Source organism: Shuttleworthella sp. MSX8B, assembly GCF_000524295.1.
GTDB lineage: Bacteria > Bacillota > Clostridia > Lachnospirales > Lachnospiraceae > Shuttleworthia > Shuttleworthia satelles.
Window position 1 is genome coordinate 1 of the sequence record NZ_JAQT01000013.1, and the last position, 41,366, is coordinate 41,366.

Annotated in this window: 53 protein-coding genes and 3 pseudogenes; 53 read left to right on the plus strand and 3 right to left on the minus strand. The window is 50.8% G+C overall.

Annotated elements, in window-relative coordinates:
* Positions 1–220 precede the first annotated feature (220 nt).
* From HMPREF1508_RS03425 to HMPREF1508_RS03435, 3 genes are all read left to right on the plus strand, one after another.
* The gene (locus tag HMPREF1508_RS03425) at positions 221–622 is read left to right on the plus strand and encodes a Fur family transcriptional regulator (protein ID WP_044959436.1); all 402 of its coding nucleotides are present in this window, start codon (positions 221–223) and stop codon (positions 620–622) included.
* A gap of 177 nt (positions 623–799) precedes the next feature.
* Positions 800–1,699 carry a tRNA pseudouridine(38-40) synthase TruA gene (gene truA / locus HMPREF1508_RS03430; RefSeq protein ID WP_044959437.1) on the plus strand — a complete coding sequence of 300 codons (900 nt, stop codon included), beginning with the start codon at positions 800–802 and terminating at the stop codon, positions 1,697–1,699.
* Between the two features lie 153 nt (positions 1,700–1,852).
* Entirely contained in the window at positions 1,853–2,794 is a 942-nt protein-coding gene (locus tag HMPREF1508_RS03435) for a magnesium transporter CorA family protein (protein ID WP_044959438.1), read from the plus strand.
* Here the strand turns inward: HMPREF1508_RS03435 and HMPREF1508_RS03440 are convergent.
* Complete coding sequence (locus tag HMPREF1508_RS03440; protein WP_044959440.1) at positions 2,745–3,671, minus strand: class I SAM-dependent methyltransferase; 927 nt, start codon at positions 3,669–3,671, stop codon at positions 2,745–2,747. The two genes, HMPREF1508_RS03435 and HMPREF1508_RS03440, sit on opposite strands and share 50 nt — an antisense overlap.
* A gap of 529 nt (positions 3,672–4,200) precedes the next feature.
* On the opposite strand from HMPREF1508_RS03440, the gene rpsJ reads away from it, so the two are divergent.
* The 24 genes from rpsJ (at position 4,201) to infA (ending at position 15,805) form a co-directional block, all read left to right on the plus strand.
* Positions 4,201–4,518: a 30S ribosomal protein S10 gene (gene rpsJ / locus HMPREF1508_RS03445; protein ID WP_006906518.1), complete on the plus strand. Its 318-nt coding sequence runs from the start codon at positions 4,201–4,203 to the stop codon at positions 4,516–4,518.
* 72 nt (positions 4,519–4,590) lie between these two features.
* Positions 4,591–5,274 (plus strand): 50S ribosomal protein L3, encoded by a 684-nt coding sequence (rplC, locus tag HMPREF1508_RS03450; RefSeq protein WP_006906517.1) that lies wholly within the window; start codon positions 4,591–4,593, stop codon positions 5,272–5,274.
* 28 nt (positions 5,275–5,302) lie between these two features.
* Positions 5,303–5,923, plus strand: a complete 621-nt coding sequence (rplD, locus tag HMPREF1508_RS03455) for a 50S ribosomal protein L4 (RefSeq protein ID WP_044959442.1) — start codon at positions 5,303–5,305, stop codon at positions 5,921–5,923.
* Positions 5,923–6,225 (plus strand): 50S ribosomal protein L23, encoded by a 303-nt coding sequence (gene rplW / locus HMPREF1508_RS03460; protein WP_006906515.1) that lies wholly within the window; start codon positions 5,923–5,925, stop codon positions 6,223–6,225. The genes rplD and rplW overlap by 1 nt, the downstream gene beginning before the upstream one ends.
* 79 nt (positions 6,226–6,304) lie before the next feature.
* Positions 6,305–7,147, plus strand: coding sequence for a 50S ribosomal protein L2 (rplB, locus tag HMPREF1508_RS03465; protein WP_044959445.1), 843 nt, complete (start codon positions 6,305–6,307; stop codon positions 7,145–7,147).
* A 10-nt stretch (positions 7,148–7,157) separates the two neighbouring features.
* On the plus strand, positions 7,158–7,439 hold the full coding sequence (rpsS, locus tag HMPREF1508_RS03470) for a 30S ribosomal protein S19 (RefSeq protein ID WP_006907298.1): 282 nt from the start codon (positions 7,158–7,160) through the stop codon (positions 7,437–7,439).
* A 30-nt stretch (positions 7,440–7,469) separates the two neighbouring features.
* Positions 7,470–7,856, plus strand: a complete 387-nt coding sequence (rplV, locus tag HMPREF1508_RS03475) for a 50S ribosomal protein L22 (RefSeq protein WP_006906512.1) — start codon at positions 7,470–7,472, stop codon at positions 7,854–7,856.
* Between the two features lie 14 nt (positions 7,857–7,870).
* Positions 7,871–8,527: a 30S ribosomal protein S3 gene (gene rpsC / locus HMPREF1508_RS03480; protein ID WP_006906511.1), complete on the plus strand. Its 657-nt coding sequence runs from the start codon at positions 7,871–7,873 to the stop codon at positions 8,525–8,527.
* A gap of 1 nt (position 8,528) precedes the next feature.
* Positions 8,529–8,960 (plus strand): 50S ribosomal protein L16, encoded by a 432-nt coding sequence (gene rplP, locus HMPREF1508_RS03485; RefSeq protein ID WP_006906510.1) that lies wholly within the window; start codon positions 8,529–8,531, stop codon positions 8,958–8,960.
* A complete protein-coding gene (rpmC, locus tag HMPREF1508_RS03490; RefSeq protein ID WP_006906509.1) occupies positions 8,957–9,163 on the plus strand; it encodes a 50S ribosomal protein L29 in 207 nt (68 codons plus the stop codon). The genes rplP and rpmC overlap by 4 nt, the downstream gene beginning before the upstream one ends.
* 33 nt (positions 9,164–9,196) lie before the next feature.
* Positions 9,197–9,454 carry a 30S ribosomal protein S17 gene (gene rpsQ, locus HMPREF1508_RS03495; RefSeq protein ID WP_044959448.1) on the plus strand — a complete coding sequence of 86 codons (258 nt, stop codon included), beginning with the start codon at positions 9,197–9,199 and terminating at the stop codon, positions 9,452–9,454.
* Positions 9,455–9,470: 16 nt separating this feature from the next.
* Positions 9,471–9,839, plus strand: a complete 369-nt coding sequence (gene rplN, locus HMPREF1508_RS03500) for a 50S ribosomal protein L14 (RefSeq protein WP_006906507.1) — start codon at positions 9,471–9,473, stop codon at positions 9,837–9,839.
* Between the two features lie 11 nt (positions 9,840–9,850).
* A complete protein-coding gene (gene rplX, locus HMPREF1508_RS03505; RefSeq protein WP_006906506.1) occupies positions 9,851–10,162 on the plus strand; it encodes a 50S ribosomal protein L24 in 312 nt (103 codons plus the stop codon).
* 17 nt (positions 10,163–10,179) lie between these two features.
* The gene (gene rplE, locus HMPREF1508_RS03510; protein ID WP_006906505.1) at positions 10,180–10,719 is read left to right on the plus strand and encodes a 50S ribosomal protein L5; all 540 of its coding nucleotides are present in this window, start codon (positions 10,180–10,182) and stop codon (positions 10,717–10,719) included.
* Positions 10,720–10,738: 19 nt separating this feature from the next.
* A complete protein-coding gene (locus tag HMPREF1508_RS03515; protein ID WP_006906504.1) occupies positions 10,739–10,924 on the plus strand; it encodes a type Z 30S ribosomal protein S14 in 186 nt (61 codons plus the stop codon).
* A 21-nt stretch (positions 10,925–10,945) separates the two neighbouring features.
* Entirely contained in the window at positions 10,946–11,347 is a 402-nt protein-coding gene (rpsH, locus tag HMPREF1508_RS03520; protein WP_006906503.1) for a 30S ribosomal protein S8, read from the plus strand.
* Positions 11,348–11,409: 62 nt separating this feature from the next.
* On the plus strand, positions 11,410–11,949 hold the full coding sequence (gene rplF / locus HMPREF1508_RS03525) for a 50S ribosomal protein L6 (RefSeq protein ID WP_044959451.1): 540 nt from the start codon (positions 11,410–11,412) through the stop codon (positions 11,947–11,949).
* A gap of 18 nt (positions 11,950–11,967) precedes the next feature.
* Complete coding sequence (gene rplR, locus HMPREF1508_RS03530) at positions 11,968–12,336, plus strand: 50S ribosomal protein L18 (protein ID WP_044959453.1); 369 nt, start codon at positions 11,968–11,970, stop codon at positions 12,334–12,336.
* Between the two features lie 13 nt (positions 12,337–12,349).
* Entirely contained in the window at positions 12,350–12,859 is a 510-nt protein-coding gene (gene rpsE, locus HMPREF1508_RS03535; RefSeq protein ID WP_006906500.1) for a 30S ribosomal protein S5, read from the plus strand.
* Positions 12,860–12,873: 14 nt separating this feature from the next.
* Positions 12,874–13,056 carry a 50S ribosomal protein L30 gene (gene rpmD, locus HMPREF1508_RS03540; RefSeq protein WP_006906499.1) on the plus strand — a complete coding sequence of 61 codons (183 nt, stop codon included), beginning with the start codon at positions 12,874–12,876 and terminating at the stop codon, positions 13,054–13,056.
* Positions 13,057–13,071: 15 nt separating this feature from the next.
* Complete coding sequence (gene rplO, locus HMPREF1508_RS03545) at positions 13,072–13,512, plus strand: 50S ribosomal protein L15 (RefSeq protein WP_006906498.1); 441 nt, start codon at positions 13,072–13,074, stop codon at positions 13,510–13,512.
* 1 nt (position 13,513) lies between these two features.
* Complete coding sequence (gene secY, locus HMPREF1508_RS03550) at positions 13,514–14,827, plus strand: preprotein translocase subunit SecY (RefSeq protein WP_044959455.1); 1,314 nt, start codon at positions 13,514–13,516, stop codon at positions 14,825–14,827.
* A gap of 101 nt (positions 14,828–14,928) precedes the next feature.
* Entirely contained in the window at positions 14,929–15,609 is a 681-nt protein-coding gene (locus tag HMPREF1508_RS03555; RefSeq protein WP_044959456.1) for an adenylate kinase, read from the plus strand.
* The gene (gene infA, locus HMPREF1508_RS03560; protein ID WP_006906495.1) at positions 15,587–15,805 is read left to right on the plus strand and encodes a translation initiation factor IF-1; all 219 of its coding nucleotides are present in this window, start codon (positions 15,587–15,589) and stop codon (positions 15,803–15,805) included. Before HMPREF1508_RS03555 ends, infA begins: the two co-directional genes overlap by 23 nt.
* A gap of 261 nt (positions 15,806–16,066) precedes the next feature.
* Here infA and HMPREF1508_RS03565 read toward each other — a convergent pair whose 3' ends face one another.
* Positions 16,067–17,833 carry an acyltransferase family protein gene (locus HMPREF1508_RS03565; RefSeq protein ID WP_044959458.1) on the minus strand — a complete coding sequence of 589 codons (1,767 nt, stop codon included), beginning with the start codon at positions 17,831–17,833 and terminating at the stop codon, positions 16,067–16,069.
* Between the two features lie 322 nt (positions 17,834–18,155).
* Here HMPREF1508_RS03565 and rpmJ point away from each other — a divergent pair, with 322 nt between their 5' ends.
* The 6 genes from rpmJ to HMPREF1508_RS03595 all read left to right on the plus strand — a co-directional run bounded on the left by rpmJ (position 18,156) and on the right by HMPREF1508_RS03595 (position 21,642).
* Positions 18,156–18,269, plus strand: a complete 114-nt coding sequence (rpmJ, locus tag HMPREF1508_RS03570) for a 50S ribosomal protein L36 (RefSeq protein ID WP_006906491.1) — start codon at positions 18,156–18,158, stop codon at positions 18,267–18,269.
* 225 nt (positions 18,270–18,494) lie between these two features.
* A complete protein-coding gene (gene rpsM / locus HMPREF1508_RS03575) occupies positions 18,495–18,863 on the plus strand; it encodes a 30S ribosomal protein S13 (RefSeq protein ID WP_006906489.1) in 369 nt (122 codons plus the stop codon).
* Between the two features lie 33 nt (positions 18,864–18,896).
* Positions 18,897–19,289 (plus strand): 30S ribosomal protein S11, encoded by a 393-nt coding sequence (gene rpsK, locus HMPREF1508_RS03580; protein WP_006906488.1) that lies wholly within the window; start codon positions 18,897–18,899, stop codon positions 19,287–19,289.
* Between the two features lie 18 nt (positions 19,290–19,307).
* Complete coding sequence (gene rpsD, locus HMPREF1508_RS03585; RefSeq protein WP_044959461.1) at positions 19,308–19,901, plus strand: 30S ribosomal protein S4; 594 nt, start codon at positions 19,308–19,310, stop codon at positions 19,899–19,901.
* Between the two features lie 49 nt (positions 19,902–19,950).
* On the plus strand, positions 19,951–20,913 hold the full coding sequence (locus tag HMPREF1508_RS03590; RefSeq protein WP_006906486.1) for a DNA-directed RNA polymerase subunit alpha: 963 nt from the start codon (positions 19,951–19,953) through the stop codon (positions 20,911–20,913).
* Positions 20,914–21,117: 204 nt separating this feature from the next.
* Positions 21,118–21,642 (plus strand): bL17 family ribosomal protein, encoded by a 525-nt coding sequence (locus tag HMPREF1508_RS03595; protein ID WP_044959463.1) that lies wholly within the window; start codon positions 21,118–21,120, stop codon positions 21,640–21,642.
* Positions 21,643–21,964: 322 nt separating this feature from the next.
* Here the strand turns inward: HMPREF1508_RS03595 and HMPREF1508_RS03600 are convergent, their stop codons facing one another.
* Positions 21,965–24,415, minus strand: a complete 2,451-nt coding sequence (locus tag HMPREF1508_RS03600) for an endonuclease MutS2 (protein ID WP_044959466.1) — start codon at positions 24,413–24,415, stop codon at positions 21,965–21,967.
* A gap of 88 nt (positions 24,416–24,503) precedes the next feature.
* Between HMPREF1508_RS03600 and HMPREF1508_RS03605 the strand changes: the two genes are divergently transcribed.
* The 20 genes and pseudogenes from HMPREF1508_RS03605 to HMPREF1508_RS10865 all read left to right on the plus strand — a co-directional run.
* Complete coding sequence (locus HMPREF1508_RS03605) at positions 24,504–25,460, plus strand: 3'-5' exoribonuclease YhaM family protein (protein ID WP_006906483.1); 957 nt, start codon at positions 24,504–24,506, stop codon at positions 25,458–25,460.
* A gap of 287 nt (positions 25,461–25,747) precedes the next feature.
* On the plus strand, positions 25,748–27,586 hold the full coding sequence (gene rlmD, locus HMPREF1508_RS10525) for a 23S rRNA (uracil(1939)-C(5))-methyltransferase RlmD (protein ID WP_044959470.1): 1,839 nt from the start codon (positions 25,748–25,750) through the stop codon (positions 27,584–27,586).
* Between the two features lie 13 nt (positions 27,587–27,599).
* Positions 27,600–27,824 carry a DUF6061 family protein gene (locus HMPREF1508_RS03615; protein ID WP_044959473.1) on the plus strand — a complete coding sequence of 75 codons (225 nt, stop codon included), beginning with the start codon at positions 27,600–27,602 and terminating at the stop codon, positions 27,822–27,824.
* A 210-nt stretch (positions 27,825–28,034) separates the two neighbouring features.
* A complete protein-coding gene (locus HMPREF1508_RS09875) occupies positions 28,035–28,205 on the plus strand; it encodes a DNA-binding protein (RefSeq protein ID WP_084640231.1) in 171 nt (56 codons plus the stop codon).
* A gap of 7 nt (positions 28,206–28,212) precedes the next feature.
* Entirely contained in the window at positions 28,213–29,403 is a 1,191-nt protein-coding gene (locus tag HMPREF1508_RS03620; protein ID WP_044959475.1) for a DNA cytosine methyltransferase, read from the plus strand.
* Between the two features lies 1 nt (position 29,404).
* Positions 29,405–30,328 (plus strand): NotI family restriction endonuclease, encoded by a 924-nt coding sequence (locus HMPREF1508_RS03625; protein ID WP_044959477.1) that lies wholly within the window; start codon positions 29,405–29,407, stop codon positions 30,326–30,328.
* Positions 30,329–30,422: 94 nt separating this feature from the next.
* A complete protein-coding gene (locus HMPREF1508_RS03630) occupies positions 30,423–32,084 on the plus strand; it encodes an AAA family ATPase (RefSeq protein ID WP_044959479.1) in 1,662 nt (553 codons plus the stop codon).
* A gap of 26 nt (positions 32,085–32,110) precedes the next feature.
* The gene (locus tag HMPREF1508_RS03635; RefSeq protein ID WP_044959482.1) at positions 32,111–32,959 is read left to right on the plus strand and encodes a DNA adenine methylase; all 849 of its coding nucleotides are present in this window, start codon (positions 32,111–32,113) and stop codon (positions 32,957–32,959) included.
* A 38-nt stretch (positions 32,960–32,997) separates the two neighbouring features.
* On the plus strand, positions 32,998–34,587 hold the full coding sequence (locus HMPREF1508_RS03640; protein ID WP_198015556.1) for a recombinase family protein: 1,590 nt from the start codon (positions 32,998–33,000) through the stop codon (positions 34,585–34,587).
* 525 nt (positions 34,588–35,112) lie between these two features.
* Positions 35,113–35,385 (plus strand): type II toxin-antitoxin system RelB/DinJ family antitoxin, encoded by a 273-nt coding sequence (locus tag HMPREF1508_RS03645; RefSeq protein WP_044959484.1) that lies wholly within the window; start codon positions 35,113–35,115, stop codon positions 35,383–35,385.
* Positions 35,382–35,605, plus strand: a pseudogene (locus HMPREF1508_RS10785) (type II toxin-antitoxin system YafQ family toxin). The gene HMPREF1508_RS03645 and the pseudogene HMPREF1508_RS10785 overlap by 4 nt, the downstream one beginning before the upstream one ends.
* Positions 35,606–35,871: 266 nt before the next feature.
* Positions 35,872–36,441: a hypothetical protein gene (locus HMPREF1508_RS03650; RefSeq protein ID WP_044959487.1), complete on the plus strand. Its 570-nt coding sequence runs from the start codon at positions 35,872–35,874 to the stop codon at positions 36,439–36,441.
* Between the two features lie 15 nt (positions 36,442–36,456).
* Positions 36,457–36,831, plus strand: coding sequence for a hypothetical protein (locus HMPREF1508_RS03655; protein WP_044959490.1), 375 nt, complete (start codon positions 36,457–36,459; stop codon positions 36,829–36,831).
* Positions 36,832–36,834: 3 nt separating this feature from the next.
* Positions 36,835–37,512: a hypothetical protein gene (locus HMPREF1508_RS03660; protein ID WP_044959493.1), complete on the plus strand. Its 678-nt coding sequence runs from the start codon at positions 36,835–36,837 to the stop codon at positions 37,510–37,512.
* 291 nt (positions 37,513–37,803) lie between these two features.
* Positions 37,804–38,181 (plus strand): hypothetical protein, encoded by a 378-nt coding sequence (locus tag HMPREF1508_RS03665; RefSeq protein WP_330365249.1) that lies wholly within the window; start codon positions 37,804–37,806, stop codon positions 38,179–38,181.
* 207 nt (positions 38,182–38,388) lie between these two features.
* Positions 38,389–39,339, plus strand: coding sequence for an NAD(P)-dependent oxidoreductase (locus HMPREF1508_RS03670; protein ID WP_044959496.1), 951 nt, complete (start codon positions 38,389–38,391; stop codon positions 39,337–39,339).
* A gap of 103 nt (positions 39,340–39,442) precedes the next feature.
* Complete coding sequence (locus HMPREF1508_RS10860; RefSeq protein WP_044959498.1) at positions 39,443–39,679, plus strand: FAD-dependent oxidoreductase; 237 nt, start codon at positions 39,443–39,445, stop codon at positions 39,677–39,679.
* A 103-nt stretch (positions 39,680–39,782) separates the two neighbouring features.
* Positions 39,783–40,097 (plus strand): annotated as a pseudogene (locus HMPREF1508_RS03680) (carboxymuconolactone decarboxylase family protein); the annotation flags it as partial.
* Positions 40,098–40,112: 15 nt separating this feature from the next.
* Positions 40,113–40,976 (plus strand): aldo/keto reductase, encoded by an 864-nt coding sequence (locus tag HMPREF1508_RS03685; RefSeq protein ID WP_044959501.1) that lies wholly within the window; start codon positions 40,113–40,115, stop codon positions 40,974–40,976.
* A 101-nt stretch (positions 40,977–41,077) separates the two neighbouring features.
* A pseudogene (locus HMPREF1508_RS10865) lies at positions 41,078–41,239 on the plus strand (IS3 family transposase); the annotation flags it as partial.
* Positions 41,240–41,366: the final 127 nt, after the last annotated feature.

Below are 41,366 nucleotides of genomic sequence, written 5' to 3' on the forward strand. Positions count from 1 at the left end.
AACTATTGATGATTAACTCTGCCTGAGATCCTGGGTATGGAATCTCAGTTTACAATTGAGGGAATACCACAAGAGTTTGCGGGAGATGAAAGCTGTATCAAACTTCGGAACTCAGGCGATGAAACTTGCAATTTGGGCACGGAAAGGATAGGATGGAGGCATAGATAAGAATAAGTATTGTTATTGCAAGCGCCCGTGATCGGCGGATTTGAGGTGAAATATGGCACTGAGATATTCCAGGCAGCGTGAGCTTATCGCCAGAAATTTAAAAAACCGCAGCGACCATCCCTCCGCCGATATGGTATATGCGTCCGTGCGCGAACAGATGCCCCACATTTCACTGGGAACGGTATATCGCAATTTGAAGGACATGACGGCTTGCGGGGAAGCGATCAGCTTCATGGTCGACGGCAAGGAGCATTTTGACGGCCGAAATACGCCTCATATCCACCTCTGCTGCAGCCGGTGCGGGAGCATTGTGGAACGCCTGGTGATCCCGGAGGAGCTTCAGCTTCTGGCAGGGGATTCCTTTAAGGTGGAGAACGTCATTCTCCAGGGGATCTGCGAGTCCTGCCGCCAGAAAGAAGTGGAAGATCGCGAGAAGGTCGAGAACGCGGGGTGATGTTCCACTTCATGACAGAAGCGGAACGCCTTTTGTGAGTTTCTTTGGGAGCCCTCCGGGAATCATTTCCTGCGGGGGCTCCTTTTTTGTGCTATATTGATGCGGAGAATGCAGGCTTATTGGGGCACACAGATTCATCGACTGAGAACGATAAGCGCGGCGGAAATGAGAGGTCAGATGCAAAATTATCGGCTGAAAATTGCATATGATGGAACCCGCTACGCAGGCTGGGAACACCAGCCGGGTCAGGAGACCATTCAGGGAAAGCTGGAGCAGGCCCTGGCTCGTATGTGCGGCCTCGCGATGAATGAGAGGGATTTCATGAGGCCGGACACCCCTGTCAAGCTGATTGGAGCCGGGCGGACAGATGCCGGAGTCCATGCCAGGGGGATGGTGGCTTCTATTGCGTTTGAAGCCCCTGCCTACCGGCCGGGCCCCTGGGAGCGCAGGGAGAGTAAAGGACGGGACAGAGGAAATCGGCCAGGAAATATGACCTGGCATGCGGAGCCCAGCGCGCAGCTGACGCGAAGAAATCAGCCCAGAAGTATGACCTGTCAGGAAATGCAGGATTATCTCAATCACTACCTGCCGGACGATATCTCCGTGGTCACGTTCAAGGAGGCGGCAGCCCGCTTTCACGCCAGATATAAGGCGGTCGGTAAGACCTATCAGTACACGGCCTTTGACGGCAGGGTCAAGCCGGTTTTCAACCGCAGGTACTACACGCCCCTGGAAGAGGAACTGGATGTCAGCGCCATGCAGGAGGCGGCGAACTGTTTGCTGGGCGAGCATGATTTCAGATCTTTCTGCGGCAATCCCAAAATGAAGAAATCCACGGTCCGCAGGGTAGACCGGATTGAAATCCGCAGGAGCAAGGGATACGTTTACTTCAGTTTTCACGGGACCGGTTTTTTACAGAATATGGTTCGCATCCTGGTGGGAACGCTTATGGAGGTGGGATGGCATCGCATGAGACCACAGGATGTCGAGAAGATTCTCGAGGCCAGGGACCGCAAGGCTGCGGGACCGACCGCCCCGGCCAGAGGGCTGTGCCTGATCAGGGTAGATTACGATTGAGTCCGCAGCCCTTTGCGCGGGGATAGCGGGCGGCAGGGCAAGCCGCCTGATCAGAGCTGGTGAAAACTGACTCCACGGTCTTTGCACGGGGATAGTGAGACCGGGGAAGAGAAAAGAGGCGCAGAGAGGACCACAGGGGATGAGAGGTCAGGGATGATCAATTATTACAGGACAGACGAGGGAGTCATTCAGAAATTAAAGGATTATGACGAGGGAGCCTGGGTGCAGCTGACCAATCCCAGTCCGGAGGAGTGCGTTGAAATAGCCGACCGCTTTCAGATGGATGTGGCTGATGTTCGGGCGGCTCTGGATGATGAGGAGTCCTCCAGAATTAGTTTGGAGGAGGGATATACGCTTATTCTGGTGGATATCCCGACTGCGGAGATCCGCAATAATCGCAACTCTTATCAGACGATTCCCCTGGGGATCCTGCTGAGAGAGGATGTGGTTATCACGGTCTGCACGGAGGAGACAGCGGTTCTTCAGACATTTGTGGATCAGAGCATGAAGGAGTTCTCCACCAAGAAGCGGATGCGCTTTGTCTATCAGATTCTCTATAATTCCAATATTGTCTATCAGTCGCTTCTGCGCACCATTGACCGAAAGCGCAAAGAGATAGAGGAGAGGATCAATGGTTCGACGGGGGAATCTGACCTCTTTGATCTGCACGAGCTGGAGTCCAACCTGGTCTATTTCGCCACCTCACTCCGAGCCAATTCCATGGTTCTGGACCGGCTGACCCGTTACGGAAGGCTCCAGCAGTTCCCGGAAGACCGAGATCTGCTGGAGGATGTCATCATTGAGAACCGTCAGGCGATCGAGATGACGGGAATCTACCGGGATATTATCAACGGGACCAGAGAGCTTCTCTCCACGGTGATCAACAACCGCCTGAACGACGTCATGAAGATTCTGACCTCCGTCACCCTGATTCTGGCCATCCCAACGATCGTCTCCGGAATCTATGGCATGAACGTGGACGATCAGTGGATGCCTCTTGCCCATGTGCCTCACGGCTTTGGAATCATCATACTGATCACCCTGGTTATTTCTGTCCTGATTGCCTGGCTCCTGCACCGCAAGAAGATGCTGTAAAGCGACCGCTTGCGCCGCAAGGGAGAATCAGACCATTGGAGGAGACGGGAAGGCCGACCTCCTGAGCCTCAACCCTGCCGTCAAAGGAGGACAGAGCCGAAGAGAGCATATAGCTTAAAACCGCGGGCTGCAGGCCTGTCGTATAGGAATTAATCAAGAAGAAGAGCGGATCATCCTTTAAGATCCTGGCCGCAAGGCAGATCAGAGGATAGACCTGCTCTTCGATTTTCCAGATCTCCCCCTTGGGGCCTCTTCCATAAGAAGGAGGATCCATGATAATGGCATCATAGCGTCTGCCCCGGCGGATTTCCCGCTCGACGAACTTGCCGCAGTCATCTACCAGCCAGCGGATGGGGGCGTCTGCAAGACCGGAGGCGGCGGCATTCTCTCTGGCCCAGGTCACCATGCCCTTAGAGGCGTCTACATGGGTGACAGCTGCCCCGGCCCTGGCCGCGGCTAAAGTGGCGCCGCCGGTGTAAGCGAAGAGGTTGAGAACCTTGATCTGGGACTGGGGACTGGTGGCCTTGCGCTTTCGGATGAGCTCAGAGAACCAGTCCCAGTTGGCCGCCTGCTCCGGGAAGAGGCCGGTGTGTTTAAAAGAGAAGGGCTTGACGCGAAAGGTCAGCTGCCCGGCAGTGGGGAGCTCATAGGAGATCTGCCATTCCTGCGGCAGGTCAAAGAACTCCCATTCGCCGCCGCCCCGTCTGGAGCGGTGATAGTGGGCGTTGAGCCTGTTCCAGTGAGGATCCCTGCGGGCTGTGTCCCAGATAACCTGAGGGTCCGGGCGAAGCAGGGTGTAGCTGCCCCAGCGCTCCAGCTTCTCCCCCCCGGAGCAGTCGTATACTTCGTAGTCTTTCCAGCGATCTGCCAGCCACATAGGCATTTTCCTCCGTTGTTCTTTCCGTTAAATATGAAATACGATTGCTGCCGCTCCAATATGATTGCGGCGGCGGGGGCAATCTGTTTGTCTGATAAGATCTCTGATCCAGTTCTTATTCCGGTTGCTGAGTCAGCCGAATGTATGCGCTCATACAAGACGGTAAGAGTATAGCATAGGGACACTAGATATAGGAAGAATGGCGAGGAGAGAGAGCAGATTTAGATGAGGTAAAAAATGTTTCCGAAAAAATACAAAAGATGTCCTTCTGTGCTTGTCAGGCCCTGAAAATTCGTGTATAGTAACTCTTGCTGTGACATTGATAGCGTTGAAGCGTGAGGTTGCTGCCCCTGTGGCAGGTTTTCCGTGGAGCGAATGTCAAGTTAGGAAACTGGCGACAAGTCACTGTATCACAAACAAAGGTCTGCCTTTGAGCAGATACCACGTGTGCTTTCGATAGGACACACACGGAAATGTGTACAGTCACCGCTTGTCGTACTGAGAAAGTGCGAAGGAGGCGACTTTTTTTATGGCAGCACAGGTAATGAGAATCACTTTAAAGGCGTATGATCATGAGCTGGTTGACGCATCGGCCAAGAAGATCATCGATACCGTAAAGAAGAACGGAGCGGAGGTGAGCGGCCCCGTACCTCTTCCGACCAAGAAGGAAGTAGTTACGATTCTGCGCGCCGTACACAAGTACAAGGATTCCAGAGAGCAGTTCGAGCAGAGAACGCACAAGAGGCTCATCGACATCCTGACCCCGACCCAGAAGACAGTAGATTCTCTGTCACGTCTTGAGATGCCGGCAGGCGTTTACATCGACATCAAGATGAAGAACAAGTAATGAGAACAGACGACTGTTCTAGGATGAATACGGCATTTGCCGTATTCCGCTGTAGATCACAGGAGGTTAATAATGAATAAAGCGATCTTAGCTACCAAAGTCGGAATGACCCAGATCTTCAATGAAGACGGCGTCCTGATTCCGGTCACTGTACTTCAGGCAGGCCCCTGCGCGGTTACGCAGGTTAAGACTCTGGAAAACGACGGCTATGAGGCCGTACAGGTTGGCTTTGTGGACAAGAAGGACAAAATCAACACCAAGGACGCGGCAGGCAGGAAAGAGGTGCATCACAGACATGGCGTGAACAAGCCCCTCAAGGGACATTTCGCCAAGGCCGGTGTCGAGGGCAAGAAATATGTCCGCGAGTTCCGCTTTGAGAATGCTTCCGAGTACAAGCTCGGCGACGAGATCAAGGCCGATATCTTCGCGGAGGGCGATAAGGTCGACGCGACCGCAATCTCCAAGGGAAAGGGCTTCCAGGGCGCCATCAAGAGACTGGGCCAGCACAGAGGCCCCATGGCTCACGGCTCCAAGTTCCACCGTCATCAGGGCTCTAACGGCGCCGCATCCGATCCCTCCAAGGTATTCAAAGGCAAGGGAATGCCCGGACACATGGGCAGCGTTAAGGTGACCATCCAGAACCTTGAGGTTGTCAAGGTTGACGCCGAGAACAACCTGCTCTTAATCAAGGGCGCTGTTCCGGGACCCAAGCGGTCCTTAGTGACGATTAAGGAAAGCGTCAAGGCTGGCAGGTAAGTAAGAGAGGAAAGGAGGAACTTTAACGATGGCTAAAGTATCCGTATTCAATATGGAGGGCAAGGAGGTCGAGCAGATGGAGCTTGCCGATTCCGTATTCGGTGTAGAAGTAAATGATCATTTGGTACACATGGCTGTTCTGCAGCAGCTGGCCAATAAGCGCCAGGGAACCCAGAAGGCCAAGACCCGCTCAGAGGTTCGCGGCGGCGGCCGCAAGCCCTGGAGACAGAAGGGGACCGGTCACGCGAGACAGGGATCAACCAGATCTCCCCAGTGGACCGGCGGCGGCGTCGTATTTGCCCCCACTCCCCGCGACTATTCCTTCAAGCTCAACAGGAAGGAGAAGAGGGCGGCTCTCTTGTCCGCGCTCAGCAGCCGCGTGCAGGAGAATAAGCTGATCGTTGTCGACCAGCTCGCCTTTGATGAGATCAAGACCAAGAAGTTCGCAGAGGTTCTCAAGAACCTGAAGGTAGAGAAGGCTCTGGTGGTTCTGGGCCAGGATGACGAGAAGGCAATCATCTCCGCCAGGAATATCCCTGACGTCAAGACGGCGCAGACCAACAGCATTAACGTTTATGACATCCTCAAGTACAACACCCTTGTTGTCACCAAGGAGGCTGTTAAGTCGATCGAGGAGGTATATGCATAATGGCTAACGTACAGTTCTACGACGTAATCCTCAAGCCTCTCGTAACGGAGAAGTCTATGAGCGGCATGGCAAATAAGGAGTACACCTTCCTTGTACATCCCGAGGCCAACAAGACCATGATCAAGGAAGCAGTTGAGAAGATGTTCGATGGCGTCAAGGTCGCCAGAGTCAATACCATCAACTGCGAGGGCAAGGCCAAGCGGCAGGGCAGAGGCCCTCTGGGCAAGACGGCCAGGACCAAGAAGGCCATTGTCAAGCTTACGGAGGACAGCAAGGATATCGAGGTATTCGCCGGCCTGTAAGACAGAAACAGGGACCCTGTCCCGAGAGTATGTGCAGTGAAGCACGAGAATAAACACAGCAATGTGAAAGGAGTTTAACGTGGGAATTAAGGCATATAACCCATATACACCTTCCAGAAGAAACATGACCGGCTCTGATTTCGCCGAGATCACCAAGAGCACCCCGGAGAAGAGTCTGACGACCTCTCTGAAGAAGCATGCAGGAAGAAATAACCAGGGTAAGATCACCGTTCGCCACCAGGGCGGCGGAAACAGACGCAAGTACAGATTGATCGACTTCAAGAGACTGAAGGATGATGTGCCCGCGAAGGTGGTCGGCATCGAGTATGATCCCAACCGCACCGCGAACATTGCCCTGATTGTCTACGCAGACGGCCAGAAGGCATATATCCTGGCGCCTGCCGGTCTTACCGACGGCATGACGGTCATGAACGGCGAGAACGCAGAGATCCGTGTGGGCAACTGTCTCCCCATCGAGAAGATCCCTGTAGGTACCATGATTCACAATATTGAGCTCTATCCCGGCAAGGGCGGGCAGCTGGTTCGGTCTGCAGGCAATGCGGCGCAGCTGATGGCCAAGGAGAACGGCTACGCGACCCTTCGCCTTCCCTCCGGCGAAATGAGAATGGTTCGCCTGAACTGCAGAGCCAGCATCGGCGTCGTAGGCAATGGCGATCACTCCCTGATCAAGATTGGTAAGGCCGGCAGAAAGCGCCATATGGGTATCCGGCCGACCGTCCGCGGTTCTGTCATGAACCCCAACGACCATCCCCATGGAGGTGGTGAGGGTAAGGCTCCTGTTGGACGTCCGGCGCCTTCAACACCCTGGGGCAAGCCTGCTCTGGGTCTGAAGACCAGAAAGAAGAACGCAAAGTCTAACAAGCTTATCGTAAGAAGACGCGACGGTAAGGCAATCAAGTAAGGAGGATACAATGGCACGTTCATTAAAGAAGGGACCATTTGCTGACGAGAGCTTATTGAAGAAGGTTAACGCGATGAACGCTTCCGGCGACAAGACCGTAATCAAGACCTGGTCTCGTCGTTCCACAATCTTCCCGAGCTTCGTGGGACATACCTTTGCAGTCTATGACGGCCGCAAGCATGTTCCCGTCTATGTAACCGAGGATATGGTCGGACATAAGCTTGGTGAGTTCGTAGCCACCAGAACCTTCCGCGGCCACAAGGGCAACGAGAAGAAGACTGGTGTCAGATAAGCGTAATATTCGAAAGGAGGTTTCCGCACCATGGCAAGAGGACACAGATCCCAGATCAAGCGTGAGAGAAACGAACAGAAAGATACAAGACCTTCAGCAAAGCTTTCCTATGCCAGGATTTCCGTTCAGAAGGCTTGCTTCGTATTAGATGCCATCCGTGGTCTCGACGTACAGACCGCGCTTGGCGTTGTGACCTACAACCCCAGATATGCTTCCAGCGTAATCGCCAAGCTCTTAAAGAGCGCAATCGCCAACGCCGAGAACAACAATGGCCTTAATGTCAATGACCTCTATGTCGCTGAGGCTTATGCCAATCAGGGACCGATCATGAAGCGTATCAGACCCAGAGCGCAGGGGAGAGCTTATCGCATCGAGAAGCGCATGTGTAACATCACCCTGGTACTGGATGAGAAGTAAGAAGGAGGAATGACATGGGACAGAAAGTTAATCCCCACGGCTTAAGAGTCGGCATTATCAAGGACTGGGATTCCAGATGGTATGCGGAGAAAGAGTTCGCTGATTTCCTCGTCGAGGACCATACCATCCGCGATTTCCTCAAGAAGAAGCTCTACGGCGCCGGTATTTCCAAGGTTGAGATCGAGAGATCCTCTGACCGCGTCAAGGCCATCGTCTATACCGCCAAGCCCGGTGTTGTCATCGGCAAGGGCGGAGCTGAGATCGAGAAGATCAAGGCTGAGGCTCAGAAGCTGACGAAAAAGAAGCTTCTCATCGACATCAAGGAAGTGAAGAGGCCGGATAAGGACGCGCAGCTTGTTGCGGAGAACATTGCCCAGCAGCTGGAGAACCGTGTCTCCTTCCGCCGCGCCATGAAGTCCACTATGAGCCGCTCGATGAAGACCGGGATCAAGGGGATCAAGACCAAGTGCTCCGGACGCCTGGGCGGCGCGGATATCGCCCGCAGCGAGTCCTACAATGAGGGCACCATCCCCCTTCAGACCCTGCGCGCGGATATCGACTACGGCTTCGCTGAGGCGGATACGACCTACGGAAAGGTCGGCGTCAAGGTCTGGATCTACAAGGGAGAGGTTCTTCCTAACAAGAACAAAGCGGAAGGAGGCGCTCGCTAATATGTTAATGCCTAAGAGAGTAAAGCATCGCAAGCAGTTCCGCGGCACTATGACCGGGAAGGCTATGCGTGGTAATAAGATTTCTAACGGTGAGTACGGCCTTGTGGCCACGGAGCCCTGCTGGATCAAGTCCAATCAGATCGAGGCAGCCCGTGTCGCCATGACCCGTTATGTGAAGCGTGGCGGTAAGATCTGGATCAAGATCTTCCCCGACAAGCCTGTGACTGCCAAGCCCGCCGAGACCCGAATGGGATCAGGAAAAGGCGCTCTGGAGTACTGGGTTGCCGTTGTTAAGCCGGGGCGCGTGATGTTCGAGATCTCCGGCGTACCGGAGGAGTCCGCGAAAGAGGCTCTTCGCCTTGCGATGCACAAGCTGCCCTGCAAGTGCAAGATCGTTTCCAAGGCAGACTTAGAAGGCGGTGAGAACGAATGAAGACGAATACATTTGTTACAGAGTTAAAGTCCAAGTCTCTTGCTGAGCTCAGCGCCCAGCTCGAGGATGCTAAGAAGGAGCTTTTCAATCTGAGATTCCAGAACGCTACCAATCAGCTTGAGAATACCAGTCGTATCAAGGAGGTTCGCAAGAACATCGCCCGCATCCAGACTGTGATCACTGAGGCAGGGAAGAATCAGTAAGATTCGATCTTAGATTGAGAGAGGAGAACAATCGTGGAAGAAAGAAATCTTAGAAAGACACGCCAGGGCGTTGTTGTCAGCGATAAGATGGATAAGACGATCATAGTTGCGATCAAGGATAATGTAAAGCATCCTCTGTATGGCAAGATTGTGAAGAGAACCTACAAGCTTAAGGCGCATGACGAGAACAACGAGGCCCATGAGGGCGATACCGTTCGCGTCATGGAGACCAGACCCCTGTCCAAGGACAAGAGGTGGAGACTGACCGAGATCGTAGAGCGCGCTAAGTAATATAGGAGGCTACATTATGGTACAGCAGGAAACTAGATTGAAGGTAGCCGACAATACTGGTGCGAAGGAATTGCTTTGCATCCGTGTCCTGGGCGGCTCCACAAGAAGATACGCAAATATCGGCGACATCATCGTTGCTTCCGTCAAGAGCGCAACACCCGGCGGAGTTGTCAAGAAGGGCGATGTTGTCAAGGCGGTTGTCGTTCGCTCCGTCAAGGGTACCCGCCGCAGCGACGGTTCCTACATAAAGTTCGATGAGAATGCCGCCGTGATCGTCAAGGACGACAAGACCCCCGTAGGAACCCGTATTTTCGGACCCGTGGCAAGAGAGCTTCGCGATCACAAGTTCATGAAGATCGTTTCTCTGGCCCCCGAAGTGCTGTAAGGAGGATTACGATGGCTACAATGAAGATTAAGAAAGGCGATATGGTCCGCGTGATCGCCGGCGCAGATAAGAATAACGAGGGAAAGGTTCTCTCCGTTGACCCCAAGAAGGGCAGACTTGTCGTCGAGGGCATTAATATTGTAAAGAAGCACACCAAGCCCAGTATGACCAATCAGGCCGGCGGAATCATTGAGGAGGAGGCTCCCATTGATATCAGCAACGTCATGCTTTTAGTCGACGGCAAGACGACCCGTGTCGGCTTTAAGATAGAGGACGGCAAGAAGGTTCGCGTTGCCAAGGCAAGCGGCGAAGTGATCAAATAAAGAAGGAGGCCATTTCGTTGAGTAGATTAAAGGATCAGTATCAGAACGAGATCGTCGAGGCGATGATCAAAAAGTTCGAGTACAAGAATAAGATGGAAGTTCCCAAGCTTGCGAAGATCGTCGTAAATATGGGCGTCGGCGAGGCAAAGGAGAACGCGAAGGTTCTTGAGAGCGCGGTGAAGGACATGGAGACCATCACGGGTCAGCATGCCGTTACGACCAAGGCCAAGAAGTCTGTGGCCAACTTCAAGCTTCGCGAGGGACAGGCAATCGGCTGTATGACGACCCTGCGCGGTGAGAAGATGTATGACTTCATGGATCGGCTGGTCAATCTGGCTCTCCCCCGTGTGCGTGACTTCCGCGGCGTGAACCCCAATTCCTTCGACGGCAGAGGTAACTATGCCCTTGGAATCAAGGAGCAGATTATCTTCCCTGAGGTCGAGTATGACCAGGTGGACAAGGTCCGCGGTATGGATATCGTGTTCGTTACAACTGCAAAGACGGATGAAGAGGCACGCGAGCTCCTGAGGCTCTTCGGCATGCCTTTCGCGAAGTGATTCAGGAGGAATATATTACATGGCTAAGACATCTATGAAGGTAAAGCAGCAGCGCGGCGCCAAGTTCTCCACCAGAGAGTACTCACGCTGCAGAATCTGCGGTCGTCCTCACGCATACCTCAAGAAGTACGGCGTTTGCAGAGTTTGCTTCCGTGAGCTGGCGTACAAGGGTGAGATCCCCGGCGTTAAGAAGGCATCCTGGTAAGCAGAAGGAGGAATTTTTATCATGACTATGAGTGATCCCATCGCAGATATGCTTACGAGAATTCGTAACGCAAACACTGCAAAGCACGATACAGTTGATGTTCCCGCATCAAAGCTGAAGGTCGCAATCGCAGGCATCCTCGTTGACGAGGGCTACATTGCCAAGTACGACCTGGTTGAGGCCGGCGCGGGTCAGAACATCCATATCACTATGAAGTACAACGCGAACAAGACGGAGAAGATCATCTCCGGCATCAAGAGAATCTCCAAGCCCGGTCTGCGTATCTACGCGGGAAAGGACGAGATCCCCTATGTGCTGGGAGGCCTTGGAATCGCGATTTTGAGCACAAACAAGGGAATTTTGACCGACAAGCAGGCCCGCAAGGAAAAGGTCGGCGGCGAGGTTCTGGCCTTCGTTTGGTAAACAGAATCCCCAGGACAGCTATGACAATGGCGTAAGCCATAACAAATTTAGGAGGTACGGGCATGTCACGTATTGGAAGAATGCCAATCGCAATTCCTGACGGCGTAAGCGTAGAGATTGCAGAAAATAATCATGTGACGGTGAAGGGTCCCAAGGGAACGCTTGAGAGAGATCTGCCGATTGAGATGACCATCGAGGTAGAGGGATCTGAGGTGAAGGTTTCCAGACCCAATGATTTAAAGAAGATGAAGTCTCTTCACGGACTGACCAGATCCCTGCTCAACAACATGGTTCTGGGCGTCAAGGAGGGCTTCTCCAAGGCGCTTGAGATCAACGGCGTGGGTTACAGGGCCGTTAAGAAGGGCAAGGAGCTGACACTCCACCTTGGTTATTCTCATCCGGTTGTAATGAATGATCCCGAAGGACTTGAGACCACACTCGAGGACAATAAGATTACCGTTTCCGGAATCGACAAGGAAGCGGTCGGTCAGTATGCAGCCGAGATCAGATCCAAGAGAGTTCCTGAGCCATATAAGGGTAAGGGTATCAAGTATGTCGACGAGACGATCCGTCGTAAGGTCGGCAAGGCTGGTAAGAAATAAGTAAAGGAGTGAGGCATAATGATTACGAAGAAATCAAGAACGGAAGTCCGTGTCAAGAAGCACAGAAGAATTCGCAACACTCTTTCAGGAACCGCTGCCAGACCGCGTCTGGCCGTATTCAGAAGCAATCAGCACATGTATGCGCAGCTGATTGACGATGAAGCGGGCAAGACCCTTGTTTCCGCATCGACTCTTGATGCAGACGTAAAGGCTGACCTTGAGAAGACGAATAATGTAGAGGCAGCTTCCAGGCTGGGAACCGTCATTGCCAAGAGGGCAATCGACGCCGGCGTCAAGGAAGTCATCTTCGACAGAGGCGGCTTCATCTATGCGGGCAAGGTGGCCGCACTGGCTGATGCCGCAAGAGAAGCTGGTCTGGAATTCTAAGAGGAGATAATACATGAAGCGTACGATTATTGACCCCAGTCAGATGGAGTTAAACGAGAACGTAGTTGCGATCAAGCGCGTCACCAAGGTAGTCAAGGGTGGACGTAACATGCGCTTCGCAGCTCTGGTGGTTGTCGGCGACGGCAACGGCCATGTTGGCGCAGGTCTTGGCAAGGCGACAGAAATCCCCGACGCCATTCGCAAGGGCAAGGAGGACGCAGCCAAGAACCTCATCGAAGTGAAGCTGGACGAGAACAAGTCCATCACGCACGATATCATTGGAAAACACACAGGTGCTTCTGTTCTTTTAAAGAAGGCTCCCGACGGAACCGGTATCATCGCCGGCGGCCCCGCGCGCGCAGTATGTGAGCTTGCGGGAATTGCCAATATCCGTACCAAGTCTCTGGGATCCTCCAACAAGCAGAATGTCGTCCTGGCAACCATCGAGGCGCTCCGCCAGTTGAAGAGTCCTGAAGAGGTCGCCAGACTCCGCGGCAAGTCCGTTGAAGAGATCGTCGGTTAAGGAGGAATGCGAAGATGGCTAATAAGTTAAAAGTAACGCTTGTAAAGTCTCCCATCGGCAATGTTCCCAAGAACAGAAAGACCGTTGAGGCTCTCGGACTGCACAAGATGCATCAGACGGTTGAGCTCCCTGACAACGCGGCTGTCCGCGGCATGGTTCGTCATGTGGCTCATCTGGTAAAGGTAGAGGAAGCATAATAGGAGGTGCCAGAAATGGATTTATCCACTTTAAGACCTGCGGAGGGCGCAACCTTCAGTGATGCGGGCAGAAGAGGCCGTGGACACGGTTCAGGTAACGGCAAGACCGCCGGCAAGGGACACAAGGGACAGAAGGCCAGAAGCGGCGCCCCGAGGCCCGGATTCGAGGGCGGCCAGATGCCTATTTTCAGAAGACTCCCCAAGAGAGGCTTCAAAAACCGCAACAGCAAGCAGATCGTTGCGATTAACGTATCTGCCCTTGAGGTATTTGACAACGACGCAGTTGTAACCGTAGCAGCCCTCAAGGAAGCCGGAATCATCAAGAAGGAGCTTGACGGAGTCAAGATCCTCGGCACTGGTGATTTGACCAAGAAGCTCGATGTTCAGGTAAATGCCTTCTCTGCGTCTGCCAGGGAGAAGATCGAGGCACTTGGCGGCAAGGCAGAGGTGATCTGATATGTTGAAAACACTCCACAACGCGTTCAAGATTAAGGATATACGCAGACGGATCTGGTTTACCCTGATGATCTTAGTGGTTGTCAGAATCGGATCTATGATTCATCTGCCCGGCGTTCAGGGAGATGTGTTCAACAATCTGTTCTCTTCTACGGGGGGAGCATCTGATTTCCTGGATGCGATTACGGGCGGATCTCTCAGCCAGATGTCCATTTTCGCATTGAACATCACGCCGTATATCACATCATCCATTATTGTGCAGCTTCTGACCATTGCCTTCCCGGCTCTGGAGGAGATGCAGAGGGATGGGGAACAGGGACGCAAGAAGATGACCCGGATTACGCGTTATCTGACGGTCGGCCTGGCTCTGGGAGAGTCACTGGCCATGGCGATCGGATTCGGCCGCGGCGGCTACCTGGTTCAGTTTAACGCCCTCTATGTCTTTGAGGTTGTGGTTGCACTGACGGCAGGCTCGACCATTCTGATGTGGCTCGGAGAGCGGATTACGGAGAGAGGCGTCGGCAATGGAATCTCCATTGTCCTTGTCATCAATATCATCTCCCGCATTCCGCAGGATCTCCAGACCCTCTTCAAGCAGTTTATCAGCGGCAAGGCTGCGGCCAAGGCCGTTCTGGCGGCTCTTGTCATTCTGGCGATTATTCTGGCGGTGGTCATTATGACCGTGTATCTGCAGGACGCGGAGCGCAAAATTCCGGTCCAGTACTCCAGAAAGATTGCCGGGAGACGAAGCGTGGGCGGAACCAGCAGCCACATTCCCCTCAAGGTGAATACCGGAGGCGTTATCCCCGTTATCTTCGCCCAGTCCCTGATGCAGACGCCTGTGATTCTGGCGGCTCTTTTGGGCAAGGGCAACGGCAATGGAATCGGATCCAAGATCTTAAAGCTCTTGTCCCAGTCCCACTGGTTCCACACAGCGGAATGGATCTATACAATCGGCGCTGCGATTTACGTGGTTTTAATCATCGCGTTCGCGTATTTCTATACATCAATTACCTTTAATCCGCTGGAAATCGCCGATAATATCAAGAAGCAGGGTGGCTTCATCCCCGGGATCCGTCCCGGTAAGCCGACCAGTGACTACCTCAGCGGAATCCTTCGCTCCATCATTCTGATTGGAGCGGTCGGCCTGACCATCGTCACCATGCTTCCCATTATCTTTAACGGATTGTTTAATGCCAATGTTTCCTTTGGCGGAACGTCTTTGATTATTATCGTGGGCGTTGTGATTGAGACGCTCAAGCAGATCGAATCGCAGATGATGGTTCGAAACTACAAGGGCTTCCTGAACAATTGACGAATTGACGGGGATATGGTCGCAAGATCCTATCCCCATGATTCATGACAAGGATGCCCACAGCCTGTATTCGATGACAGAAGATGGGAGAATTTGCGCAAATGAAGATTATTATGTTAGGGGCTCCCGGCGCCGGAAAGGGAACGCAGGCCAAGCAGATCGCCTTGGCTTATGGGATTCCCCATATCTCTACAGGGGATATCTTCCGGGCCAACATCAAGAATCGGACCCCGCTGGGGAAAAAGGCCAAGGAGTATATGGACGCGGGAAATCTGGTTCCCGATGAACTGACCTGCGACCTTTTGATGGATCGCATCGGGCAGGATGACTGTGAGGACGGCTTTGTCCTGGATGGATTTCCGAGAACCATTCCCCAGGCCCGGGCTCTTGGCAAGGCCCTGACCGCCAGGGGAGAGAGCATCGATTTCGCGATCAATGTTGATGTCCCCGATGAGAATATTATCAGGCGCATGTCCGGCAGACGTGTCTGCCCTTCCTGCGGAGCCACCTATCATCTGGCTGCTCTGCCGCCTGAGAAGGAGGGAGTCTGCGACGCCTGCGGATCAGAGCTGATCCAGAGGGCGGATGACAGCGAGGCCACGGTGGCAAACCGCCTGCAGGTCTACCATGAGCAGACCCAGCCTCTCATCGATTACTATGAGAGGGAAGGGGTACTTAAGACAGTGGACGGAACCCGGCCCATGGATGTGGTTTTTGCGCAGATTAAGGCCATTCTTGGCAATGAATTGGAGGTATCGAATGTCGAAAGCAGATGTGATTGAGGTTGAGGGTAAGGTCCTGGAGAAGCTTCCGAATGCCATGTTTTCTGTGGAATTAGAGAATGGGCACCAGATTCTGGCTCATATCAGCGGGAAGCTTCGGATGAACTATATCCGTATCCTGCCCGGAGATAAGGTGACAGTAGAGATGTCTCCTTATGATCTGACCAAGGGGAGAATTATCTGGAGAGATAAGTGATTCAGATGAATCAATGCAACCCACATCTGCCTGTGTGACGGTAAACTGATCCATAGGGAACAGCGTCATCGCATATTGTAAGCGCGTATATTATGGAAAGGAGGAAGCTTCAAGTCCCTGTGGCTTGAAGCTTCCTCCTTTGTGTGAATTCGTTTTTCACAGACACTATGTCAAATGCCGGAGCGGGATCCTTCGGGGACCAGATCCAATACTGTGTTTGGGGGATTTTTTGGCTGTTTTTCACAGATCTCTCTGCCCGCGTCAGAGTCCGCAGGAGGTCCTGATCAATTCTGCATAGGCTTTTTGCCCGTCGGGCTTCAAGTGAATCCCATCGGAGAAGAACCAGCTGCGGTGTCCCTTGGCATAACTGGCCCAGTCGATCAGATGGACATTGGAATTGGCGTCAGCCAGGGCTTTGATGGTGGCGTTGGATTGGGCCGCCCAGGCTACGCCGGGGGCGTAGACAGTCACCCAGTAGATCTGGCGGTCGGATCCTAGCTGGTCGATGATCTCCTGCCCGACAGACTGACGGAAGGCCCCATTGGTGCCCAGGTGGAGAATGATGATATTGCCCAGGAGATTTTTCTCCTTCAGGGAGTTAATAAGGTCTTTGACCGCCCAGGCCTGGCGTGAGACCTTGCCGTCGACATAGATCCCGGGGATCTGACTTGAGAGGGCGCTGGAGGCGTCCAGGAGAACGGAGTCGCCAATGGCGGTGACGGAATAGTTCCTGGAGGCATCTGTCTGGTTAGAGCCCCCCTGCGCATCGGCATTCCTCTGATCCTGCTGCTGTTGCTGGCTCTTTAACTCCTCTTCCATCTGCGCCTGGTCCTTTGCCTGGGCGGCAATCGCGCGGCCGCTGATCTTCCATTGAAGGGCGCAGAGGAGCAGGCAGACCAGAAGAAGGGCCAGGTAAATCCTCCTTCGGGTCAGATGGCGGGATCCGCCGGAAAGAGGGAGAGAGGACAGCTTTCTGCCCAGGAAGCTGAGGCTGACGGTAAGGATCGCGATGAGGGCCAGGCAGAGGATCTTCCAGAGAGGGTGCGAAGAGTCCTGGCTGCAGTGGCTGACAAAGAAGATGACCGGGTACATCAGAAGGTAGATCAGATAGCTGGATTGGCCTACCGCTCTCAAGATCGGATGATCCAGCAGACGCCCCAGGAGGGAGGGCATCCAGATGACCATGAGCATGAGAAGGGCAAAGAGAAGACTCGCCAGCTGCATCAGGCCCCGGTAGTTGGCCGCGGAGGAACCGTCAAGCGTCAGGCTCAGCGTCAGGATTCCGATGGCGGCCAAAACGGCAATGGCAAGGCCGGCTGCCCGATGCGCCTTAAAGTAAGCGCGCGGCTTTCTGACCGGGAGAAAGGCGGCGGCCATTCCCAGAAAGAGGGAGAAAGCGCGGGTGTCGGTTCCGTAATAGATGCGGGAGGGATCGTGATCGGGGCGATAGAGAAGGCCGGCCTCCAGCATGGACAAAAAGGACAGGAGGATCAGAAAGCAGAAGCAGATCCGCCGCAGGCCGAATTTCCTGATCCGCGGACGGAGGCGGTTGAGCAGAAGCAAAAGCAGGGGCCAGATGAGATAGTACTGGAAGGTCAGCCCCAAAAACCAGAGGTGGGTAAAAGGGGAGCTGTTGGCGAGACGGGTGAAGTAGCTGGCGTTCTGGGCAATCTGCCAGAAGTTGTTAAAGCCAAAGAGGACGCTGAGCACTTCGGGCAGAACCCGCCTGGGATAGGAGGGATAAAGGACCAGCAGAGCCAGGGAGGACAAGACCAATACCATGAGAAGAGGGGGATAAAGACGGAGGAATTTCTTCTTATAATATGTTCCCGCATAAAAGGGCTTCCCCTGGACGACATCCGGGTTCTTCACAAGGATGAGATAGCCCATGAGGGTGAAGAAGAGGGTGACGCCGAGATAACCGCCGGGGACTTGCTGCGGCATGAGGTGATAGAGGACAATTCCCGTAATGGCGATGGCGCGAAGCCCGTCGAGGCCCAGAATGTGTCCGCGAGATGAAGTCGGCATAGTGAAATCCCCCTGATCAGCTTCCGTCGGTCCCGACAGATCATTCTCCGGAGAAAAATGACCTGTAAAAGACCAGGTGTCAATACAACAGTATATCATGGATACAAGATCTTGTGCAGATGGGAAGGAGAGATGGAGTATAGGCCCTAAATGCCTATTTTACGCGGTTTTGGTTGACATCGCAGTGGGCAGATGATATCATTTGCCCTAGACGCTTTTGGAAAGAAGGCTCTAAGTGCGCCCATTTTTAGGGAAAGCTGTGACTGACCCACACCGTAAAAACCCTGAGACAGCGCGAAACTAACGAGAGGAGGAAGGATCTGTGAAGGTAAGATCGTCTGTGAAGCCTATGTGCGAGAAGTGCAAGGTCATCAAGAGAAAGGGACGCATCAGAATCATCTGCGAGAATCCCAAGCACAACCAGAGACAGGGATGATAATTCCCAAATGACGTGCGGCTGCAGCCGGCCGGTCTGGGCCAGGCTGATTATAGATTCCAGGCATTGCATACCGAGTGCCGGGGAAGATATCGCGAGAGCGAAAGGCGGAATCGAGGACATACACACATTTCAGGCCGGGAGACCGGAGCTGTATGGGGTAGAGACTGCTTCTACTGATAACGGATACCCAGGTATCCAGGATTTTATGGAGGTTAAATACACATGGCTCGTATCGCAGGTGTAGATTTACCAAGAGAGAAGCGAATTGAAATTGGTTTAACTTACATTTACGGAATCGGCAGAGCTAGTTCAGATGCGGTGCTCGCGTCTGCTAATGTGGATCCGGACACCCGTGTCAAGGATCTGACCGATGATGAAGTAAAGAGAATCAGCAACGCAATTGAGGAGACGCTTACCGTCGAGGGTGACCTCAGACGGCAGACAGCTCTTGATATCAAGAGACTGCAGGAGATCGGCTGTTATCGCGGCAAGCGCCATCGTCAGGGTCTGCCCGTTCGCGGTCAGAAGACCAAGACCAATGCCAGAACCCGCAAGGGACCCAAGAAGACCGTTGCGAATAAGAAGAAGTAATTGCATAACGAGAAAGTAGGTTAGTTAGACATTATGGCTAAAGTGACAAGAAAAGTTACGAAGAAGCGCGTAAAGAAAAACGTTGAACACGGACAGGCACATATCCAGGCATCTTTCAATAACACCATTGTGACTCTGACAGATGCGCAGGGAAACGCTCTTTCATGGGCAAGTGCCGGCGGTCTCGGATTCAGAGGTTCAAGGAAATCTACTCCCTATGCTGCACAGATGGCTGCGGAGACTGCCACCAAGGCAGCTCTTCCTCATGGCCTTAAGACCGTTGACGTCTTCGTCAAGGGGCCGGGTTCAGGTCGTGAAGCCGCGATCCGCGCGCTTGCGGCTGCCGGATTGACGGTACAGAGCATCAAGGACGTTACCCCCGTTCCTCATAACGGCTGCCGTCCCCCCAAGCGTAGAAGAGTTTAATTAGGAGGTTCATCAAAGATGGCTATTGATAAGACACCAGTCCTTAAGAGATGCAGATCCCTTGGTTTGGATCCTGTTTTCTTAGGCGTAGATAAGAAGTCCAAGAGGCAGCCCCGCAACTCTCGCCGCAAGGTTTCCGAGTACGGCAAGCAGCTGAAGGAGAAGCAGAAGGCCAAGTTCATCTATGGCGTTCTGGAGAAGCCTTTCCGTAATTACTACAGGCAGGCGGACGTCAAGAAGGGTCAGACCGGTGAGAACCTGATGACGATCTTAGAGTCCCGTCTCGACAATGTCATATTCCGTCTGGGCTGGGCCCGCACCCGCCGCGAGGCAAGGCAGATTGTCGACCACAAGTTCGTCACGGTCAATGGCAGGAAGGTCAATATCCCCTCCTACCTTGTGAAGGCCGGAGATCTTGTTGAGATCGTTGAGAAGAAGAAGACCCTCCAGCGCATGAAGGATATCATCGAGGTCACCGGAGGACGCATGATTCCCGACTGGCTTGAGGCCGATACGGAGAATCTGAAGGCTACTGTCAAGTCGCTTCCGACCAGAGATCAGATCGATGTCCCGGTCGATGAGATGCAGATCGTCGAGCTGTATTCTAAGTAATTAGAGTCGTTTATCAAGACCTTGCATAGTCGATAGGGAGGGCATATAAATGCTGGATTTCAAAAAACCAAACATTGAGATCGCAGAGATTTCTGATGATAAGAAGTATGGCAAGTTCGTCGTAGAGCCCTTGGAGAGAGGTTACGGAATCACCCTCGGCAATTCACTGCGCAGGATTATGCTCAGTTCTATGCCCGGTGTCGCTGTAACCCAGATTAAGATCGAGGGCGTTCTGCACGAGTTCAGCTCAATCCCTGGAGTGAAGGAAGACGTCACTGAGATCGTTCTGAATATCAAACAGCTGGCAATCCGTAGCAACAGTCAGACGGATGAGCCCAAGGTCGCCTACATCGAGTATGAGGGCGAGGGGACCGTCACTGCAGCGGATATCCAGGTGGATTCCGATATCGAGATCGTGAACCCGGATCTTGTGATCGCGCATCTGAATGGCGGCTCTGACAGCAAGCTGTACATGGAGCTGACCATCAGCAAGGGAAGAGGCTATGTCTCTTCCGACAAGAATAAGACGGATGACACACCCATCGGTGTGATCGCGGTTGATTCTATCTACACCCCTGTAGAGCGTGTCAACATGAATGTTGAGAACACGCGTGTCGGTCAGGTGACTGACTTCGACAAGCTGACATTAGAGGTCTGGACCAATGGAACAATCGGTCCGGACGAGGCGGCAAGCCTTGCAGCCAAGGTGCTCTCTGAACACCTGAATCTCTTTATTGATCTCTCCGAGAATGCCAGGAACACAGAGATCATGGTAGAGAAGCCGTCCGCGGATACGGCGAGCATGAAGATGATGAACATCGACGAGCTCGAATTATCTGTGCGTTCTTACAACTGCCTGAAGAGGGCCGGAATCAACACCGTCGAGGAGCTGGTCAACAAGACGCCCGAGGATATGATGAAGGTTCGTAATCTCGGGCGCAAGTCTCTGGAGGAGGTCCTCCAGAAGCTGCAGGAGATGGGACTCTCACTCCGGCAGACGGAAGAACTGTAAGAAGGAAGGAGACGATCTGAGTCTGAGACGATTTGGATTTGTCTTCTGAGAACGCGGATAAGTCCGAAGGGCGCCGCGCTCTGAAAACCCCGAAGTGGCACAGGGTGACCGATACGGTATGTCGTTCACCAGTAAGCACACGGGCGATGGGCTGTAAGTCCGATGAAGCAGGCCGATCGCTCCCACCTGACAGGAGGTAATATCATGGCTAAGTATCGTAAGTTAAGCAGAACTTCATCACAGCGCAAGGCGCTTCTTCGGAATCAGGTTACCAACCTGCTCTACAAGGGCCGTATCGTGACTACAGAGGCCAAGGCCAAGGAGGCCGCCAAAATCGCTGAGGGCCTGATCGCGCTCGCGATCCGCGAGAGGAATAACTTCGACGAGGTCTCCGTCCAGGCCAAGGTCGCTGTTAAGGACGCTGACGGAAAGCGCAAGAAGGAAGTCGTAGACGGCAAGAAGGTGACCGTCTATGAGACCATCGAGAAGAAGATCAGGAAGGATCAGCCCAGCCGTCTGCACGCAAGGCGTCAGATGCTCAAGGTGCTCTATCCCATCACAGAGGTAGGAGCCAAGAAGCGTGAGACCAGGAAGGTCGACCTTGTCGCCAAGCTCTTCGATGAGATTGGCCCCAAGTATGATGGCCGCAGCGGCGGTTACACCAGAATCATCAAGATTGGCCAGCGCAAGGGCGACGGCGCGATGGAAGTTGTTCTGGAGTTAGTTTAAGCCTAATCTTTCCAAAACAAGAACGTGAGCCCGTGAAACAGCTGTTTTGCAGCTGTTCCATGGGCAGAAATGAAAATCCCTCCCGGTTTGAAATGCCGGGAGGGATCTTTTTATCCAATCATACACTTAGGGGCGAATGGAAACATCTATTCGCCCCCACATTTATTGTAGAATCACATTTATTGTAGAACCAAAAATTGAGTGAAGGGATAAAACGTCTTGATGAATCTGCCTTCAGACTACGATATCTGACTGCAAATCCTCCTGTCTGAAGAATAAAGGACTTGAACCGATGAGAGAGAGCGGGAGAGCGAAAGCAAGATTAATCGAGCAGCTTGACGACTGTCACACCCGCGTCGCCCTGACCGTAGGAAGCCAGGTCGTAGGACTTGACGTGGGGATTTCCGTTGAGATATTCGTGGACCCGTTGACGCAGGACCCCGGTGCCCTTGCCGTGAACGACGCGAACCTCTCTGAGATGGGAGAGGACGGCGTCATCCAGGTATTTGTCCAGAGCACAGATAGCCTCGTCCCCGCTCATGCCGAGGAGCTTGATCTCAGGCGAGATGAAGGCGGACTTGTTGAAGGAAGAGGCTGACTGTCTGCCGCCGGAGCCCGGGGCCCGCCGTCTGCCGGTTCCGGGTAGCTGCTGTCCGTTTAAGGTCGCTAAGCTCTGGTCGCTGACCAGAACAAGGTCGGTCAGCTTGACGCGGCTGCGGATGATCCCCATCTGGACCTCCAGATGGCCGGACTTGTCCGGAAGAGAGTGGACGGTCGCAGTGACCCCCATGGAAAGGACCTTGACCTTGTCGCCAATATGGAGATCTTTTGCCTTCGGGACAGGGGCCTTTTTTCGCTCCTGCTCCATCCCGGCAGAGGCCCGGGACTTGTTCTGGCGGGTCTTGAGCTTCTCGCCCAGGGCTCTTCGCTCCTGCTCCATGCGGGTCATATCCGCGGCAGCAGCCCGGCCGTACTTATGGAAGTCCCGGATGGTCTTGTCGGCGGTTTCCTTGGCCTCCTTGAGGATGCGGGCCGCCTCAAGGTTGGCAGACTGCAGGACCTTATCTTTGGAGGCGTTGAGCTGGGCCAGCCTCTGATCCAGCTGGATCCGGGTCTTATCGATGGAGGCTTTGGCCGCCCGGGTCTCGGCCTGGGTCTTCTCGATGGCGTTGCGACGGTTCTCCAGGTCGGCCAGCAGGTCTTCGAAGGAGACGCTCTCCTCATCGATACGGCTCTGGGCGTCGCTGATGATGTCCGCGGCCAGTCCCAGCTTAGAGGAGATGGCGAAGGCATTGGACTTGCCCGGAATGCCGATCAGAAGCCGGTAGGTGGGGGAGAGGGTCTCCAGGGAGAACTCACAGGAGGCATTTTCTACGCCCTCGGTTGAGAGTGCGTAGACCTTGAGCTCGGAATAGTGGGTCGTGGCCATGACCCGGACCTGGCGCCTGTGAAGGCGATCTAAAATCGCGGTGGCCAGGGCGGCCCCCTCCGCCGGATCCGTGCCGGCGCAGAGCTCATCGAAGAGGACTAAGGCGTCGTGGCCATTTGACAGAACGGAGTCGACGCCGTCCAAGATATGGACAATATTGGTCATGTGGGAGGAGAAGGTGGACAGAGACTGCTCGATGCTCTGCTCATCTCCGATGTCCGCGTAGACATTGTCAAAGACGGCCAGCTGACTGTGATCCCTGGCGGGAATGTGCAGGCCTGCCTGTCCCATGAGCGTCAGCAGGCCGCAGGTCTTGAGGGAGACCGTCTTGCCGCCGGTGTTGGGACCGGTCACGACCAGGAGGTTGTAGTTCTGTCCCAGGCTGATATCAATGGGGACAACGGTATTTTTGTCCAAAAGGGGGTGACGGGCCGCCTTTAAGCTGATGATCCCCTCTTCATTGAAATCCGGCTGACTCGCGGACATATCGGCTGCCAGCTGGCCCTTGGCAAAGATGAAGTCCAGCTCTGCCAGGCGGTCGAAGTCGATTTGGATGGTCTCGATATTCTCAAGAACCTGATCGGAGAGCGAGCGAAGGATCCGGGCGATCTCTTCCTCTTCCTTCCCCTCCAGCTCACGGAGCTCATTGTTGAGATTGACGACAGACATGGGCTCAATGAAGAGGGTGGCGCCGGAGGAAGAAGAATCGTGAACCATGCCGGGCACGTAGTTCTTGTACTCGGCCCGGACCGGCAGGCAGTAGCGGCCGTCCCGCATGGTGATCACCCCATCCTGCAGGTAGTCCCTGGCAGAAGAGGAGAGCATGCGGTTTAGCTGGAACCTGACCTGCTCATTGACAGAGGCCATGGCCCGGCGAACCTGCCTGAGACCGGGGGAGGCATCATCGGCAAAGGAATCCTCGGAGAGAATGCAGCGGTTGATCTCTTTTGCCAGGCCGGGCAAAGGATCGAGTGCCGCAAAGCGAGAGGTCAGACTGTCGTCGGGCAGACTCTCCCTCTTCTTGGATCCGTAGGCGGCTGCCCGACCGGCCAGGGTCAGAAGAGAGGCGATGGCCAGGAGCTCGCGGGCATTTGCGCTGGCTCCGACCGCCAGGCGTTTGCCCAGGGGGCCGGGGTCGGAAATGCCGCCAAAGGAGAAGGATCCCCCTGCCAGGATACGGCCCAGGGCGTCCGCCGTCTGTCTCTGGGCGAATTGTATATCGCGCAGGTTTGTAAGGGGCTGCAGGCGGTGGCAGCATTCTTTTCCCTTGTCGGAGGAGGCCCGGGCCTCCAGCATGGAGAGAATTTTATGGTATTCGAGTGTTTTGTAGACTTTCCTGTTCATAAGGGGATTATACGATATTTGCGGGATTGTCTGCTATAATGATAAAGCAAATGTGCGCTGCGCCGAGGACGCTTAGAACGGAGAACAAATGAAGTATATCAAGGAGCTGGCTGAGGGAGACCACATCAATGAGATCTATCTCTGCCGCAAGAAGACCCAGGCGACAGCCAAGAACGGCAAACCCTATGAGTCTTTGATACTTCAGGATAAGACAGGCAGTCTGGACGGGAAGATCTGGGATCCGGGCTCCCTGGGCATTGACGAGTACGAGGAGCTGGACTATATCCAGGTGACGGGGGAGGTCATTATTTTCAATGGCAACCGCCAGCTCAATATCAAGCGGCTTCGGCTGGCGAGAGAGGGAGAATACAATCCGGCCGATTTCCTCCCCTGCTCTGAGAGAGATCCCGACGAGATGTATCAGGAACTCCTGAATCTGATCGCCTCTGTCAAAACGCCCTGTATGAGAGAGCTGCTGGAGTCCTTTTTCGTCAGGCAGGAGGGCTTCGCTGAAAAGTTCAAGTTCCACTCCGCGGCAAAAAGCGTTCACCACGGCTATGTGGGAGGGCTTTTAGAGCACACCTTGAGTGTGGCTCAGACCTGTGATTTCTTCGCGTCCCACTATCCCTTCCTGGATCGAAGTCTGCTTCTGACAGCGGCGATTTTCCATGATATCGGGAAGCTCTATGAGCTCTCGCCCTATCCAAAGAACGACTATACGGACGTAGGTCAGCTGCTGGGGCACATTATGATCGGGGCGCAGATCGTGCAGAACCGCATCACCAAGATCCCGGGCTTTCCGCCGACCAAGTCGGCGGAGCTGATCCACTGTATTCTGGCCCACCACGGGGAGCTGGAGTTCGGTTCCCCCAAGAAGCCGGCCATCGCGGAGGCCCTGGCCCTGGCCTTCGCGGACAATGCGGACGCCAAGCTTGAGACCATGAAGGAGGCCCTGGGAGATCTGGCTCCCGGCAACCTCAAATGGCAGGGCTTCAACCGTCTGTTGGATTCCAATATCCGAAAGACCAGCCCGGAAGAAGAGTAAATACAGGATTCATTGGATGCGCCTTGCAGGGGCGTTCCATTGCGACCAGAGGATCCGGTGGAGGGACCGCCCTGGTCACCGCGATTAAGGAAGTCCCGGCGCTTGTGTGAGCATCCGTCGGGATTTTTAATTTGGGGCGGGGGAATTGCAGTGGCGACGATGTCTGCTTCTACATCCTTTCTACAGGCGATTCCGCCCGCCTGCAGCGAGGACCTGCACGGGAGATGGTGTCTGCGGCGGGATAGATAGAAGAATTCTGCGGCAAGGGAAAACAGGTGTAGCTACATATGCAAAAAAATGATTTATTTCCCCTGACAATTGAAGATATGGCCGTGGGCGGCGAGGGGATCGGACATGATCAGGGGATGACCTTCTTCGTCAAGGGGGCCGTCCTGGGCGATCAGATCATGGCCCGGGCAACCAAGGTCAAGAAGAACTATGGCTACGCCCGGGTGGAGGAGATCCTGCGGGCCTCTGAGAACCGCGTGCCGGAGGTCTGCCCGATCGCCCGCCAGTGTGGAGGCTGCCAGCTGCAGGCTCTCTCCTACGAGAAGCAGAAGGCCTGGAAGGAGAGGCGGGTGAGAAATGATCTGATCCGTATCGGAGGCTTTGCCCCGGAGCTGGTGGACCGGATCATGGAGCCCATCCTGGGTATGGAGAAGGCTTTCCGTTACCGGAACAAGGCCCAGTTCCCCCTGGGAGCAAATAGGGAGGGAGAGATTATTTCCGGCTTCTACGCGGCCAGGAGTCACCGCATTATCCCAATTGATGACTGCCTCTTAGGGGCGCCGGAGAACGAGAGCATTTTAAAGGCGGTCAAGGACTACATGAGGGCCTGCGGAATCAGGCCATATGACGAGGTCACCGGCAGGGGGCTGGTTCGCCACGTTTTGATCCGCAAGGGCTTTGCCAGCGGACAGATTATGGTCTGCCTGATCATCAATGGCAGGGAATTGCCCCGGCAGCAGAAGCTGGTTGACCGGCTGACAAAGATTGCCGGTATGAAATCAATCTGCATCAACAGCAACTGTAAGCAGACCAATGTCATCATGGGCGACGAGACCCGATGCGTTTGGGGCCAGGAGAGCATTGTGGACTATATCGGCGATATCGCCTTTGCTATCAGTCCCCGGTCTTTCTACCAGGTCAATCCCTATCAGACGGCCCGGCTCTACGAAAAGGCTCTGGAGTACGCGGATCTCAAGGGTCAGGAGAGTGTCTGGGATCTCTACTGCGGGATCGGGACCATCTCTCTTTTCCTGGCCAGGAAGGCGGGACAGGTCTATGGGGTAGAGATTATCCCGGAGGCAATCGAGGACGCGAGAGCCAATGCCAGGAGAAATGACATAGAGAACGCGCATTTCTTCGTGGGAAAGGCGGAGGAAGTGTTGCCGGAATTCTATGAGGGGAAGGGAAGTTTTGCCCAGAGAGCCGGTGAGTCGGAGAAGGGGACGCATAGTCCTGCACAGGATCGCGGTGGACATGGACAGGCGGAGTCCGGGGAGAATATCTGTGACCATGGGCAGGTGGAGTCCAGGGAGAATACCGGTGCTCTAAAAAAGACAGAGGGTAGCCAGGAGAAAAAGGGGAGGGACGCCGTCGTCAGTGACGCCCTGCACCCGGATGTGATTGTAGTGGATCCGCCCCGCAAGGGCTGCGACGGCATTTGCCTTCAGACCATGCTCAGGATGCAGCCGGACCGTATCGTCTATGTCTCCTGCGATCCGGCGACTCTGGCGAGGGATCTGAAGATTCTTTGTCAGGGAGGATATGCGCTAAAGAGGGTCTGCCCGGTGGACCAGTTTCCGCAGACGACGCATGTGGAGACGGTCTGTCTCTTAGTTCTGAGAAATTCTGTTACGCATATCAACATTGATGTGGACGTGGAAGAACTGGTACAGGACAAGCGCGGGCAGGCAACATATGATCAGATCAGAGATAATGTAAAAGCGCAGACCGGTCTGCATGTAACGAATCTGAACATAGCACAGATAAAGCGAAAATGCAGGATCATCGAACGGGAAAACTATAATCTGCCGAAGTCAGAGGATTCCAAACAACCGAACTGCACGAAGGAGAAAGAAGAGGCAATCAAAGAAGCGTTCAAGCACTTTGGAATGATCTAACAGGAGGCAAACAATGGAGCAGCTTATTTCTTGCGAGTACAATATGGATAACGCCTGCGTTGAGCTTTGCTATGTAGGCGGATCAAGGATCACGATAGACACGATAGGTATAGAAAATCAGTTTGCAGAAAACCGGCTCCAGCGTAGTGAGCTGGACTGGCTGATCTACAATAAGCCGCTGGAATATGCTCAGCTTGTTTTGAGCGACGGCTTACAAGAATATCTTTCTGCCAGCTAATCTCTGTTTGCTTTTTAATCGGTGAAACTCCTTAAAGACAAGACTTTTTTGAAAGGCAATTTGCAGAAGTCGTAAATACAATGTATACACGGAGCGATAAAGCTATTATTCAGGAAAACTATAGAAATACTGTATAACCGCTTGACCAATTTCGCTTAAACGAATACAATATACTTGTCGATTTATACCCATTCTTCATGGAGGTATCTTGTGAACGGATATATTACTGTACAAGACGCGGCTAAAAAGTGGGAAATTACTGAACGTCAAGTTCAGATCCTTTGCAAAAGCGGGCGTATAGACGGAGCTCAGAAGTTAAGTCGTATTTGGATTATTCCAGAAAAAGCCGAAAAGCCTACTAAATCTGCTGATATGAGGTGAATATAGGATGGTTAGCAATACCCTTACAATGTTGGATCTCTTTGCCGGAGCTGGTGGGTTATCAGAAGGCTTATCAGAGGCTGGCTTTCATAGCCTTTTTGCTTCAGAAATTGTCCCGGTATACGCTGAGACATACAAGAAAAACCATCCATCTGCGAAAGTGCTAACGGCTGACATTCGTACACTTGATGCCGAACAGATTAGAGAAGAACTTAGGTTACAAAAAGGCGAACTGGATCTTTTGGCTGGAGGGCCCCCGTGTCAGGGATTTTCAATAAATGCTCCAGTTAGAAGCGTGCTTGATCAACGTAACCATCTATTCAAAGAATATCTTCGCTTTGTGGACGCCTTTCAGCCAAGAGCTGTTCTTATAGAGAATGTACCTGGGTTAGTATCTTTTGAACACGGGGCAACATTACACGCAATTCTTGATTCTCTTGCCGAATTAGGTTATGGAGCGGATGTCCGAATTCTTGGTGCTGCCTATTATGGGGTTCCTCAAATGCGTTGGAGAACCATTATCATTGGCGTAAGAGGAGCAGAGCTTCCCACGATGGTTTTCCCCGAGCCGATTTATCATGCTCCGATTAGGCCGAATTTCACAACAACGTTTGATGGACAAGTCTTGGTAAAATATCCATCAGAACTAGCGTCATCTCGCTTTACTACTGTTCAAGAAGCCATAGGTGATTTGCCGCCTCTTAAGGCCGGTGAAAAAGGGGCTAATGTAAAAGAATATCTATGTGCTCCTGTATGTGATTATCAAAGAAGGTTACGCATAGGAAGTAGCGGAGTCTATAACCATGAAGCTCCGAAACTTTCAAAAATCAATCTGGAGCGCTTGAAATACATAAAACCCGGCGGTAACTGGACTGATATACCAGATGATATGTTACCAAAGGGAATGCAACTTGCGAGAAAATCTGATCATACAAAACGGTATGGAAGAGTGGAACCTAACGGATTGGCATCGACAATACTAACGAAGTGTGATCCGCATTGGGGAGCTTTTTTCCACTATGAACAAGAACGATCCTTTACGGTTCGAGAAGCCGCAAGAATACAGTCGTTTCCTGATCATTATATCTTTACAGGATCGCAGGCGGAACAATTCGCCCAAGTTGGGAACGCAGTTCCGCCGCTATTGGCAGAAGCTGTTGGACTTGCAATAAAGTCTATTTTACAGGAGGTAAAATAATATGGCGGGCTATATCTCTGAATTCTTCGGGTATCGAGCAGAGGACTCTTCTGCCGTTGCCCTTTGCGCAGCAAATCAAAAGAGGTGTCCGTTTCTTGGGACACAGTGCACTAAAGTTCTGTCTCGAGATCGTACAGTTTCTGGTGTCTGCTCTATCCATCAGAGTTCAGATAAATCTCCTGATGTCATTTGCTGCCCAATAAGAATATACGCTGATGACTATAAAATGTTGAAAACTATAGCAAGATCAGCATTCAAAAAAGAATACAATCTCTATTCTGGCCGAGCTGCTGTTGCTAGGGCAAAAAACGAAGGAGGAGCGATTGCTGTCTTTGGACATGGATGGGGTGGAGAGTTACGCCTGCCTCAGAGGAAAGGAACAGGATCGTATTTTGTTGATTGGGTTCTTGCGCTTTTAGATGAAGCAGGTGAATTGATAGAATTTACCGCTATTGAGGTTCAGACTATTGATACTACCGGAAATTATCGAGAGGCAAGAGCGGCGTTATTAAAAGACAGATCCTTAAAATCCGATACAGTTGGATTAAACTGGGAGAATGTTTCGAAACGAATTATCCCGCAACTTATATACAAAGGTCAGGTGCTGCAACGAGAGGATTTATGCCGTACAGGACTTTACTTTGTATGCCCGCGTCCTGTTTATGATCGTGTGTTGAATAGACTTGGCGGAAAGGATAAAATACCTAAATTTCCGACACAGCCAGCATCAATTCACTTCATTTCATACGATTACTTAAGCTCGTTTTCTGATATTGCAGATGGAGAAATTGTTCCATTGGGTATTACAGAGGAGCATTGCACAACTGTTTATAAGGTTCAAGAAGCGTTCTCGGCTATGGACTTGCCGGAAGGAAACGTATATCGAGATGCAATAAGGCGCTCACTATATGGCAATGAAGAGTGAAAAAGGCAAAGGTTGTATTACAAAAGGGGATATTGCTGGCCGCAGGCGGTGCTTTTAACGCATTGCTTATAAAGAAAAAGCGGAGTGAGGAGAAATGATAAAAAAATTACACATAACACAGTACCGGAAACTTAAAGATTTAGAGCTGGACTTCGCACCGGGAATAAACGCGATTTCTGGAACTAATGGTACATGTAAGACATCCCTATTGCACTTATTTAGCAATTCGCTTCAATCGGTTACTAGAAGTTGTGATTGGGTAACCGATAAAAAATGCCTACAAGTGATAAATGCCGTAAACGCTGTGACAAACCCCAAAGTTGAGACTTTAACGCGTGGTGATAAGCAATACAATGATCCTGCACACGGAGTTAGTGGAGTGCTGTTTAATGTTGACTATTGGGGTCAGGAGTCTCTTGGGTTCCGACGTCACAATTCTTCAATTAATACCCGGTACGCAATCAAACCTCTATACAAAAGAGGTTCTCACGAAAAGTTGCCGTATTGTCCTGTTATTTATCTTGGGTTGTCCAGGCTTGTGCCTTATGGTGAATTCCAAAATGACGAAGCAATTGAAGGCATACGCAAAGCACTTCCTGCTGAATACCAAAATGAGATCAACGAGCTATATAGAAAATTCACGCACTATGAAATCACATATAATTCAGCACAGCAAATGGGTGATTTAAAAACGCGAGCTGAGTTTTCAAGTAATTTTGAAGGCATTGATTCGAATACAATATCTGCCGGTGAAGATAATCTATATATTATTCTTGCGGCCATCGTGTCTTTGAAGTATTACTATAATTCAATTAACTCGCAGCGTGATATCGAAAGTGTTTTACTTGTGGATGAACTGGATGCAACGCTACACCCTGCGTATCAGATTAAGGTTTTAAATGTTCTCAGGGAGTATTGTGCACAATATAAAATTCAAGCGGTATTTACAACGCATAGTATGTCAGCTATTGAAGATTTACTTGCCAAAAAAGATAATGTCATTTATCTTCTCGATAACATTACGAGTGTTGTAAAAATGGATGACCCTGATTTTTATAAAATCAAAATGCATTTGAGCTCTCTGACAAAAGAGAATATATACCAAGACAAAATTATTCCAATCTTTACTGAAGATGAGGAAGCCAGATTCTTGCTAAGGATGATGTTTGATTATTTTTCTGTTAAACATCCAGAAGAATTTGCATCAGTTCATAATCTGTTTTATTTGGTAAAGGCCAGCCTTGGAGCTGATAGTTTGTCCAATATTTTTAAAGATAGCAAAATGCTTCGCATGACGATGAGTTCCATTTGTGTGTTGGATGGAGACCATGCGTCTGATCTCTCCAATTGTATTATCGCTTTACCAGGAAAGAATAACCACGATGCACCGGCGGGATTATCTCCAGAACAACTCCTTTTAGAATACGCTCAAATAATATATGATGCTGATGATGCTTTTTGGACGGACCGTGTAATCGTAGATAAAGGATATAGCAAGCCTTATTATTTGGAGCATATCTGTGATCCATGGCAGCAATTTCAAGAAGATGAAGCAAATGGAAGAGCAAACAAGAAACGTAGAGTGTTTGTAAAGGAACTGTTTAATAACGAAAAGACATTTTTTGAATTGCTATTTAAACATTGGCTACATAACCCAGATAATACGGCTATGCTAAATAAGTTCTACTACGATTTGAAGATACTGTTCAAAAAAGTCGCTATGTATAACGAAATAAATCCTAATGAATGGAAATAGAATCTTGATGGAAAGGAGCTATGTAAATGCCACAGACATATACGCCATTACGGTATCCTGGCGGGAAGACTAAATTATATAGCTATGTTAAAACCATCATAGATGCTAATAATCTCCATGGCACATATATAGAGCCTTTTGCCGGAGGAGCTGGGCTGGCTTTAAAGCTTTTATTCAAGAATGATGTAAAACGTATTGTGATTAACGATTCAGATCCAGCAATTTATGCTATATGGCAGGCAATTCTTGAATCGCCCGATGAACTGTGTCGTTTTATTATGGAGGTTCCATTAACTATAGATGAATGGGAGCATCAGAGAAACTTGTATATGACTTTGCATGATGCGCCTTCAATAGAACTAGCCAAATCGGCCTTTTACTTAAACCGGACGAATATTTCTGGTGTCATAATGGCTGGTGTCATTGGCGGAAAAAAACAAACAGGAAATTATAAAATAGATGCTCGTTTTAACAGAGCTGAACTGGTTAGAAAAATCAATGATATATATCAGAAGCGAGAAAATATAGATATATATAATTTAGATGCGCTTCGTTTCCTTGAGCCAGCAGTGTTTCGTCATTACTATAAAGCGTTCATAAACTTTGATCCGCCTTATGTGGTTAAGGGTAGTGAATTGTATATGAATGCATATCAGGAAATAGATCATCGACACCTTAGAGATGCAATTCAAAAATGCACCAGAAAATGGATTGTAACCTATGATGTATGTGATTTAATTGCGGAACTGTATGGAGAGTATCGTAGTAGCTTATTGGATCTTACCTACAGCGCAAATGGATCAAGAAAAGCTAAGGAGTTTATATTCTTTAGTGATAATCTTGTCGTGCCGGATACGATTGCATTATGTGAATAAATAAGCCTGAATGTTCAATGAAAAGATTGGTGTTTGAAATGGCAGGAAATGAGACAAGTAAATTCATTGCGCTGATTCTACGGCATAAGCCGGAGGAAATCGGGATCTCTCTTGATGAGCATGGCTGGGCAAACGTTGACGAGCTGATTGCCGGAATTGCAAAATCGCATATCACGGGCCGTCCGCAGTTCATGGAGATGCTTCAGGCGATACAGAACGGTGCCGACGTGGACTACGTCATCATCAATACGCTTACCCGCTTCGGAAGGAACGCGGCGGACTCGACGAACGCCTTGCAGATTCTCGACGATTACAAGGTGAACCTGTACTGCATTCAGGAGCACCTCGACAGTTTTGGAATCGGCAAGACGATTATCCAGATTTCGTCAGCGTTTGCCGAGATGGAGCGAGAGAACATCCGCGAGACGATGAGGGCAGGACGGTATCAGAAAGCCCGCATGGGCTTATGGAACGGGGCACAGGACCCGTTCGGCTACCGTATCGAAAAAGGTGGCGACGGCATCCTGAAAATCGACGAGGAGGAAGCCGAGGTCGTCCGCCTTATCTTTGACAAGTACGTTGCCGAGGAAGGCGGCGTGAACGGCATCGCTACATGGCTGAACACGCACGGCTACCAGAAGAAGCTGAGAGGAAACGGTAAGTACACGTTCTTCTCTCCGACGAGCGTGAAGCATATTATCGACAATCCTGTCTATATGGGAAAGATTGCCTATGGTCGGCGTCAGATGGAGCCGATAAAGGGCGAGCGCGGCGAGTACCATGCAGTGAAACAGAAAGAGTACTTAGTGAGCGACGGGAGGCATGAACCGATTGTCTCAAAAGAGACGTGGGAGGCGGAGTCAAGGCTGTTTCCAAGGAATCGGAGCGGGCACGCCAATCTTTTGACAGGCGTCCTTGTCTGCCCGGTGTGTGGTCGCCACATGATAGCGAACTTTACCAAGGGAAGGACGAAGAAGGACGGTACGAGGGGCAAGGACACGTACGCCTACCAGTGCAAGTATTCGAAGAAGGCGATGGGGCCAAGCTGCACGTTCAAGCGGCAGTTCCGGCAGGAAATAGTGGATTCCGCCGTCATATCGGCTGTCAAAGCCGTTTCGCGTTCCAAGCGGTTTGAGGAGCGGATACGGCATGAGCTGGAGGAGTCCACGGACATCAAGGCGCTGGAAGAAGAGCTGGAGCGGATGAAGAAGTCACTCTCTGACAACGAGTCCGCAATAGCCATGCTGTCGCGCCAGCTGGACTCTCTGGATGCGTCCGACAGGAACTACGAGCGCAAGTATGACGACATGCAAAGACGACTGGATAGCCTGTATGACGCGAACGCCGACAAGAGAGACAAGCTTGACGAGGCACTTGCAAAAGAGGAGGCAGTTCGTCAGGGCAGGCTAACGGCGGATTACGTCTATTCGCAGATTGATAAGTTTGCCGACGAGTTCGATTTGCTGAAGGACGACGAGAAGAAGGGTCTATTGTGGAGCGCGTGGAGATTGACTCCGACGCGAACCCGAAGGAGGGCGACGTCGTGGTGTCGAAGATTCGCTTCAAGGTACCTGTCGAGTTCGGAGTCGCGCCAGCAGCAGAAGGAAAGCCGACACTCTCTGGCGTGAAGGAATGGTCACCGCGAACGAGCGGTGACACGGACTATATCGGCAATCTTCAGGAGACGCTTGAAGAAGGAATTGATTCCGTCAAAAAAAGTCGGGTTAAAGAGGATACAACCGAGACCATAGCGTTGATACAAAGAGTGAAATCGTAAAAATCCTGCATTTTAAGCAGTTTTACAAGCATTATGTCTTTAATGAAGATGGCGATGGAGGAAGAAAAAAAGTCCTAAAAAATCATATTGATGTTTATGTTTGCATTGATATGGTGTGTGGAGATACAAAGGAGGTTTTTGAAAGTGAGGACGAATAAATGGTAAGGTGGCTAATAGAAAAAATCTTATTTCCAAATTAGCCTTTTGCTTAGTATCTTCACTGCATTTCTGTCATTCCTACTTGGTATCGGAACAGCCCTACTGTATTTTCTGAAAGACTAAAATCTACTTGGACCGGTTCGTAAAATATAATGATGTTGTATTGGCGTTGCACGAATAATTGCATATACTATGGCCAGAAACGGAGGTGTATGCAATGGCAATTACGAATCTGAATATCAGAGTGGATAAGGATATCAAGGATCAGGCTGATCGGATTTACTCGGAACTGGGAATGAATATGACAACCGCTATCAATATGTTTCTGCGGACTACCATCAGGGAACATGGGATTCCTTTTTCTCTTAAGCTGGATGTGCCGAATGAAGTGACCGCTGCCGCCATCGAAGAAGGCAGACATCTTGCTTCGGACAGCAGCGTAAAGGGTTATACCAATAAGGACGATCTCAGGGCGGCACTGGAAGAATGAAGTACGAAGTCAAATTTACAAACCAGTTCAAGAAAGATCTGAAGCTGGCAAAAAGCAGAATAAGGATCTGGACAAACTTTTCGAGGTCGTGAATATTTTGGCTGACGGCGGCACACTGGATGCGAAACATCGCGACCATGATTTGTCCGGAAATTATAAAGGAACGAGAGAATGCCACATCGAGCCGGACTGGCTTCTGATTTCAGAGAGACACTGCTGAGACGGTTGGAAGCAGTGTTGGATCAGACCCCGCGTATGTCATTAGAATTGCCGGCATATGTCTTTGAGCCAATTATCGTTTCGCCGTATGGGACCATCAGAGACTATAAGGTTCATTTCTTTGATGGGTAACCAAAATGTGAGAAGTGTAACACGGAATTAGAATTTATTCTTAATCCGCGATCAGGGAAGAACCGGTGTCCAAAGTGCGGGGCGGACAACATGAGAGTCAGTCATTTTGGGTATTACGATTGATTGGAGGATATAATGGGCGAAGTCAGAGAGGTTTTTGATGTAAACCAACATCCCCGGAAATATGGCGAAATCACTGACCTCGAGAGAAGAATAACTGCTATTAAAAAAAGATTTGCGGAAATATACGATGGTGAGTTTATTGATGATTATGGCATCAATTCCTGGGGCTTTAAAACGCCTCATGGTACTCGGTTTGTTGTAAATGGCATCTATGAATGGAAGAAGGTTTTCCTGGAATATGATGACGGTGAAGATGGGAACATGGTTCCAATAGATGAGTTTGATGAAGACCGTATGTTTCAAGAACTTCATGAAGAAATACTTATATGCGAGAGAGATGAACAGAAAGCCGCAGAGAACGCATTTCGTATTTATAAGACTGAACAACATGATAAAGGGGTGTTAATACGGTTCCGCTTTTGGGGGAATCACGAAAAGGTTGAAGCCCTATATTCACATAAAAATGTTTTGATCGATGGTAAGACTTATAGCTATATTAGGGTCGATGATTCGATCCAAGCAATTGTGATCTCTGAAGATTTGGAAATGGATTTATATGATCACTGGATCCAGTTTATATAAAGGTGGCAATTATCAATGGGTTGGACAGAACGAGAAACGGTACTGACATCGTATGAAGAAATTATAAAATATCTGGAAGACCAAGACGGCTTTCATGATTATCGAATTGGGAATGTTCATTATGATGGGAGCAAGGCGGATGTGACGATTGAAGAAGTTGTTCCAGGGGCAAAAATACAGGATAGCACCGGCCTCGTGTGGGACTTCCATTTCAAGGGGGTTACTTCTTTTGAGATGTCTGTCGATGTTGTTATGGGCTTTTGGATTTACGAAGTAGAGCGTGGGGAAAAGCCAAATGAGATTGCTTTTAATCTTGACTCAGGTTTCCTCGGCATAGCTGCAGAGCATATTGAATTCGGAATTCCGTCTCAGGAAAAAAGCGAGGCATGATTTATGGGTGAATATTATAACTGGGTTAATGTTGATAAAAGAGAATACATTTGCCCTGCGGATTTTGACTACGGGAACAAGTTTCATGAATCCATGCATAAAGATAGTATACCGCTTCACGCACTTCATACCTTGTTGAACGATGAGTGGAAAGGAGACCATGTTCTTTGGTTTGGAGATGAATGCTCGGTTTCAAATCCGTTTCCCAACAAGATAATTCAGACTCTTTATGATCAGTCGGCGGCATTCGGATATCCGGGAGATGCTTTTGACATGATATGTGAGTCTTACAGAAATGTATCGTGTCTTTTTAGGGAGGCGGAAAAAGATGTCCGTGAAGAGATAGGCTATTACATAGAGGAATTGAGGGACTACGGTAGACTCGATCGTTTTAACGAATACGGAATAGATTTTGAAAAGCCTTTTCAAGGACTCTTTATAAAGCAGGCGAAGAGATATAAGTACACCCTCAACCACACGAAAAAAGTATATTATTCTCTTGATGAAACTGTTGTGCTGTATCAAGACCATACAAGAAATGATTACTCTGACCCTCTTCCAATCCTAATGGGATATGGAAGGGTTACGGAACCGGGAGAATGGCTTGGAGATATTATCGGTGTTTCAGATCAACGACCAGAAGGATACGTGTTGCTGAAAGAATTATTTGTAGATTGGTAACAGCTTATGAAACGAGAAATCAGACAGGGGTGGCCTGGCGAAGATACATGGCGTTACGGAAGAATAAAAGGCATTATTGAGTTTGCTGAACGATATTTTCCCAAGGATCTGAACCGGCAAAGCGAGACAAGGGCTATGCATGGCATACAGCCATTGGCCTGCAGGCGGTTGACGGGCTAAAGACATCAGAATATCTTGTGCATACTGCCGTCCGGAATATCGAGGGCGAGATTTCCTTTGAAGAGGCAAATGCGCTTTTGCAGGTCTATTACGAGGGAAATCCTACCCGTGATGCGTCAGACCGCACCGAGGAAGCTGACAAGGTTTCCGCACGGATTGCTGCGCTGCTTTCCGATTCATAACCGGACATTGCATATTAGTGGAACATTTAAAGAAACAGAAAAACCGGACATTGAAATTACAAAATCGGACATTGAGACGTTAAAACTGGACATTGAAAAATCATTCCAGCCGAAAACAGCAAGTCATATTTTGAAACTTCGTGAAGCATTTCCGGGTCAGACGATCTTTGGACGCTCAGCTGTGATGAAGGTGGTTGATATTAAAGCATCCAGAGCCTCTGATCTTCTGAGGGCAATGGTGGAATATGGAGTCATTGAATCTGTGTCGGGACATGGCAAAGGTAAATATCAATTTCGGCAACATTAGAGTTGAGACGATGGAATTTCAGACTTGTTCCCTCAGAGTGAAGTCTTGAGACGATTGGCAATTCTGTAAGGGTGTATATAATAGATAAGAGCAAGGGCTTTGACCTGTTTCCGCGAACGCACAAGGGCAAGAACAGGTGTGTTTTAAGGCAAAAACTCCCCGCACAAATTCATTGTCATTCAACTGCATTGAAAGAAGGCTTTTATTATGAGCAAAATCGTAATTATGGAATCCCTTGGCATCTCTGCCGAAGAGCTTGCTGCCCGCAAAGCACCTTTTGAAGCGCAGGGTCATGTGTTTGTGGACTATCCCAAAACCACCGATTCCGCCCAGCTGGTCGAAGAAGCCAAGGATGCAGATGCCATGATCCTTGCCAATATGCCGATGCCAGCCGATGTCCTGCGCAAATGTGATAAGCTCAAGTTTATCGATGTCGCTTTTACCGGTGTGGATCATGTTGGTCTGGATGCTGCCAAGGAGAAGAATATCGCCGTCAGCAACGCTTCCGGTTACTCCAATGAGGCAGTTTCCGAGCTGGTTATCGGTACGACTCTTTCTCTTGCCCGAAATCTCCGCAGCGTGGAAGACCGCTGCCGTGAAGGAAAGGACAAGACTGGTCTTGTCGGCTGGGAGATTAAGGGCAAAACGGTCGGTATTATCGGTCTTGGCAAAATCGGTACCCGGACTGGCGAACTGTTCCACGCATTTGGTGCTAATGTTCTGGCTCAGAGCCGTACGCACCATGATGGCGTTGCAGGATACATCGAGCAGGTCACTCAGGACGAATTACTCCGCCGCTCGGACATCGTTGTTCTGCATTGCCCGCTGAATGATTCCACCCGTGGCATGATCAACGCAGAAAAGCTTGCGATGATGAAACCCACCGCTCTTCTGGTCAATGTTGCGCGCGGCCCTGTTGTCGCGGAAAAAGACCTCACCGTAGCGCTTGAAAACGGTGTGATTGCCGGTGCTGCCATTGATGTCTTTGATAAAGAGCCGCCGCTGGACACCGCCTCTCCCATCCTGCATGCCCCCAACTGCCTTGTAACTCCCCATGTCGCATTTGCCACGCAGCAGTCTATGAGTCTCCGAGCCGAGATTGTCTTTGATAATCTCGCCAAATGGATGGAAGGTCATCAGATCAACGTCATTCTCTGATTTCTCCTGTATTTACTATTTTCTTTGAACCATTTCTCCTTAAAAACAGTCCAGCGCAGCAGATGCACCTACTGTACAGCTTCCTGTTCTGGAAACGGATGTTTTGGTTGCCGGTGCTGGTACGGCCGGCTGCATCGCTGCAATCGCAGCTGCACGCCAAAGCGCATCTGTCATCCAGATCGAAAAACTGCCCGTTTCCGGCGGCATTCCTCAAGAGCAAAAGATTGATGGATGGCGGCGCCATCGCCAGCGGTGTAAGCGGATGGAGCCGGTAAGTAACTGGCTCCATACTATGCTCCAGAAATTCGGCAGTGACACGAACCTCCGGAGGAATCCGTGATTATCAGGAAGAAGACTTGAAGTGGGTGGAGGTGGCTGTCTGCATGCGCAATGCCGGTCTGCCTATTGAAGGATTGATCTGGACGAAGTAGGGAGGATTTATCATGGAAAAAATAGTTCAAACAGCAGGAAGAGATGCGCTGGGAGAGTTCGCTCCGGAGTTTGCGCATTTCAATGATGATATTCTCTTCGGCGAGAACTGGAACAACGAGGATATTGATCTGAAGACTAGAAGCATCATCACAGTGGTTACTTTGATGGCACAGGGAATCACAGATTCATCCTTGAAATTTCATCTTCAGAACGCGAAGAATCATGGCGTGACGAAGAAGGAAATTGCGGCTATTGTCACACATGCCGCATTCTATGCAGGATGGCCGAAGGCCTGGGCTGTGTTTCACCTCGCAAAAGAAGTATGGACGGAGGAATGATATATGTATCAGGAAATGAAGGAATTAAGTAATGGAGTAGAAATTCCTGTGCTGGCTCTTGGCACATGGCTTATTGATAATGACAAGGCGGCCGATGCCGTAAAATTCGCCGTGCGGATGGGCTATCGTCACATAGATACGGCGCAGGCTTATGGAAATGAGCGTGGTGTGGGCGAAGGGATCCGCGCTTGCGGCGTGCCGAGAGAGCAGATCTTTGTCACATCAAAGGTTGCCGCGGAGTACAAGACCTATGAGGAGGCTGCGGCAAGCATTGACAAGACTCTTGCTGACATGGGACTTGATTATCTTGATATGATGATTATTCACAGCCCACAGCCCTGGGACAAAGTAAATCAGAGTGAGGATCGCTATGTGGAGGGCAATCGCGCAGCTTGGAGAGCACTGGAGGATGCTTACAAGGCAGGAAAGCTTCGTGCCATCGGTGTATCCAATTTTCTACAGGAAGATATTGAAAGCCTGTGGGAAACGGCAGAAATCAAGCCAATGGTTAATCAGGTGCTTTGCCATATTTCCAATTCACCTTTGGAACTGATTGGATATTGCCAGAAGAAGGGCATCGTGATGGAGGCATATTCTCCGGTTGCTCACGGCGAGGCACTTAAAATCAGGGCAATCGCTGATATGGCTGAAAAGTATGAGGTTACAATTCCACAGCTGTGCATTCGTTTTGATATTCAGCTTGGTATGATTGTCCTGCCGAAGACGGCAAATCCGGAGCATATGAAGACGAATGCAGCTGTTGATTTCGTAATCTCAGATGAAGACATGGAAATCCTCAAGCACTTGGAAAAGATGAAGGACTATGGTGAACATAGCTTCTTCCCTGTATTCGGAGGAAAACTGTAAGTGAATTAATTTGTGGGGGACTATTTGTGAGCAATATAGGAAAATTTGCTTTAACGAGTAGTCAAATAGATATCAGATGTGTGCAGGCCAAACAGATGTCAAACGCTGATCGCGGATGTCATTACCGATGACCGGAATGGATCAAAATAGTTGATGATGCGGGACTTACAAGATCTATGTCGAGAAAAGGCTGTTCACCAGACAACGTTGCCTGTGAAGGCTTCTTCGGACATCTAAAAAACGAGATGTTCTATAACCGAAGTTAGGAAGGCTGTTCGATTGCTGCGTTAAAATATGAGATCGACAGTTATATTCGCTGGTACTGCACAGATCGAATCAACACTCGGAGGGCTCAGTCCTCTTCAATATAGAAAGGAGTTGGGGGTGGCT

What these genes read in the sequence shown, in the direction of transcription:
- HMPREF1508_RS03425 (WP_044959436.1), top strand. Translation starts at nt 221, where the DNA reads ATGGCACTGAGATATTCCAGGCAGCGTGAGCTTATCGCCAGAAATTTA.
- truA (WP_044959437.1), top strand. Translation starts at nt 800, where the DNA reads ATGCAAAATTATCGGCTGAAAATTGCATATGATGGAACCCGCTACGCA.
- HMPREF1508_RS03435 (WP_044959438.1), top strand. Translation starts at nt 1,853, where the DNA reads ATGATCAATTATTACAGGACAGACGAGGGAGTCATTCAGAAATTAAAG.
- HMPREF1508_RS03440 (WP_044959440.1), bottom strand. Translation starts at nt 3,671, where the DNA reads ATGTGGCTGGCAGATCGCTGGAAAGACTACGAAGTATACGACTGCTCC.
- rpsJ (WP_006906518.1), top strand. Translation starts at nt 4,201, where the DNA reads ATGGCAGCACAGGTAATGAGAATCACTTTAAAGGCGTATGATCATGAG.
- rplC (WP_006906517.1), top strand. Translation starts at nt 4,591, where the DNA reads ATGAATAAAGCGATCTTAGCTACCAAAGTCGGAATGACCCAGATCTTC.
- rplD (WP_044959442.1), top strand. Translation starts at nt 5,303, where the DNA reads ATGGCTAAAGTATCCGTATTCAATATGGAGGGCAAGGAGGTCGAGCAG.
- rplW (WP_006906515.1), top strand. Translation starts at nt 5,923, where the DNA reads ATGGCTAACGTACAGTTCTACGACGTAATCCTCAAGCCTCTCGTAACG.
- rpsS (WP_006907298.1), top strand. Translation starts at nt 7,158, where the DNA reads ATGGCACGTTCATTAAAGAAGGGACCATTTGCTGACGAGAGCTTATTG.
- rplV (WP_006906512.1), top strand. Translation starts at nt 7,470, where the DNA reads ATGGCAAGAGGACACAGATCCCAGATCAAGCGTGAGAGAAACGAACAG.
- rpsC (WP_006906511.1), top strand. Translation starts at nt 7,871, where the DNA reads ATGGGACAGAAAGTTAATCCCCACGGCTTAAGAGTCGGCATTATCAAG.
- rplP (WP_006906510.1), top strand. Translation starts at nt 8,529, where the DNA reads ATGTTAATGCCTAAGAGAGTAAAGCATCGCAAGCAGTTCCGCGGCACT.
- rpmC (WP_006906509.1), top strand. Translation starts at nt 8,957, where the DNA reads ATGAAGACGAATACATTTGTTACAGAGTTAAAGTCCAAGTCTCTTGCT.
- rplN (WP_006906507.1), top strand. Translation starts at nt 9,471, where the DNA reads ATGGTACAGCAGGAAACTAGATTGAAGGTAGCCGACAATACTGGTGCG.
- rplX (WP_006906506.1), top strand. Translation starts at nt 9,851, where the DNA reads ATGGCTACAATGAAGATTAAGAAAGGCGATATGGTCCGCGTGATCGCC.
- HMPREF1508_RS03515 (WP_006906504.1), top strand. Translation starts at nt 10,739, where the DNA reads ATGGCTAAGACATCTATGAAGGTAAAGCAGCAGCGCGGCGCCAAGTTC.
- rpsH (WP_006906503.1), top strand. Translation starts at nt 10,946, where the DNA reads ATGACTATGAGTGATCCCATCGCAGATATGCTTACGAGAATTCGTAAC.
- rplF (WP_044959451.1), top strand. Translation starts at nt 11,410, where the DNA reads ATGTCACGTATTGGAAGAATGCCAATCGCAATTCCTGACGGCGTAAGC.
- rplR (WP_044959453.1), top strand. Translation starts at nt 11,968, where the DNA reads ATGATTACGAAGAAATCAAGAACGGAAGTCCGTGTCAAGAAGCACAGA.
- rpsE (WP_006906500.1), top strand. Translation starts at nt 12,350, where the DNA reads ATGAAGCGTACGATTATTGACCCCAGTCAGATGGAGTTAAACGAGAAC.
- rpmD (WP_006906499.1), top strand. Translation starts at nt 12,874, where the DNA reads ATGGCTAATAAGTTAAAAGTAACGCTTGTAAAGTCTCCCATCGGCAAT.
- rplO (WP_006906498.1), top strand. Translation starts at nt 13,072, where the DNA reads ATGGATTTATCCACTTTAAGACCTGCGGAGGGCGCAACCTTCAGTGAT.
- secY (WP_044959455.1), top strand. Translation starts at nt 13,514, where the DNA reads ATGTTGAAAACACTCCACAACGCGTTCAAGATTAAGGATATACGCAGA.
- HMPREF1508_RS03555 (WP_044959456.1), top strand. Translation starts at nt 14,929, where the DNA reads ATGAAGATTATTATGTTAGGGGCTCCCGGCGCCGGAAAGGGAACGCAG.
- infA (WP_006906495.1), top strand. Translation starts at nt 15,587, where the DNA reads ATGTCGAAAGCAGATGTGATTGAGGTTGAGGGTAAGGTCCTGGAGAAG.
- HMPREF1508_RS03565 (WP_044959458.1), bottom strand. Translation starts at nt 17,833, where the DNA reads ATGCCGACTTCATCTCGCGGACACATTCTGGGCCTCGACGGGCTTCGC.
- rpsM (WP_006906489.1), top strand. Translation starts at nt 18,495, where the DNA reads ATGGCTCGTATCGCAGGTGTAGATTTACCAAGAGAGAAGCGAATTGAA.
- rpsK (WP_006906488.1), top strand. Translation starts at nt 18,897, where the DNA reads ATGGCTAAAGTGACAAGAAAAGTTACGAAGAAGCGCGTAAAGAAAAAC.
- rpsD (WP_044959461.1), top strand. Translation starts at nt 19,308, where the DNA reads ATGGCTATTGATAAGACACCAGTCCTTAAGAGATGCAGATCCCTTGGT.
- HMPREF1508_RS03590 (WP_006906486.1), top strand. Translation starts at nt 19,951, where the DNA reads ATGCTGGATTTCAAAAAACCAAACATTGAGATCGCAGAGATTTCTGAT.
- HMPREF1508_RS03595 (WP_044959463.1), top strand. Translation starts at nt 21,118, where the DNA reads ATGGCTAAGTATCGTAAGTTAAGCAGAACTTCATCACAGCGCAAGGCG.
- HMPREF1508_RS03600 (WP_044959466.1), bottom strand. Translation starts at nt 24,415, where the DNA reads ATGAACAGGAAAGTCTACAAAACACTCGAATACCATAAAATTCTCTCC.
- HMPREF1508_RS03605 (WP_006906483.1), top strand. Translation starts at nt 24,504, where the DNA reads ATGAAGTATATCAAGGAGCTGGCTGAGGGAGACCACATCAATGAGATC.
- rlmD (WP_044959470.1), top strand. Translation starts at nt 25,748, where the DNA reads ATGCAAAAAAATGATTTATTTCCCCTGACAATTGAAGATATGGCCGTG.
- HMPREF1508_RS03615 (WP_044959473.1), top strand. Translation starts at nt 27,600, where the DNA reads ATGGAGCAGCTTATTTCTTGCGAGTACAATATGGATAACGCCTGCGTT.
- HMPREF1508_RS03620 (WP_044959475.1), top strand. Translation starts at nt 28,213, where the DNA reads ATGGTTAGCAATACCCTTACAATGTTGGATCTCTTTGCCGGAGCTGGT.
- HMPREF1508_RS03625 (WP_044959477.1), top strand. Translation starts at nt 29,405, where the DNA reads ATGGCGGGCTATATCTCTGAATTCTTCGGGTATCGAGCAGAGGACTCT.
- HMPREF1508_RS03630 (WP_044959479.1), top strand. Translation starts at nt 30,423, where the DNA reads ATGATAAAAAAATTACACATAACACAGTACCGGAAACTTAAAGATTTA.
- HMPREF1508_RS03635 (WP_044959482.1), top strand. Translation starts at nt 32,111, where the DNA reads ATGCCACAGACATATACGCCATTACGGTATCCTGGCGGGAAGACTAAA.
- HMPREF1508_RS03640 (WP_198015556.1), top strand. Translation starts at nt 32,998, where the DNA reads ATGGCAGGAAATGAGACAAGTAAATTCATTGCGCTGATTCTACGGCAT.
- HMPREF1508_RS03645 (WP_044959484.1), top strand. Translation starts at nt 35,113, where the DNA reads ATGGCAATTACGAATCTGAATATCAGAGTGGATAAGGATATCAAGGAT.
- HMPREF1508_RS03650 (WP_044959487.1), top strand. Translation starts at nt 35,872, where the DNA reads ATGGGCGAAGTCAGAGAGGTTTTTGATGTAAACCAACATCCCCGGAAA.
- HMPREF1508_RS03655 (WP_044959490.1), top strand. Translation starts at nt 36,457, where the DNA reads ATGGGTTGGACAGAACGAGAAACGGTACTGACATCGTATGAAGAAATT.
- HMPREF1508_RS03660 (WP_044959493.1), top strand. Translation starts at nt 36,835, where the DNA reads ATGGGTGAATATTATAACTGGGTTAATGTTGATAAAAGAGAATACATT.
- HMPREF1508_RS03665 (WP_330365249.1), top strand. Translation starts at nt 37,804, where the DNA reads ATGCGTCAGACCGCACCGAGGAAGCTGACAAGGTTTCCGCACGGATTG.
- HMPREF1508_RS03670 (WP_044959496.1), top strand. Translation starts at nt 38,389, where the DNA reads ATGAGCAAAATCGTAATTATGGAATCCCTTGGCATCTCTGCCGAAGAG.
- HMPREF1508_RS03685 (WP_044959501.1), top strand. Translation starts at nt 40,113, where the DNA reads ATGTATCAGGAAATGAAGGAATTAAGTAATGGAGTAGAAATTCCTGTG.